The organism is Paenibacillus nanchangensis, from assembly GCF_046543445.1.
Taxonomy (GTDB): domain Bacteria; phylum Bacillota; class Bacilli; order Paenibacillales; family Paenibacillaceae; genus Paenibacillus_AQ; species Paenibacillus_AQ nanchangensis.
The window spans coordinates 57,672-115,342 of sequence record NZ_JBHOFD010000015.1; the positions used below are offsets into that span (position 1 = coordinate 57,672).

48 protein-coding genes (2 of these 48 cut by a window edge) are annotated in these 57,671 nt (G+C 56.4%); 22 read left to right on the plus strand and 26 right to left on the minus strand.

Annotated features, from left to right (window positions below):
• Together ACE6ED_RS13845 and ACE6ED_RS13850 are read left to right on the plus strand one after the other, a co-directional pair.
• Nucleotides 1–331 carry the final stretch of a DUF2252 domain-containing protein gene (locus tag ACE6ED_RS13845; RefSeq protein WP_410827761.1) on the plus strand. Its footprint begins 1,070 nt before the window's first position, so only the last 331 of its 1,401 coding nucleotides appear in the window; its start codon lies beyond the left edge, outside the window; its stop codon occupies nucleotides 329–331.
• Nucleotides 332–957: 626 nt separating this feature from the next.
• Nucleotides 958–1,842: a helix-turn-helix transcriptional regulator gene (locus tag ACE6ED_RS13850; RefSeq protein ID WP_410827762.1), complete on the plus strand. Its 885-nt coding sequence runs from the start codon at nucleotides 958–960 to the stop codon at nucleotides 1,840–1,842.
• Between the two features lie 18 nt (nucleotides 1,843–1,860).
• On the opposite strand, the gene ACE6ED_RS13855 is transcribed toward ACE6ED_RS13850, so the two are convergent.
• Complete coding sequence (locus tag ACE6ED_RS13855; RefSeq protein WP_410827849.1) at nucleotides 1,861–2,688, minus strand: EcsC family protein; 828 nt, start codon at nucleotides 2,686–2,688, stop codon at nucleotides 1,861–1,863.
• 329 nt (nucleotides 2,689–3,017) lie between these two features.
• Here ACE6ED_RS13855 and ACE6ED_RS13860 point away from each other — a divergent pair, with 329 nt between their 5' ends.
• Nucleotides 3,018–3,938 carry an SDR family NAD(P)-dependent oxidoreductase gene (locus tag ACE6ED_RS13860; RefSeq protein WP_410827763.1) on the plus strand — a complete coding sequence of 307 codons (921 nt, stop codon included), beginning with the start codon at nucleotides 3,018–3,020 and terminating at the stop codon, nucleotides 3,936–3,938.
• 167 nt (nucleotides 3,939–4,105) lie between these two features.
• Here the strand turns inward: ACE6ED_RS13860 and ACE6ED_RS13865 are convergent, their stop codons facing one another.
• Nucleotides 4,106–4,576, minus strand: a complete 471-nt coding sequence (locus ACE6ED_RS13865; protein WP_410827764.1) for a GNAT family N-acetyltransferase — start codon at nucleotides 4,574–4,576, stop codon at nucleotides 4,106–4,108.
• Between the two features lie 342 nt (nucleotides 4,577–4,918).
• Here ACE6ED_RS13865 and ACE6ED_RS13870 point away from each other — a divergent pair, with 342 nt between their 5' ends.
• Together ACE6ED_RS13870 and nudK are read left to right on the plus strand one after the other, a co-directional pair.
• Nucleotides 4,919–6,148, plus strand: coding sequence for a MerR family transcriptional regulator (locus tag ACE6ED_RS13870; protein ID WP_410827765.1), 1,230 nt, complete (start codon nucleotides 4,919–4,921; stop codon nucleotides 6,146–6,148).
• 18 nt (nucleotides 6,149–6,166) lie between these two features.
• Nucleotides 6,167–7,117 (plus strand): GDP-mannose pyrophosphatase NudK, encoded by a 951-nt coding sequence (gene nudK, locus ACE6ED_RS13875; RefSeq protein ID WP_410827766.1) that lies wholly within the window; start codon nucleotides 6,167–6,169, stop codon nucleotides 7,115–7,117.
• A 312-nt stretch (nucleotides 7,118–7,429) separates the two neighbouring features.
• On the opposite strand, the gene ACE6ED_RS13880 is transcribed toward nudK, so the two are convergent.
• The 3 genes from ACE6ED_RS13880 to ACE6ED_RS13890 all read right to left on the minus strand — a co-directional run bounded on the left by ACE6ED_RS13880 (nucleotide 7,430) and on the right by ACE6ED_RS13890 (nucleotide 9,579).
• Complete coding sequence (locus ACE6ED_RS13880; protein WP_410827767.1) at nucleotides 7,430–7,696, minus strand: hypothetical protein; 267 nt, start codon at nucleotides 7,694–7,696, stop codon at nucleotides 7,430–7,432.
• A gap of 328 nt (nucleotides 7,697–8,024) precedes the next feature.
• The gene (locus ACE6ED_RS13885) at nucleotides 8,025–8,891 is read right to left on the minus strand and encodes an SDR family oxidoreductase (RefSeq protein ID WP_410827768.1); all 867 of its coding nucleotides are present in this window, start codon (nucleotides 8,889–8,891) and stop codon (nucleotides 8,025–8,027) included.
• 94 nt (nucleotides 8,892–8,985) lie between these two features.
• On the minus strand, nucleotides 8,986–9,579 hold the full coding sequence (locus ACE6ED_RS13890) for an NAD(P)H-dependent oxidoreductase (protein ID WP_410827769.1): 594 nt from the start codon (nucleotides 9,577–9,579) through the stop codon (nucleotides 8,986–8,988).
• 150 nt (nucleotides 9,580–9,729) lie between these two features.
• On the opposite strand from ACE6ED_RS13890, the gene ACE6ED_RS13895 reads away from it, so the two are divergent.
• From ACE6ED_RS13895 to ACE6ED_RS13910, 4 genes are all read left to right on the plus strand, one after another.
• On the plus strand, nucleotides 9,730–10,155 hold the full coding sequence (locus ACE6ED_RS13895) for a MarR family winged helix-turn-helix transcriptional regulator (protein WP_410827770.1): 426 nt from the start codon (nucleotides 9,730–9,732) through the stop codon (nucleotides 10,153–10,155).
• Nucleotides 10,156–10,249: 94 nt separating this feature from the next.
• Entirely contained in the window at nucleotides 10,250–10,483 is a 234-nt protein-coding gene (locus ACE6ED_RS13900; RefSeq protein WP_410827771.1) for a hypothetical protein, read from the plus strand.
• Entirely contained in the window at nucleotides 10,480–12,477 is a 1,998-nt protein-coding gene (locus tag ACE6ED_RS13905) for a GTP-binding protein (protein ID WP_410827772.1), read from the plus strand. The genes ACE6ED_RS13900 and ACE6ED_RS13905 overlap by 4 nt, the downstream gene beginning before the upstream one ends.
• A gap of 142 nt (nucleotides 12,478–12,619) precedes the next feature.
• Nucleotides 12,620–13,243 carry an acetate uptake transporter gene (locus ACE6ED_RS13910; RefSeq protein WP_410827773.1) on the plus strand — a complete coding sequence of 208 codons (624 nt, stop codon included), beginning with the start codon at nucleotides 12,620–12,622 and terminating at the stop codon, nucleotides 13,241–13,243.
• A gap of 228 nt (nucleotides 13,244–13,471) precedes the next feature.
• Here the strand turns inward: ACE6ED_RS13910 and ACE6ED_RS13915 are convergent, their stop codons facing one another.
• The 6 genes from ACE6ED_RS13915 to uxuA all read right to left on the minus strand — a co-directional run bounded on the left by ACE6ED_RS13915 (nucleotide 13,472) and on the right by uxuA (nucleotide 24,676).
• Nucleotides 13,472–19,549: an S-layer homology domain-containing protein gene (locus tag ACE6ED_RS13915; RefSeq protein WP_410827774.1), complete on the minus strand. Its 6,078-nt coding sequence runs from the start codon at nucleotides 19,547–19,549 to the stop codon at nucleotides 13,472–13,474.
• 118 nt (nucleotides 19,550–19,667) lie between these two features.
• The gene (locus tag ACE6ED_RS13920; protein WP_410827775.1) at nucleotides 19,668–20,204 is read right to left on the minus strand and encodes a DinB family protein; all 537 of its coding nucleotides are present in this window, start codon (nucleotides 20,202–20,204) and stop codon (nucleotides 19,668–19,670) included.
• A gap of 85 nt (nucleotides 20,205–20,289) precedes the next feature.
• Nucleotides 20,290–21,228 (minus strand): helix-turn-helix transcriptional regulator, encoded by a 939-nt coding sequence (locus ACE6ED_RS13925; RefSeq protein WP_410827776.1) that lies wholly within the window; start codon nucleotides 21,226–21,228, stop codon nucleotides 20,290–20,292.
• Nucleotides 21,221–21,877 (minus strand): GNAT family N-acetyltransferase, encoded by a 657-nt coding sequence (locus tag ACE6ED_RS13930; RefSeq protein ID WP_410827850.1) that lies wholly within the window; start codon nucleotides 21,875–21,877, stop codon nucleotides 21,221–21,223. Before ACE6ED_RS13930 ends, ACE6ED_RS13925 begins: the two co-directional genes overlap by 8 nt.
• Before the next feature lie 114 nt (nucleotides 21,878–21,991).
• Nucleotides 21,992–23,599: a mannitol dehydrogenase family protein gene (locus ACE6ED_RS13935; protein WP_410827777.1), complete on the minus strand. Its 1,608-nt coding sequence runs from the start codon at nucleotides 23,597–23,599 to the stop codon at nucleotides 21,992–21,994.
• Nucleotides 23,600–24,676 (minus strand): mannonate dehydratase, encoded by a 1,077-nt coding sequence (gene uxuA / locus ACE6ED_RS13940; RefSeq protein ID WP_410827778.1) that lies wholly within the window; start codon nucleotides 24,674–24,676, stop codon nucleotides 23,600–23,602.
• A 177-nt stretch (nucleotides 24,677–24,853) separates the two neighbouring features.
• Between uxuA and ACE6ED_RS13945 the strand changes: the two genes are divergently transcribed.
• From ACE6ED_RS13945 to nudC, 3 genes are all read left to right on the plus strand, one after another.
• A complete protein-coding gene (locus tag ACE6ED_RS13945) occupies nucleotides 24,854–25,507 on the plus strand; it encodes a GntR family transcriptional regulator (protein WP_410827779.1) in 654 nt (217 codons plus the stop codon).
• Nucleotides 25,508–25,775: 268 nt separating this feature from the next.
• Entirely contained in the window at nucleotides 25,776–27,056 is a 1,281-nt protein-coding gene (locus ACE6ED_RS13950; RefSeq protein WP_410827780.1) for a histidine--tRNA ligase, read from the plus strand.
• Between the two features lie 311 nt (nucleotides 27,057–27,367).
• Nucleotides 27,368–28,222, plus strand: a complete 855-nt coding sequence (gene nudC / locus ACE6ED_RS13955) for an NAD(+) diphosphatase (RefSeq protein ID WP_410827781.1) — start codon at nucleotides 27,368–27,370, stop codon at nucleotides 28,220–28,222.
• A 553-nt stretch (nucleotides 28,223–28,775) separates the two neighbouring features.
• Here nudC and ACE6ED_RS13960 read toward each other — a convergent pair.
• A complete protein-coding gene (locus ACE6ED_RS13960) occupies nucleotides 28,776–29,804 on the minus strand; it encodes an SDR family oxidoreductase (protein WP_410827782.1) in 1,029 nt (342 codons plus the stop codon).
• 696 nt (nucleotides 29,805–30,500) lie between these two features.
• Between ACE6ED_RS13960 and ACE6ED_RS13965 the strand changes: the two genes are divergently transcribed.
• On the plus strand, nucleotides 30,501–32,693 hold the full coding sequence (locus ACE6ED_RS13965; RefSeq protein ID WP_410827783.1) for a bifunctional alpha,alpha-trehalose-phosphate synthase (UDP-forming)/trehalose-phosphatase: 2,193 nt from the start codon (nucleotides 30,501–30,503) through the stop codon (nucleotides 32,691–32,693).
• Nucleotides 32,694–32,866: 173 nt separating this feature from the next.
• On the opposite strand, the gene ACE6ED_RS13970 is transcribed toward ACE6ED_RS13965, so the two are convergent.
• From ACE6ED_RS13970 to ACE6ED_RS13980, 3 genes are all read right to left on the minus strand, one after another.
• Nucleotides 32,867–33,940, minus strand: coding sequence for an LLM class flavin-dependent oxidoreductase (locus ACE6ED_RS13970; RefSeq protein WP_410827784.1), 1,074 nt, complete (start codon nucleotides 33,938–33,940; stop codon nucleotides 32,867–32,869).
• Nucleotides 33,941–34,608: 668 nt separating this feature from the next.
• The gene (locus ACE6ED_RS13975; protein WP_410827785.1) at nucleotides 34,609–35,439 is read right to left on the minus strand and encodes a hypothetical protein; all 831 of its coding nucleotides are present in this window, start codon (nucleotides 35,437–35,439) and stop codon (nucleotides 34,609–34,611) included.
• Between the two features lie 256 nt (nucleotides 35,440–35,695).
• Nucleotides 35,696–36,232, minus strand: coding sequence for a hypothetical protein (locus tag ACE6ED_RS13980; protein WP_410827786.1), 537 nt, complete (start codon nucleotides 36,230–36,232; stop codon nucleotides 35,696–35,698).
• A gap of 108 nt (nucleotides 36,233–36,340) precedes the next feature.
• On the opposite strand from ACE6ED_RS13980, the gene ACE6ED_RS13985 reads away from it, so the two are divergent.
• Both ACE6ED_RS13985 and ACE6ED_RS13990 read left to right on the plus strand, forming a co-directional pair.
• Nucleotides 36,341–37,255: a phosphatidate cytidylyltransferase gene (locus tag ACE6ED_RS13985; protein WP_410827851.1), complete on the plus strand. Its 915-nt coding sequence runs from the start codon at nucleotides 36,341–36,343 to the stop codon at nucleotides 37,253–37,255.
• Nucleotides 37,256–37,434: 179 nt separating this feature from the next.
• The gene (locus tag ACE6ED_RS13990) at nucleotides 37,435–39,273 is read left to right on the plus strand and encodes an ATP-binding protein (RefSeq protein ID WP_410827787.1); all 1,839 of its coding nucleotides are present in this window, start codon (nucleotides 37,435–37,437) and stop codon (nucleotides 39,271–39,273) included.
• A 470-nt stretch (nucleotides 39,274–39,743) separates the two neighbouring features.
• Here ACE6ED_RS13990 and ACE6ED_RS13995 read toward each other — a convergent pair whose 3' ends face one another.
• The 6 genes from ACE6ED_RS13995 to ACE6ED_RS14020 form a co-directional block, all read right to left on the minus strand.
• A complete protein-coding gene (locus tag ACE6ED_RS13995; protein WP_410827788.1) occupies nucleotides 39,744–39,959 on the minus strand; it encodes a DUF2997 domain-containing protein in 216 nt (71 codons plus the stop codon).
• 191 nt (nucleotides 39,960–40,150) lie between these two features.
• Nucleotides 40,151–41,836, minus strand: coding sequence for an AAA family ATPase (locus ACE6ED_RS14000; RefSeq protein WP_410827789.1), 1,686 nt, complete (start codon nucleotides 41,834–41,836; stop codon nucleotides 40,151–40,153).
• 28 nt (nucleotides 41,837–41,864) lie between these two features.
• On the minus strand, nucleotides 41,865–42,794 hold the full coding sequence (locus ACE6ED_RS14005; protein ID WP_410827790.1) for a helix-hairpin-helix domain-containing protein: 930 nt from the start codon (nucleotides 42,792–42,794) through the stop codon (nucleotides 41,865–41,867).
• A 15-nt stretch (nucleotides 42,795–42,809) separates the two neighbouring features.
• Nucleotides 42,810–43,271, minus strand: a complete 462-nt coding sequence (locus ACE6ED_RS14010) for a hypothetical protein (RefSeq protein WP_410827791.1) — start codon at nucleotides 43,269–43,271, stop codon at nucleotides 42,810–42,812.
• Nucleotides 43,272–43,274: 3 nt separating this feature from the next.
• Entirely contained in the window at nucleotides 43,275–43,901 is a 627-nt protein-coding gene (locus tag ACE6ED_RS14015; RefSeq protein ID WP_410827792.1) for a 4Fe-4S single cluster domain-containing protein, read from the minus strand.
• Between the two features lie 120 nt (nucleotides 43,902–44,021).
• On the minus strand, nucleotides 44,022–44,225 hold the full coding sequence (locus tag ACE6ED_RS14020; RefSeq protein ID WP_410827793.1) for a hypothetical protein: 204 nt from the start codon (nucleotides 44,223–44,225) through the stop codon (nucleotides 44,022–44,024).
• Between the two features lie 161 nt (nucleotides 44,226–44,386).
• Here ACE6ED_RS14020 and ACE6ED_RS14025 point away from each other — a divergent pair, with 161 nt between their 5' ends.
• Both ACE6ED_RS14025 and ACE6ED_RS14030 read left to right on the plus strand, forming a co-directional pair.
• Nucleotides 44,387–45,670, plus strand: a complete 1,284-nt coding sequence (locus ACE6ED_RS14025) for an MFS transporter (protein WP_410827794.1) — start codon at nucleotides 44,387–44,389, stop codon at nucleotides 45,668–45,670.
• 69 nt (nucleotides 45,671–45,739) lie between these two features.
• Nucleotides 45,740–46,540: a VLRF1 family aeRF1-type release factor gene (locus tag ACE6ED_RS14030; protein WP_410827795.1), complete on the plus strand. Its 801-nt coding sequence runs from the start codon at nucleotides 45,740–45,742 to the stop codon at nucleotides 46,538–46,540.
• Between the two features lie 106 nt (nucleotides 46,541–46,646).
• Here ACE6ED_RS14030 and ACE6ED_RS14035 read toward each other — a convergent pair whose 3' ends face one another.
• From ACE6ED_RS14035 to ACE6ED_RS14050, 4 genes are all read right to left on the minus strand, one after another.
• Complete coding sequence (locus ACE6ED_RS14035) at nucleotides 46,647–48,023, minus strand: SMI1/KNR4 family protein (RefSeq protein WP_410827796.1); 1,377 nt, start codon at nucleotides 48,021–48,023, stop codon at nucleotides 46,647–46,649.
• 178 nt (nucleotides 48,024–48,201) lie between these two features.
• Nucleotides 48,202–50,334, minus strand: coding sequence for a methyl-accepting chemotaxis protein (locus tag ACE6ED_RS14040; protein ID WP_410827797.1), 2,133 nt, complete (start codon nucleotides 50,332–50,334; stop codon nucleotides 48,202–48,204).
• Between the two features lie 169 nt (nucleotides 50,335–50,503).
• On the minus strand, nucleotides 50,504–51,892 hold the full coding sequence (locus ACE6ED_RS14045; protein WP_410827798.1) for an MATE family efflux transporter: 1,389 nt from the start codon (nucleotides 51,890–51,892) through the stop codon (nucleotides 50,504–50,506).
• Nucleotides 51,893–52,630, minus strand: a complete 738-nt coding sequence (locus ACE6ED_RS14050) for a TetR/AcrR family transcriptional regulator (protein ID WP_410827799.1) — start codon at nucleotides 52,628–52,630, stop codon at nucleotides 51,893–51,895.
• A 146-nt stretch (nucleotides 52,631–52,776) separates the two neighbouring features.
• On the opposite strand from ACE6ED_RS14050, the gene ACE6ED_RS14055 reads away from it, so the two are divergent.
• The 5 genes from ACE6ED_RS14055 (at nucleotide 52,777) to ACE6ED_RS14075 (ending at nucleotide 57,049) form a co-directional block, all read left to right on the plus strand.
• Nucleotides 52,777–53,490, plus strand: coding sequence for a response regulator (locus ACE6ED_RS14055; RefSeq protein ID WP_410827800.1), 714 nt, complete (start codon nucleotides 52,777–52,779; stop codon nucleotides 53,488–53,490).
• Complete coding sequence (locus ACE6ED_RS14060; protein WP_410827801.1) at nucleotides 53,487–54,581, plus strand: sensor histidine kinase; 1,095 nt, start codon at nucleotides 53,487–53,489, stop codon at nucleotides 54,579–54,581. The genes ACE6ED_RS14055 and ACE6ED_RS14060 overlap by 4 nt, the downstream gene beginning before the upstream one ends.
• Before the next feature lie 105 nt (nucleotides 54,582–54,686).
• The gene (locus ACE6ED_RS14065; protein WP_410827802.1) at nucleotides 54,687–55,595 is read left to right on the plus strand and encodes an ABC transporter ATP-binding protein; all 909 of its coding nucleotides are present in this window, start codon (nucleotides 54,687–54,689) and stop codon (nucleotides 55,593–55,595) included.
• Nucleotides 55,592–56,299 (plus strand): ABC transporter permease, encoded by a 708-nt coding sequence (locus tag ACE6ED_RS14070; protein WP_410827803.1) that lies wholly within the window; start codon nucleotides 55,592–55,594, stop codon nucleotides 56,297–56,299. Before ACE6ED_RS14065 ends, ACE6ED_RS14070 begins: the two co-directional genes overlap by 4 nt.
• A gap of 15 nt (nucleotides 56,300–56,314) precedes the next feature.
• Nucleotides 56,315–57,049 (plus strand): ABC transporter permease, encoded by a 735-nt coding sequence (locus ACE6ED_RS14075; protein ID WP_410827804.1) that lies wholly within the window; start codon nucleotides 56,315–56,317, stop codon nucleotides 57,047–57,049.
• Nucleotides 57,050–57,052: 3 nt separating this feature from the next.
• Here ACE6ED_RS14075 and ACE6ED_RS14080 read toward each other — a convergent pair whose 3' ends face one another.
• On the minus strand, nucleotides 57,053–57,671 hold the final stretch of the coding sequence (locus tag ACE6ED_RS14080) for an SMI1/KNR4 family protein (protein ID WP_410827805.1). It continues 782 nt past the right edge of the window; only the last 619 of its 1,401 coding nucleotides appear in the window; its start codon lies off the right edge, out of view; the stop codon is at nucleotides 57,053–57,055.

Sequence of the window (57,671 nt, forward strand, 5' to 3'; positions counted from 1 at the left end):
GCTCGAGCAGATTGCCACAGCAGACGAAATGGAGAGCGTCCTGTCTCAAATGGCCCAGCTGACCGCCAAAATGCATGCCCGCGCGGACGCCGACGTCGACAGCGGCATTTTGCCTTACCATAGCGAGCGGGAAATCGCCAAAGCCATTGGCTCCGATCGGGACGCCTTTGCCCGGCATCTGGCTTCTTTTGCCGTGGCTTACGCCAATCAGGTGGAAACGGATTACACCTATTTCACCGAGTGGGTCCGCAGCCGCGGTGAACAGCCCAGCCAATCAAGTCAGCCTGAACAGCCTGAACCGTCTGAACCGTCCGGGCAGGCTGTCCTATAGCCGCATTTCACATCGCAAGATCAAAGGGGCTGTCCCATAAATCGTAGTGTGACGGGGAACAGCCCTTGCTTCGTAATACACTTGGCTCACTTCATGGGGTGTCTACGCTTACGTATCTAACCAGGCGTACGTGTGATTCAGAGCTCACTAGTGATAATAATTGACACACTTTGGGTCAGTAGCGGTCTAACGGGCGAGCTCAATCGCAGGGATTTTGTACGATTTTTCATACAAACCAGCCTCGTGATGCAGCGATCGGAGTGGTTGTCTTTTATGCGCTTGAGACCACTCTGCTAGATCATCACCCTTTGAGTGTTACAATCCGATGGTTCCGCCCAAAGAAAATAGCCGGACCGTACGAGGAACTTCCCACTCCCCATCTACGGTGCGGCTTTCTTTATTAGCAATTCGTGTAACTTGGAAGCTTTCTTTCTTACGTAAATCACTTCTGGGACAGCCGTTTGACGGTTAATGGGCAACCCGCCCTACTTAGACCTATGGTGTGGCCCTTTTTGTGGTTATGGTGACCTTGTTCCCATCCGGGCGCACACCCAGTCCAAGGTCCGCAAGAACGGTCAAAAAACAGCATCACCCGTCTGATATAGTCAATATCAAAGGAGGGACACATGAACAACAAAACCTTAATCCAACAAAGCATCGAGTTCATGGAGGACCATCTGGAAGAACCGCTCCGGCTGGAAGGGATCGCCGCTCATGTGGGGTTGTCCCCCTACCATTTCCACCGGGTATTCCGCAGGGAGGTAGGGATGAGTATCGGCGACTACATCCGCACCCGCAGACTATGTTCCGCGTCCCGGGAGCTGCTGCACGGGGATGCGGGGATTCTGGAAATTTCCTTGAACTACGGCTTTGAGAGCCAGGAAGCGTTCACCCGGGCGTTCAAGCGGATGTACGGCGTCCCTCCGGGGCGCTACCGCAAGCTGTTCGCCTCCCAGACCATCCAGAAAGGAGCATCAACAATGACCGATTACAAAACACCGGTAAAAGGCTGGATTCTAAGCGGAAGCCATCCGCACAATTATGAAATCGGCGTCGACCGCGCCACGGTGCACCAAGGAAACGCTTCGGGTTATCTGAAGTCTATGACCGTCCAGGAGCCCGCCGAATTCGCCACACTGATGCAGCAGTTCAAGGCTGGCAAATATTTGGGCAAACGGATGCGGATGTCCGCTTTTGTCAAAACCAGCCGGGTTAAGGACTACTGCGGCTTGTGGATGCGGGTGGATAATCAAGCCCAGGATGTGCTGCAGTTCGATAACATGAACAACCGTCCGATTCAGGGGGACACGCAGTGGAACCTGTATTCGATTGTGCTGGATATTCCCGATACAAGCGCAATGATCTCCTTCGGCGTGCTGCTGATGGGCACGGGACAGGTCTGGGTCGACGGATTCTCGTTCGAAGAAGTGGACACCAGCGTGCCCACTACGAATCTTGAGCTCGACTATGAGCTGCTGGATGAGCCGTCCAATCTGTCATTTGAGGAATAGGCAGCGCCAGGGGCGCGTTTATAACGTGCCCCCTCCCATTTCGGCCAGACGGGCCATAATCCGGCGTTTTTTGTACAGCATATGCGCCGCTTCGGCCACATCCTCCAGCGCCTTCCGGTTGGTGTAAGCGCCAAAAAACATTCCGGCGATCGGCACCGCCTGGAGCATTTTTTTCCAGCCCCAGTTGTCGCGGTAGACCGTCATCACTTCACGCCAGCCCTGGATTTTGGAAACAGCGGTTTCCGTTCCCGGCGCTCGTCCCTCCGCTGCAGCGTCCAGCTGATCCAGCTCCTGCAATATCGCCTGTTTTCCCACAATATCGGAGGAGGCGAACTGCATTACTTTTACCGTGAAAATCCGTTCTTCTTTGGTCGTAGGATCATAGCCGTAGCAGAGCGCAATCTCCTGAATGACCTTGAGCGAAAGCCCCAGGATAGCCGGAATGTCCGCTGCCAGCGTAAAAATACCGCCGAATCCGGTGGTCGCCCCCTGCGCCGTAGCCATATTCCGCCGCGTCTCGGTCAGCCGCTGCGCCGCTTCGTCCATAATTTTGACCGGATAAGGACCGCTTCCGGTTCCGCCGGCGGCCTGGTTTCGTTCTGCGAGCAGCTCCCCCACCATTTTTCCGGCCACAAGATAATTGCCTCCATTCTGGATATACCCGCCGATCTCGTCCAGCAGCTGGCCGACTTTGTCGTGAATGAATTTGGGCGTTGCCTTATCCAGAAGCTTGAAGGGCAGCCGGGCCATGCGGTCCCAGATCATCAGCTTTTTCTGGTCCTTCTCCCATTCCTCGACCTCGGCCAGCGCCGAGCGAAGTTCCTCCTGCGTCTCAAGTTGCGTCATACCGTTCATAATGTGTCCTCCTCCACGCGATCATAGGGTTCGCTTTCTTAAATCGACTATACTCAAGAATTGAAGGTAAAACTAAGCCGACACTGCGGCAAATTGGGACTTTTTAATCCAGTCTATACGTTTTGCGTTGTTATACGCGGGAGAAGGCCGAGAGTTCCGTCCACCCCTGCGCGTCCACGTAATTTTTATTACCCGCATCCTTTGGCGCTGCCTATAACCGTTCTATTTTATCCACAAAAGAAGACTCTTTCTCTATTCCGGGTATGTTAATAAGGTGACCAGTGCCGGTCAAACCATTTACCGAAACGGAGGAGACACAGATGAGCCAGGAAGAAGCAGTGCGGGGAAAAACGGTTGTCGTTACAGGCGCATCCAGCGGATTCGGAAAGGGTGTGGCGTTGAAGCTTGCCGCGCAGGGAGCCAATGTCGTGCTCGCCGCCCGCCGGACCGAGCTCCTTGAAGAGCTTGTGCGGGAATGCGGCGGCAGCGCATTTGCCGTCCCTACGGATGTCGGGAAACCGGAGGAAATCGAGCGGCTGGCGGGCGAAGCTGTTGCGCGGTTCGGGCGGATTGACGTATGGATCAATAACGCGGGTGTAGGATTAATTGGACCGTTTACGGATCTTCCGGCCGAAGATTTGAACCGGGTGACGCAAACCAACCTGCTGGGGACGATGTACGGCAGCCAGATTGCGCTGCGCCATTTTAAACAGTGGAAAGCGGGAACACTTATCAATGTCGGATCAATCGCCGGAAAAGTCGGGTTTCCGTACTACACGGCCTACAGTGCAACCAAATTTGCCGTGACTGGCCTGACCAAAGGGCTGCACCGGGAAATGGAGCTCGAAGGCCTGGGCGATATTCACGTCTGCCTCGTGCATCCTTGGGCGACCGATACCCCTTGGTTCGACCATACAGGCAACTATACCGGACGGACCGCCCGCATGAAGCCGATGGAAGATCCCGATCATGTGGTGGATGCCATCGTGGACCTGATCGCAAATCCGAAAGAAGAAGTTGAGGTAGGGGCCTACAGCAAAGGCACTACGCTGTCCAGCCACCTGTTCCCGGACATGACGGAGAACATCAACGCCAAGCTGGTTGCCAAAAACATCAATGATGCGCCGTCCACGCCAATGACCTCAGGTAGTCTGCATGAGCCGATGCAGCACGGAACCGGAGTCTGCGGCGGCATTAAAGAACGGATTGAACGTGAAGATAAAATTATGAACCGGCCGTAACGCAAATGGGAGCTACGGGTGAGTTTGCGTCATCTTCCAACAAATTGAAGCAGATCGGCAATTCTACGGATAAACAACGGAAAACACTAGTGCGCTCCATAAGTCCTCTATGTTTACAGTACGCAGTAAGCCGGCGCCGCAGGATAGCGGCCGCCGGCTTACTGTTGCTACAGCCGCTTCGTCATATGACGGTGCGGCAGGCCGATTTCCGTGAATGGCTCGCCAGTTACGGTATAACCCAGCTTTTCGTAAAAAGGGACCGCGCTCTGACGGGCATGCAGCGTAATCTCCCGGCAGCCCCGGGACGCCGCTGCGGCCTCCGCATATTCTACGAGCGCACGTCCGATGTTCCGTCCCCGGGCAGCCTCGTCCACAGCCACCTGCTTCATTTGCAAGGTGTGGAGGCCGGAGCGGCGCAGCAGCAGGACGCCCGCCATCCGGCCTTCAAGCCGGGCGGTAAAATGCAGATCCTCCCGCTCCCCTTGCAAATTATCGTTCCGGATATCCATTCCAAGGGGACGCCGGAGTACACGGTCCCTCAGCAGAAGCGCTTCTTCATACTGCGGCGAACCCCAGGCGATGATTTCAAGCTCGAGTTTAGACTCCTCCAAATGATCCGGGCGGCCGATGGGCTCCATTCGTTTCTCCCCCTTTTTTGTGTCCAAGCTCTAAAATTGAATTTAGTGTACTCTATTTTCACGCTCCAGCAAACGCCTCTTCCAAAAAACGCTTGCAGGTGACGCGACGTCACCCGGTATACTGAAGGCAAGCTGGGCGTGTGCGCTGGGCAGGATTCGGCGCAATGCACAGGCGGTTATGGCTGTGCTGCATCGTGCCTGGATGAAAGCCAGGGCTGTTATAAATGCGCAGTATCATGCCTGGATGAAACATCGGGCCATTATAGCTGCGCAGCAGCATGCCGGAGTAAACCATGGCAGCCGCGCCTATAATCTGGCAGCAATGAAAGGCGGGGAATACATTTGAACAAAACGGAATGGACGACCGGACAGTTGTTCGGCCTTACCGGGGTCACGGTCAGGGCGCTCCGCTACTACGACCGGATCGGTCTGCTGAAGCCTTCCCGGGTGCATAACGGGGTCCGGCTGTACGGAAAAGAAGACCTGATCCGGCTCCAGAAAATTTCGACCCTCAAGTTCATCGGACTTGGCCTGGACGATATACAGGAAGCGCTGGAGCGTGAAACGGAGGGGTTAGACTTACGGAGTTCCCTTTTTCTGCAGCGCCAGCTCATCCGGCAAAAAATCCGCCACATGCAGCGGGTCGAGCAGGCGGTCGACCGGTCGATCGGCGCACTGGACCGCCGGGCGGACGAGCCGGACTGGATGGAGCTGGCGGATATCATCCAGACGGCGCGCCGGGACAGCGATTGGAGCGACCAATACTTGAATGCCGCCCGGCTTCAGGCCCGGACGCGTCTCTACGACAGCTTCAGTGTGAACCCGGTGGGCTGGCACCGCTGGTTGTTCGATCATGTGCTGGAGGAGGGCGGCAAGCTTCAGACCGGAGCTGCACCTGACGGCCGGCCGCTTAAGGTGCTGGATATCGGCTGCGGCGACGCTTCGCTCTGGAACCGGAACCGGGAGCGTATTCCTGCTGACTGGGATATCACGCTTGCGGACGCTTCCTCCGGCATGCTGGACGAAGCCCGGGCGGCGCTGGAGGATGCTGCCGGGCGCTTCCGCTTTCAGCACGCCGATATACAGGCATTGCCGTTTCCCCCGGGCAGATTCGATCTCGTTTTTGCCAACCATATGCTTTATCATGTGGAGGACCTGAACCGTGCCGGGTCGGAGCTCCGGCGGGTGCTCAGCCCGTCCGGCAGTCTGTTTGCCTCCACGATGACGCCGGAGCATCTGCGGGAGATGGAGCTGCTGGCCCGCGAATTTGACTCCTCCCTCCAGGTGCTGGACCGCGCCGTGGAACGGTTCAGTCTTCATAACGGAGCCGAGCGGTTCGCCGCCTTCTTCGAGGCAGTCCGGCTCATCCGGTACGAAGACGCGCTGGAGGTCAACGAAGCCGGTCCGCTGATCGGCTATATGACGGCCACCGCGGCGGATGCGGGGCGTCTGCTCCGCGGGGAACGGCTGGAAGCGTTTGCCGCTTTCCTGGAATCCAAAATCAACGAAGCAGGCAAGCTGCGTTTATCCAAAGACATGGGGTTCTTTTTGTTCCGGCCCCTGCTGCCCTAATTTAAGGAGGATGTAAACATGAACCCGAATGTTACGATCAAATCGGTTCAGCTGTTGTCCGACAACTGGTACAAGCTGAATAAGTATACGCTGGAATACCGGCGGTCTGACGGCACAATGGAAGAACAGCAGCGGGAAGCTTACGACCGCGGCAATGGTGCGGCCATTCTGCTGTACAACCGCAGAAGACGGTCTGTCATTCTTACCCGCCAATTCCGCCTGCCGACCTATATTAACGGCAACAGCAGCGGCATGATGATTGAAGCCTGCGCCGGTCTGCTCGACGAGGACAGCCCGGAGGACTGCATCCGCCGCGAAGCGGAAGAGGAAACCGGATACCGGGTATCTGATGTGGCCAAAGTCGGGGAAGCCTATATGTCGCCAGGGTCGGTCACCGAGCTGCTGCACTTTTTTGCCGCGGAATATGCCGATGACATGAAGACAGGCACCGGCGGAGGGCTGGAGGATGAACAGGAAAATATCGAGGTGCTGGAGCTTCCGTTCGACCGGGCGCTTGCCATGATCGAATCGGGCGAAATCCGGGACGCCAAAACGATCATGCTCCTGCAGCATGCGAAGCTGCATGGCCTTGTGCCGCCGCCTCCGGCTCCGCTGCATATCTTTGTCGTGGGCCCTTACCGTTCGGGCACCGGAGACGATCCCGGCCGGATCGCCGCCAACCTCCGCGCCATGAACGAGGCTGCCCTGCAGCTGTACCGGATGGGGCATCTGCCGGTTGTGGGCGAGTGGTATTCCCTGCCGCTCTTGGAGACGGCCGGATCGACCGGACCGGACGACCCTCTGTTCGAGGAGCTGTTCCACCCGACCGGCATGCGGCTGATCGGGCACTGCGACGCCGTCCTGCGCATCGGCGGCCCTTCGGCGGGAGCGGACAAAATGGTCCGGCTGGCAGAGGAAGCCTCCAAACCGGTTTATTACCGGGTTGAGGATGTGCCTGGACTGGCCTAAGCCGGCACACTTTAGGGCGCTCGCTTTAGCGGTAACCCTAAGAACACTGCTGGATAAGGCGGCCAGCCAAGGAACAAAATAAAACGATGACCTATGTGTAAAAAACCGGGGGCAAGGATACTTTTCCTGCCAACCCGGTTTCATTTTTGCCAAAAGCAGGCTGCCCCACAAGAATTGTCACTTGTGAGGCAGCCTCTTACCGTTAATAACTTTGTTTACCGAAAGCCTCTATGCTTCTGACTCTGCTTCTGCCTTTATGATACTGCCTCATGCTGCTGCCCATGCTGCTGTCTCTTTCAACTGCCTGCTTACCTATTGGTTCTGCCGATGCAGGGAGGACAGCCGTTCCCGCTCCTCCTCCAGCATCTCCTGCGCGAGTGCCGCGCCGGGTTCGCCCGAAGACTGCTGCGCCTGGCGGACCGCCTGTTCCGTATGGGTCAGCGTATTGTCCGCCTGTTGAATCATCTGGTCTGTCGGATGGCTCATGGCCTGCGTTACCGCCCGGTGCAGCCGGGCTGCTGAGTCCTGGGCCTGGGCCGCCGGTTTATCGGACTGCAGACTGGTATGATCATACTCCATGTTCGAAAGGTCCCCTTTTCCTAGAAATTCGGTGGCTCCTCTATAAGTTGAGCCGGGGAGTACACCCTTATGCATGGAGGTAGAAAACATGCTTGAGTTCAGCAGGTTCTGGCAGGGCGTTTGCCCTACGGTCTGATCTCCCTTCTCCAAATCAGTGAATTCAGTAACAACTTACCCGCTTTATTGCTCCCCACACTCCCGCTCCTCTATACGGACAAGGGGGCACCAGGCTTTCTCTGCTGCACAGCAGCCAATGTATCTGGGACACATCCCTTTTCAAAAAAACGCAAACAGGCTGCCCCTTAAAGGACAGCCCATAGGTTATGCATTAAGCCTGCGGTTGACCGGCCAGCTCCCGCAGACCCGTTTCGAGCGGAGTCTGCGGCCGGCCCAGCAGCTTCTCCAAATCGCCGCTCTCGATATCGAGCGCGCCTTCACGGATAGCGGCTTGAATTCCGACCACGATCGGCAGCGCAGCTTCAGGAACACCCGCTCCGGCCATAATTTCGCCGTAGGTTTTGTCGTCGACCTGCTGCACCGGAACCTCACGCCCCAGCACACCTGCCAGAGCCGCGGCCAGTTCCTCCTGGGAAACCGGCTTGCCCGACAGCTCGTAAACCGCATGCTCATGGCCTTCGCCTGCCAGCACGGCCGCGGCGGCTTCGGCATAATCGCGGCGGAGCGCCCAGCCGACTTTACCGGCTCCTGCCGAAGTCAGCCATGGAGCGCCGCTTAGTACCGCTTGAATCGTTGCGCCTTCGTTCTCCAGATACCAGTTGTTCCGCAAAAAGGCGTACGGAATGCCCGAAGCCTTGATCGCTTCTTCCGTCGCACGGTGCACCGGCGCCAGGAACAGCGAGCTGGTGTCCGCATGTCCTACACTGGTGTAAGCGATAAATCCGACGCCGGCGCGTACAGCCGCGTCAACGGCATTCCGGTGCTGGCGGATCCGCGTCTCGTTGTCTCCATCCGCGGAGACAATCAGCAGGCGGTCTACGCCGGCAAATGCTGTATCCAGCGTCTCAGGAAGATCGAAATCGCCATGACGGACCTCCACACCACGGCTGCGCAGGCCTTCGGCTTTTTGGGGATCGCGGACACTGACGGCAAGATTTTCGGCAGGCACGGTCTTAAGCAGTGTTTCGGCTACAATGGAACCGAACTGTCCGTTGGCTCCGGTCAACATAATTTTCATATACAATTCCTCCCTAATCAAATGATCATCTTGTAACTATTGTAGTTACATGTCATCCGATTGTCAACCCGACGTCCCGCACTGCCGCCAACAACTAAGCTCCTTTTCCGCCCGCAAAATACCGACGCACCTTCTCCAGCTTACGAGTATGCCCTCCTTTGGGGCTTTCCATTGATCCAAATTCAAAAAACTTCACCTTACGGATGCCCACAAACCGGAACAGCGCCCGCTTCATCAGCACCTTATGGGCATTATTGAGCGTCAGCCGGATATACCCTGCCGGACCCTTCATGGTCGAAATGCAGACAACGCTTTTTCCCTTCAGCAGCCCTTCGGGATAGAGGCGGTTTGGCAGATCCCGGTAAGCAAAATTTGAGCTGAAAAGACGGTCGATGTACCCGAGCAGCATCGCGGGCGGACGTCCCCAAAAAATCGGATAAATCATCACAATCCGCTCCGCCCACAGCAGCTGAGCCCGGTATTTCTCCGTTTCAGGATCACGGTGCATATCCCGTCTCCGCTTTTCCTTGTTATAAACGAGCACCGGATTGAACTCCTCCTGGTACAAATCGAGCACTTGAACTTCTTCCCCCGCTCCGCCCGCCCTTATACCTTTCTGCACAGCTTCCAAAAAAGCGCCGTTCAGACTTTCCCGGTTCGGGTGCGCGTACACAATCAGCGTCTTCATCTTTTAACCCAGCCTCTCCATTTGTTATCTATTGATAATTTTCATTTGATAACTATAATAGCGGTGGAGTAAATAGTTGTCAAATGATAATTAGATTGCATTCCCAATCGTTATTTGTCATAATCAGCTACATAGCGTGAGGTGATAGACATGACAAATCAAGAGTTCCCGCGTCAGCTTGTTGAATTCGCGATCGCCTTTAACAAGATGTCGCACCAGCTGCTTACCGCGGTCCGGCCGGAAGGGATGACCGCGCTGCATTTTGAGCTGCTGCATTTTTTATTGACTGAGCAGGCGGCTACGCTGACCCAAATCGCCCAGTGTGTGGGCATGTCGCTGCCGAACACCAGCCGGGAAATCCGGAAGCTGCAGGAAAAGGGCCTCGTGGGCAAAGCCGCCGGCCTGCAGGATAAACGGATCCAATATGTCAGCCTGTCCCCGGCAGGTTTAGAACTGATGCAGGCCGCCTCTCTTAAGCTCGAACAGCTGGTTAAGGAACGGTACGACGGGTTAAGCGAGGCAGAAGCTGCGGCTGTGTCCGAAGCGGTCGCCGTGCTGAGCGGCAAACTGCTGTAAAGTGCAAAATGCTGTAAATTGCAAACATAACATAGATCTCTATACTCTGAGGGCAGGCTGCCCAAACTAATCTATTGTGGAACAGGTGATGGATATGACAACCGCAGAGCTGGAGTATACGGACCATAAAGGCGGGCTCCGGCCAATCATTCCGCTCCGTGTGAAGGAAACCGGCGCGCTGTACCGTCCGCTGCAAGCGCCGGGTGCTGTGACCGGCGAAATACAGTCCAAGCCGAATTCGGGCCGCCGCTTTACCGCGCCCGATCCTGACGGACTGCCGCTGAGCATTTGGGGCGGATGGCCTTCCAAAGGAGACGGCCCCATATGACAGCGCAGACGCACAGCCGCCGGAATGTCGGGATTTTTGCACACGTCGATGCCGGCAAAACAACCACAACTGAACATCTGCTCTATGAAAGCGGTCGCATCCGCTCCCTGGGAAACGTTGACCGGGGAACCTCGCAGACCGACTGGCTTGAGGTGGAACGGGAGCGCGGTATTTCCGTGAGGTCCGCAACAACAATGTACATCTGGAATGGAATTGCCGTTAATCTGGTCGATACTCCGGGCCATGTGGATTTTTTGTCCGAGGTGGAACGTTCGCTTCGGGTAATGGACGGGGCCGTGCTGATTGTTTCCGCGGTGGAGGGCGTGCAGGCCCAGACGGAGGTGATCTGGCATGCGCTGCGCCGGCTTGGCATCCCTACTCTAATCTACGTGAACAAAATGGACCGGATCGGCGCGGACGCCGGACGGACGCTGGCGGATATCCGCAAACAGCTGTCACGGCAGGCGGTTCCGGTTCAGCTCCCGGACGGTGTTGAAGACGGGTTCCGGGGCGTGTTCGACTTGTGGTCCGCCTGCCCTGACCGGGCAGGAAAAGATGCGGGAATCGACATGGTCGAGACGCTGGCCGAAACCGACGAGCAGCTGCTTGACCGTTATTTAGAGCAGGGACCGCCGGCCTTTCCCGATACGCTGCGCAGCTGGAAGCCGGCGTTCCAGGCTGCAGCACACCGCTGCACTCTTTTTCCAGTCGTGTACGGTGCTTCAGGCAAAGGAATCGGTATCCGCGAGCTGCTGGATGCGATCTCCGATTATTTGCCGGCTCCCGCCGGGGACCGGGATGGGGAGGTGTCAGGCGTCGTTTTTAAAATCGAACGCGACAAGACGATGGGACGTATGGCGTTTGTCCGTCTGTACCGGGGAACGCTGCGCAACCGGGAGACCGTTCACAACAAATCGCAAGGGCTGGAAGAAAAGGTCACGCAAATCCGCAAAATCGACGGGCGCAAAGCCGAAGACGCCGGGCTGCTTGAAGCGGGCGATATCGCCGCGGTCTGCGGCCTGCAGCAGGCCCGGATCGGCGATATTCTCGGCAGCGGCGAAGGCGTTCCCGAGGAAGCCCGGCTTGCCGTTCCGCTGCTGACGGTGCAGGTGCACTGGGCAAACGAACAGGAATACCCCGCTGTAGTTCAGGCGCTGCAGGAGCTCGCCGACGAAGATCCGCTGCTGGATCTGCATTGGCTTCAGGAAGAGCGCGAGCTTCATCTGAAGGTGATGGGGCCGATTCAATTGGAGATTTTGTCGCAGCTGCTGGAGAGCCGTTTTGGACTGAAGGTGACCTTTGGCCAGCCTTCGGTGATCTATAAGGAGACGCTCAAGGGAGCGGGCGAAGGTTTTGTCGCCTACACGATGCCGAAGCCGTGCTGGGCGATTCTGCGGTTCCGTATGGAACCGCTCCCGCGCGGATCCGGACTGCAGTACAGCGCGGAGGTCCGGGCCGAAGATCTGCTGCCGCAGTATCAAAACGAGGTGGCGCGCCGGGTGCCGGAAGCGCTGCAGCAGGGGCTGTCGGGCTGGGAAGTGGTTGATCTGCGCGTTACCCTCATCCAGGGGGAACATCACGTCTGGCATACGCACCCGCTCGATTTCGTTGTGGCGACACCAATGGGAATTATGGACGGGCTGAACCGGATTGGCACAAAACTGCTGGAGCCGATGCTCCGGTTCCGGCTGACTGTTCCGGAGGAATTCGGAGGCAAAGTCATGAGCGACCTGGTCCTGATGCGCGCCGTGTTCGACCCGCCCGCCCAGCACGGCGGCCGGCTTATATTGGAGGGGCGGGTGCCGGTCGCCACTTCGCTGGATTATGCGGTTAAGCTGGGTTCGCTGACCAAGGGACGCGCGGCGCTGACAACGTTTTTTGACGGTTACGAAGAATGCCCGGCGGATGTCTTCGCACAGCGGCCGCGGCGGGGCGTGAATCCGCTCGATACATCCAAGTATATCCTAAGCGTCCGGAATGCCTTATCCTCATAGTCCTCATTAGTTATGACACTTTGCGGAATATGCGGCAGAGGGGCTAGGAGAAGCCTCCGAATTACTATATACTGTTGCAGTGCCCATCCGGCATCGGCGGAAACGGGACAACCCATTATACTTTGGAGGCTTCATACGCGACATGCAAACCGCATCCCCCTCTCACGTAAAAATTGTAACGGCCGATCCCAGCGGAATCGGCCTGTTCGGACTGGCCGTCGTGACGCTGGTTGCTTCATCCCAGAAGCTGGGTCTGACCGAAGGCTTGAGCTTCATCGTACCCTGGGCGGTATTTCTCGGCGCTTTCGCCCAGCTGTACGCCAGCATTCAGGACGCCAAACATAATAATACGTTCGGCATGACCGCCTTTGGCGCCTACGCTTTTTTCTGGTTCGCCATGGCAGCGGGCTGGATGATTAAACTTGGCACCTTTGGCCCGGAGCTGGCCGCAAGCGTAGACGGCAAACAGCTTGGGTTCGCGTTTTTTGCTTACCTGGTCTTCACGCTGTTTATGACGATCGGCGCGGCGGAAACACATAAAGTACTGTTTTTTATTTTTATTTTGATCGACTTTTTGTTTCTCGGCCTTACGTTTGACGCCTTCGGCATTATGCCGGAGCTGTTCCATAAGCTCGCGGCCGTATCCGAGCTGCTGATCGGCCTGCTTTCGCTTTACGGCGCGGGAGCCTCTGTGCTGAACGTCCACTTTGGCCGGACGTTCCTGCCGGTCGGCCGCCCGTTCGGCATCTTCAAGCCCCGCGCTTGATCCGCTTTTATTCTCCACACCCGCACGCCGATCCGTGCGGGTGTTTGGCGTTTTTCCGGTATCGTGCGCCCGGTTTCTGGTGGCGGCAGCCTAGCGTCTGCATCTGGCGGGCAGTCTGCTGTCTGACGGCCGCAATCTAGCGTCTGTCATCCGGCGTTTCCGAACAAGTAAAAAAGCAGCTTCCCCTGACTTTCACAGTGGGAAGCTGCTTTCAGTTCACCGCCCGGCTTACAGCCTGCCGAGGAAGTTATAGACCGCTTGCGCCGCTTGGGCGCGGTTCGTGTTGGCTTTGGGATCGAGACGTCCGCCGCCCGTGCCCTGGATCAGCCCTGCCTTCAGCATGGCTTCCATGGCAGGCACAGCGTAGCCGGACACCTCGGATGCATCCTTGAAGTTCTGAATGCCGGCGGACCCGCTGCCGCCGGAAGGCGAAGGCAGCTTCGAGCCGGACAGCTCCGCCACTTGATACAGCATCACCATCATATCCTGACGGGTGATCCCGGCTTCCGGACGGAACCGGTTATCGCCTTCGCCCTTCACCAGCCCCAGCCGTTTGGCTTCCGCCAGATATGGCGTGTAGTACTTGTTCGCGGCATCCGCAAAGTTGATTGCCGCTTGCGCGCCGGATGGCTTGAGTCCAAAGGCATTCATCGCCATAATCAGGAAGTCCGCTCGGCTGACGCCAGCCTGCGGCCGGAAGCTGCCGGCTCCCGCGCCTTGAACGATCTCGCGGGCCGACAGATAGTTAACCGCCGCATAATGCCAATCGTTCGCCTGCACATCCGCAAATGGCACCTTTTTGTATGCCACCGCAAACGTGCTGAAGTGATTTGTGCGGAAGACCATGGAGCCGGTCTGCGCATCGTAACGTCCGTTCGCTACGGCTGCGGCGGATCCATCCTCTCCAATCGACCAGATTACCAGATTATCCGTCTGTTCTCCCGAAGCCGGAACGTAAGGCAGCGAGATTACAGCTTCCGTACTGCCGCCAGTCCACTGCGCCGGAGCGCCTCCGATCCGGAGGGACAAATTCACGGCCGGTCTTTCGCCTACGCCTGCGTGGACGTTGGCGCTGAGGCCTTCCCGTACGGACCGTCCGATCACAAGCTCTGCATACTCGCCGGCATTCGGCATCTGCGCGAGCATATCGGACGGGAGCGTTACGGCCACTGCCGGAGAAATGAAGCGGTAGCGGTCGCTGCCGCCGCTGCGTTTCAGGAATTCGGACGGCAGCCGGAGCACAACGTCCCCTCCATGCTGCTTCCCTTGTGCGTCCAGCTCAAGGGTAATCGTGCGGACTCCATCCACAACCTGCGCTTGGGCCAGGGCCTCATTCAGTGCGCTAGCTTCCGGCGAAGCCACTGCTTGGCCCGCTTCGAGCTTGGTGGCAACCGTTACGGCGCCTGCAGCTGGCGTTTGGCCGGACGGCTGCGTTCCTTGCGAACCGCCCGCAGCAGCCCCGGGGCTGCCAGCAGAACTGCCGCCCGGATTGGATCCCGGAACGCTGCCGCCACTGCCCGGGTTCGTGCCCGGATTCCCACCAGGACTGCCTCCGCCGTCATCAGGGTTCGCACCCGGATTCCCGCCAGGATTACTTCCGCCATCACCAGGGTTCGTGCCCGGGTTGCCGCCAGGATTGCCTCCGCCATCACCAGGGTTCGTGCCCGGGTTGCCGCCAGGATTGCCTCCGCCATCACCAGGGTTCGTGCCCGGGTTGCCGCCAGGATTGCCTCCGCCATCACCAGGAACCGCGGCGGTTCCGGTCGTGAAGCGGTAAATCGGACTCAGCCGCTCCGCGCCGTACTCATCGGTTAGCTCCATGTACCAGTAGTAGGTATGGTTAGGCTTGAGATTTTTCCACAAGGCTGAAGCTTCCGATCCAGAGGCAATATCATTCTGCTGGCCGATCACGCGCTCCTTGTATACATTCAGCGCAAAATAATCGGTAGCCACCCGTTTTTTCGTATCCCGGAAGGCAAACGGCTCGGTAAAGTCCTCAATCGCATCGTCAAAAAAGTTGTAATCGTCGAGATACGGCGAATACGTATCCACGTCAAGCGTTCCCGCTCGCGGGTCGAATTTCAGCAGGCGCAGATAACCGCTGCCGCCGCTCGGTCCGCCCTGATAGTCCGCCAGCATTTCAATCACCTGCCGCGAGGAACCGTCCGGGTTCTGCACCGTCTTCACTACGCGGTTGGCCGCATGGTAATGGCCGCTCAGCACGAGCTGGACATTCGGATTCGGCGCGATGACTTGATCAAACACATTTTGCGCCATGTTGGACAACGTGCCGTTTGTCTCCAGATAAGCGTGCATCCCTACGATTGCTACCCGGTCCGCATGCTTTTTCAGCACTTCATTGGCCCATGCGATTGTTTCAGGCGTATCTTCCAGACCAAACCCGATATACAGGACAATAAAATCATGCCCGCCAAACGAAAACAAATCATAATGGTTTCGGTTATTGTCCATCTGCCCGCCGTACCATGGATTGTTTTCGTACCGGCCGGCGCCGACATAACGTCCGTAGTTTGTATAATCAACGCCGTCGATAATCACATCATGATTACCCGCAAGCACGCCGTAAGGCACGCCGGCTTCGTCCAGCTTGTCCAGGTTCCGGTCGGCCACCTTCCACTGGGCTTCATCGTCCGCTTTGTTGACGATATCGCCGGTATGAATGGCGTAGCTGAACGTTCCCTTACGGTACTGGTCCACAATCCAGTCGCCCATTTTATCAAAAATCTCCGGATACGACTCGGCATAATACTGCGTATCGGTAAACCAGAGAATCGTAAACGGATCGTTGACGCCCTTCACTTCATCCTGCACCATCGCCTGAATTTTGCCATCCCGCACATAACGGGACGGTTCCACTTCCGCGGCAAGCTCGATGTCGCTTTCCTTCGCGTCTCCGGTCGCCGACTTCAGCGCCGTCCACTTGCCCGCTGCGTGGTCCCATGCGTACAGCGTAACAATCCGGCCGGGCAGCGTACGCCCTTTCCAGTACAGCTCGGCGGTGTCCCCCGGCTGCAGCGCTTCGTCCAGCTCGATTTCAAACCGGTGGTACGGGAAGCCGGCGTCCGTGTCCGATACCAGATAGTCCCCGTCCGCCTTGGCGACTTTCGCCTGTTCTTCAGCGGACAGCCCCGCTTCGCCCTCCGGAGTCAATACGAGCGGAGGCTCACGGTCGGCCACGTTCCGGTAGCCCTCTACTCCTTCGCTGCGCGCAAAATCATATTTGCCCGCCTCAAGGAACCGGACGTCCAGCCGGTCGCCGCTCGGATCGGAGACATGGGCCCGCAGCGCCGCGTCAGCCGGCACGTTTTCCGCAAAGTCCGCTGGCGACACTTCACCCGGCGCAAGCGGCTGCTCTTCGCCGATCAAAAACGTGCGTTCCGCCGAGGCGGTGTTCCCCGCTCCGTCGTGTACAGTCACCTGCAGGCGGTGCTCGCCGGGTGCAAGAGCTGTCGAGGAGGTCGAGTACGGCAGCTCCACCGCCGCGCCATCGAGCAACGCTTCCACCTTCCGGATGCCGGTCAGGTTATCGGAGGCGGCCACATCGAGCGCGAAAGCTCCTTTGAGGGCTTGTCCTTCCTCTACCGGTCTGTTTTCGCCGGATACAATGGCTTCAATGACAGGATCGGTATTGTCGACCATGACATCAAAAGCTTCAAGCTCATCCGTTCCAAGCGTCATGGACAGCGGATAAACGCCGTCTTCCATGCCCGCGGTATCCAGCTCCACATAACGGGCAGTATACTTTTCGTCCGGTATGGAGAAAAGGAAATCGCTGACCATCGGTTTGTTCGGGTTGCTGCCGTAGTCGGCATCCCCCAGTCCATAATAAGTATCTTCGCGGTAATCTACCGTGGTCTGGCTCAGGTTGCCCAGGTAGCTGTGCACCTTGTCAGGCTTCACAACCGATCCGTCCGGCAGCACCAGATGCACATTCATCACTTCAAAATCATCATGATTGTTAATCCCGAACACCTTGTCATGCTCGCTGACCTGATAAGGCGCATTTTCGTTGCCGGTATGGACCGATACAACAGAGCCGGTGACGAACAGATCCGGGGTCATTGGAAACATGGACCACGCGCCATCCGAGTATTTCGGTACAATCCGGGTAAAAAAGGAAGTCTGCCCCGCCGGATCAAGCGCGCTCGCCGAGGCCTGGTAAATCTGGTCCACGCCGCGTGTCTGCATGCCGAGCTGTACGGTGCCCGGCAGCGCTTTGCGTGCCGGAAGCGGCTGCCCGTCCAGCCGGACCTCGATGGCATCCTGCGCACTGCCGCCGTAAGCGTAGAAGGCCGCCTTGTCTTTAAACATGCTGCCCGCTTCAATCGACAAACCCGGCTCCGGCAGCTCCGCGCCTGTTCCGGTTTCACCTACGGTCAGCAGTCCGCCCCGCGAGTTGTAAGGGACCCGGGTCCGGTTACCGCTTTCGTCGTCGGCTTCAACAATATAACGGTAAGCCCCCGTCCCTGAAAAAGCCACCGATCCGCCGTACACGTATTTACCGGCTTCCTGTCCGGTCAGTTCCAGCGGCACACTGCCGGTGTAGACCGTCGCCTCGTTGGTTGCCGGACCAAAAAATACTTCCGCTCTGGCCAGCGGCTCATTGCTGATTACCTGCACAGCGTACGGTTCGTTTTTGCCCAAATTGTAGCGTGTCTGCTCGTGCTCAAGAACAGGAGCGGTCATATCCACGCCTTCCACGGACGGAACCTGGCCCGGATCGATGCTGCCCGGGTTGGCGTACATCCGGTTGTCCAGACGTTTCATCGTATGTCCGGTTTCCGGGTAGGTGTAACGCACTACGGCGTTGCGCACATCATTGACCAGCCTGTCAGGGCTGTCCGGCGTGCTTGAGTCATACCAGGCCTCTACCAGATAACGGTCCGGCTCATCCGGACCGGATAAGGCAAATCCGCGCTGCAGCGAGTTCGGCAGATTGAAATCTGACGGCTTCGAATTATCGTAAAAAATCACATCGCTGTCTTTCAGCGTAGAGTTAAAGTGCAAATTGAAGTCCGCCGTCGTCGTGTATCCCTGGCCGTTGGTTATGGCTTCCTTGGCGAACCAGATCACCGCCGCGCTGTACGGTTCGATGGCCGTATGCTGTGGAATAGTCCACTGCTTCGGCGCCGTGGTTCCCGGATACAGATACCATAAACGGTAATCCTTCAAATCCAGTGTCTCATTTGAGTTGTTGTAGATTTCTATATACTCGTATTGGTTACCGCTGCCCCAGCGGTAGTCGCCGGCCGGATTCGGGAGAATCTCCGTAATGAGGATACGCGGAACCTCTGTATTTGCTGCGCCTGTCAGCGGAACGGCATATTCCTCGGACCGCGTTGTTTCAACGCCGTCATAAGCCTCAAAATAATAATAAAGCTTGTCCCCCTGCAGCTGGGCGGAAGGAACAACGGCCTCATAAACGTCTCCCTGCACAGACTGCGCCGGAACTTCCGTAAACGGGCCGTTCACTGCCGATTTGTGGAACAGCTTGACCTGCAGCGGATCGCCGTCTTCATCATAAACGCTTGCCGATACCGTCAGATCCTTCAAGCGGTCGGCCGAAGCCGCCGGCTTATGGACGATGGACGGAGGCTGATTGGCAGTGGAAACGAGCTGTCCGGGCTCGGTTAAGCCTGCCGAAGGCAGCGCTTCCCGGGCATAAGCAGCCATGACCGGTCCGCTGGAGGGGAGCTGGAGATGCAGGCTTTTCCCGTCACCGACGTCGTCCGCGGTATAATACACCTCGCTGAGAATCGCGGAGTTGTCATTTTTGCGGGTTATGTATAGGCCTCGGTCCGTGTTGTTAAGCCCGTCCTGGCCGCGCAGCTTAAACACCGGCACACCGTCCGGTACGGAATGATAACGTCTGAAATCCGCTTCGGTCAGGTTCCGCGCGGCGCCGGTAATAGAGGAGCTTGTCCGTTCCATCCACAATACGGCCGGGCTGTTCGCCGGGATAACCACATCCGCAGGATTGCCGTAGACCGCATCCACTACGGATAAGTCTTTTGTGCCGGTGTTGTAGTTGTACCGGATTTTATACTCCTCATTGAAGGCTAGTTCCCGGTCTGAGGCATTGTAAATTTCCACAAATTCAAACAGATCCGCCCCGCCCGCTCCCTCAATCTCATTCTGATTGGACCGGTCGTCTGGATACACCTCTGTGATGAATATCCCCGTACCGGCCGCCGCCGCTGCCGTCCCCGCCATTGCAGGCTGGATGAACTGGGCGCACAACATGCTGCAGGACAAAAGAACGGCCAACCACTGCTGTTTCTTCATGTTTTCCTCCCCATGCTTTTTTTCACTTTAAAGAGCATAGCGGAGGGAGGTAAAAGGAGTGTCAAAAAAAGTCGATTTAAATGTAAATTTATGCAGAACTTCGTCTAATAATGCATAGTTACGCCAGATTGGCGCGCAAACGCTCTTCCTGCCGCAGATGATGGCGGTAATGCATTTCGACCAGCCGGTACCATTCCGCCGCATTCAGTTCCCCGAATCCGGGATGCGCTATAACACGGGAGCTTTCCGATTCCAGCAGCCGGTTTGACATGTCTTCCATTGCACGGCTTACCCGGGACAGCCCCTCCGCCAGCTCTTCCTTGGACTCCGGCTGGGCTGGAGTATACTGCGGCGAATCCGGTACACGAATCCTGACCGGCGGAAATTCGCCCTGCTCAAACGCCGTTACTCCCCGTGGCGTTTTCCCGGCGGATAGCTCCCCGCCGCCTGAACCCGTAAGACAGCTGTCCGCATTACGCAAATGCATATGCAGCGCCGACTGAATCAAATGCACATACATTTGGCCGAGTGACCATTCACCGTCCTCCCGCTGCTTCAACTGATCCGGCGTCACGGTCTCCAGCCCGCGGATATAATCCGCACACAGCGCCTGAAAGCTTTCTAATGTTGACTTAATTTCCTGTTTGTTTTCCATCCCAATCGTCACTCCCTGTGCAAGTTATGCTTCTGTTTTGCTCTACCTGTCCCCATCATACAAAAACGCTGCTGACAGCGTTATGTCAGCAGCGTTCCAGCATTTTTTGTGCTTCCTGGCGGACTCTCTCCCGCAGGAATTCCGGCTCCAGCACACGGGCCTCCGCTCCCCAGCCGAGCAGCCAGCGCAAAATTTCTTCTACCCGCCGTACACGCAGCTGCAGCTCCAGTTCTTCCCCTGCGGGTTCGGCCGAGTCGATATAAAAATAACCTTCTTCCTGTACTTGCCGGGCTGCGGCAGGACTAAGCCGGATTCTGACCTGCAGTTCCCGGTCATCGGGCGGCGTGTAGTCCGCAAACACAAAATCCGCAGGAACGGCAAACGTCTCCTCCAGCAGCTCTACCTCCTGCATGCGGGACAGCCGGAAATGCCGCACCGCCTTCCGCAGTTCACAGTAAGCAATCAGTACCCAGACGCCTTGAAGCAGCGCAAGCCCGTACGGATGAACGGTCCGGTCCGCCGGCTCCGAATCACGGCCGGCAGAATGCCCGCCATACTGGAACCGCAGCTTGCGTTTATGCAGCACCGCCCGGCGCACTGCCTCCAGCCTAACCTTCCCCTGCTCGTCGCTGGCGCCTCCCGGGACAAGCCGGATTGATGCGCGGGTCCGGTCGGCATCTGCCCTGACCCGCTCCGGCAGTACGGCCTCCAGCTTGGCGCGGGCAGCCGCGGCGCTGTCGCTGTAAAGCGCGTCAAAATGCCGGCCGATAAAATCGGCACCCACCAGCAGGGCAACCGCCTCCTCGGCGGTGAAGCTGACCGGCGGCAGAAAATACCCGTCCGGCAGCGAATAACCTTGGCCGGGAGCGCTGACAATCGGGACACCGCCTTCGCTCAGCGCCTGAATGTCCCGGTAGATCGTGCGGACGCTGGTCTCAAACTTCGCGGCCAGATCCTCGGCCCGAAGCCTGCGGCAGCGCTGAAGCTCCAGCATGATCGCGAGCATGCGGTCCGTTTTATTCATGGCCGCCCCGTCCGTTCAGTCCTCCTCTTCCGCCTACTCCCGCTGGACCGCCTGGATCGCTTGACCTGGTTGGCCTGCCTCGGCCCCCGGCCCCAGCCTGCTCTCCGGAATCCGTAAGGAGCTCAGCCGCCTCACCCGCCGGCCATTTTTCGTACACCCGGGTATATAACGTGCTCACACATTGCCTGAACTCCGCCTGCGTCAGGGGACCCGGATAACTCATCAGAAGGAGAGGGAGATTAGGCTGGCCCTCCCGAAGCGGCGGCTGCTTATACGGGTAGCGGTTCAGGAAAAACCCCAGCCGCTCATAAAAACCGATACGCCGCCCTGCAAATTCCGTCGTGTCTGGCGGTTCCACCTCAAGAATAACCGGCACCCGGCCCGCCGCGTGCTGGTATTCCCGCATCATCTCTCCGCCGAGACCAAGTCCCCGCGCCCGCGGATGAACCGCAATATGCTCCACAAACCGCAGGTTGTCGAACTCCCAAACCGCCATAACGGCCAGAAGCTCCCCGTCCTCTCCCTGCTTCGTCAGCAGCCTGTACTCCGGACGTTCCAGCAGCTTCCGCTGGCCTGCCAATGTGCGGATTTCCGATTCGGGAAACGACCGTTCCAGCAGCTCGTACACTTCTTCAAACGTTGCCTGCATCACCTTTTACATCCTCCCGCTTCCATACATTCTGCCTTTATTATACGAGACTTTGCCCGGTTAAGAAAAAACGAAAAAGGCCCCGGATTGCTCCGGGGCCTCCTGGCCTTGCGATTAACCTACATACTTCTCCAGCGTAGCGCGGACGGCGCCAGGGCCGGCCAGCATCTCATGGAACATGCCTTCGATCTTCGCGCCAAGGCCGATGGCATAAAGATCAACGCCAAAGATCGCTTCGTCGCGCAAAATCGCCTGGATATTCGACGCGGTATCCCCCAGCTTCACGCCCGCCAGATGCGCCTGGAGCGCCTCCAGCAGCGGGTCCGGGCTGAGCGTAAAGGCCTCGCCGTCGTCTCCGATACCGAGCAGATAACGGCACCATGTGGCGATAGCCAGCGGGATCGCCGTCAGATCGGCCGGATTCAGATCCTCCCGGCGCATATACGACTTGATTGTCTCTCCGAACCGGATACCGACCTTCTGCGACGTATCGGTTGCAATCCGCTGCGGTGTGTCAGGGATAAACGGATTTGCAAACCGTTCGTTCAGCACCTCGTCGAGGAACTGCTTTGGATCAATGATCCCCGGGTTAACGACAACCGGCAGCCCTTCCTCATACCCGATGATCTCCACAAATCTGCGCAGTGTGGCGTCTTTCATTTCGTCGGCAATCAGTGTATAGCCGAGCAGGCAGCCCGAAACCGCAAGCGCGGTATGCAGCGGATTGAGGCAGGTCGTCACCTTCATCGTTTCCACCTTATTAACCGTATCCCGGTCGGTGAAAATAATCCCCGCTTCCTCCAGCGCCGGCCGGCCGTTCGTAAATTTGTCCTCGATAACCAGGTATTCGCTGATCTCCGCGTTAACAAACGGCGCGGTGTAGGTGTTCTTTGACGTCACAATGACATCCATCTCGCCGATGCCCTGCTCAAGCAGCGCTTCTTTGACGGAGTCGGACGGACGCGGCGTGATTTTGTCGATCATCGACAGCGGGAAGGTGATTTTGCTTTCATCCTCCAGGTAGGCGGTAAACCCTTCTTCCACAAAGCCTTTTTTCGCCCATTCTTTGGCCATTGTCACGACGCCGTTCTTCAGCTTATCGCCGTTATGCGAGCAGTTATCCATGCTCACGAATGTCATCGGATATTGGCCTTTCCGGTACCGCCGGTATGCCAGGGAAGCGACAATGCTCATGGCGTGGATCGGCTGCTCCGGCCCGTTTTCGATATCCTTTTCCACGATGCCGAGATACTGCCCGTTTGGTCCGGTAAGCGAATAGCCCTTCTCCGTAATCGTGAAGCTTGCCATTTGCAGGCTCGGACTTTCAAAAACCTCTGTCAGCCGCGCATAATCCTCGGGCCGGCCTTTATCGGCCGTGATGCCTTCGACGATGCTGCTTACAATCCGCTTGTCAAAATCGCCTCGGGCGTTCATCAGAACAAGCAGCGTTAAATTATCATACGGCTTGTATACTTTATCGATCATTTCAAAATCAAACGTCTCGGCCGCAATGATTCCCGTATCGGCCAGACCGGCGTCCAGCAGCTTCTGATGGGCATTCGCCACAAAGCCGCGGAAAATGTTCCCCGCCCCGAAGTGAATCCACTCGGGCTTTTCTTTTGTATTCTTCGCCACCCGGTCATAATCGAACCGGGGCAGTTCAACGCCTGCTTCCTTCCATGCCGACGGGTTCTGAAGGCTGTTTCTGTCCAGACGCAACACTTATTTTCCCCCTTTGACGTTCTCCAGGCTGTCCCATACACCCAGCAGGTACATGATGCCAAGCGCACGGTCGTACAGGCCGTAACCCGGTCTGCAGTGCTTCTCTTCACCCCACAGATGTCTGCCGTGGTCAGGGCGCACATAACCCTGGAAGCCGCACTCATGGTAAGCCTTGACCACTTCCGCCACATCAACGCTGCCGTCGCGGCCGCGGTGCGAAACTTCGATGAAGTCGCCGTTTTCGAACACTTTAACATTACGGATATGCGCAAAATGAATCCGGTCGTGGAATTCGCGGATCATACCCGGCAGGTCGTTCTCCGGATTGGTGCCCAGCGAGCCGGTGCAGAAGGTCAAGCCGTTGTACGGGCTGTCCACCAGGTCCAGGAATCTGCGGATATGATCGCGGCTGCGGATGATCCGCGGAAGTCCGAAGATCGGCCATGCCGGATCGTCCGGGTGAATCGCCATTTTGATATCGACTTCTTCGCACACCGGGATGATGCGCTCCAGGAAATATTTTAAATTGTCGAACAGGATATCTTCCGTAACCGGTTTGTATGCCTCAAACAGCTCATCGAGCTTCGCCAGCCGCTCCGGCTCCCAGCCCGGCATCGTGAAGCCTTTAGCGCCCTTGAGGATCTTGTCGACCATCTCTCTCGGGTCGTCAACGATGGCTGCTTTTTCATAGAACAAAGCGTTCGATCCGTCAGGAAGCTCCTTGTACAGCTCCGTTCGGGTCCAGTCGAAAACCGGCATGAAGTTGTAGCAGATGACTTTAACGCCAACCTTGGCCAGCTTGCGGATCGTATCGATGTAAATATCAATATATTTGTCGCGGGTAGGCAGTCCGATCTTGATGTCATCGTGAACGTTGACGCTTTCGACAACGGCAGTGCTGAAGCCCTTGGAAGTAATCTGGTCCGCGACCTCCTGAATCCGTTCCATTTCCCACACTTCGCCCGCTACCTTCTCATGCAGCGACCATACGATCCCCATTACGCCCGGAATTTGCCGGATATGGTCAAGGGTAATATTGTCGTTCCCTTCGCCATACCATCTCCACGTCATATTCATGCCGGAATCCTCCCTGTAATTCGATTGTATCTTGTATACAAGATTTGTTTTGATCATAGAATATAGCGTTTTCTTTGTCAATGGGTTCGCTTTGTATATTTAATCCCCCTTTATATTCGAGCATGGTTTCATGTATACTAGTTTGTGAAAATAGTGACGAAGAGAGTTGGAATAGCGATGGCCTCAAAACAGGAAATCATGGACCAGTTGAAAAAGGAAATCCTCTCCCTGCAGCTAAAGCCCGGCACCATGATCAGCGAGACGGCGCTGTCCGAACAATTTCAGCTCTCCCGGACGCCAATCCGGGACATTCTGAAGCAGCTGTCTCTGGAGGACTACATCAACATTTATCCCAAAAAGGGGAATGTCGTCTCCTTTATCGACCTGGAATCGGTCGAGCAAATCATCTATTTGCGGAGTGCGCTGGAGAAGGAAATTATGAAGGGGCTCGCAGGCCGGCTCCCCCTGAAAGGCGTACATGAGTTAAAAGAAATTTTGGCCCGGCAGGAACAGGCGATTGAACAGGAGGATGCGTCCGAGGTCTTCCTCCAGCTGGACGACGCGTTCCACCAGACGCTGTTCCGGCTTGCCGGACGGGCTTTTCTGTGGGAACTGATTCAGCAGTTCAATGTGCATTACGTCCGGTACCGCAAGCTGCATATGCTGAAGAAGGACAAGCTGGTGGAGATTCTGAAGGAGCACCGCCAGATCGTGGACCACATCGTCCAGGAACAGCCGGACCGGATCGACGAGCTGGTGCATCACCATCTGCGGGCGGATATCGATTCGCTGTACTTCCAGGAGCATTTTGCCGAATACATCAAAAAGTAAGTCTTGTCATCCGCGAAGCCGCTCGATATAATGGTCCCTAAGATTCGATAAAGGGGAACCCGAAGATGAACGCTTCCACACTACAACTGAATCTGAATCTGTATTATCACTTCATTCAGCGTTAGCACACACCTGAAATTTTCTCAGGGTGGGCTAACGCTGTTCGCGTTGGCCCCCCTGCGGCATACCAAACGCGCAGGACCAAGGGGTCCGGCGCGTTTTTTGTTTTCTCCAAAATTTGAGCTGCCGCGGAAAGGAAAGATCAGGGATGCAAAATGTAAAAGGAACGGCCGACTTCTTCGGTCCCGAACAGTCGCTCCGGCTGAAAGTGCGCAAGGTGCTGGAGGAGGTCTTCGAGCTGTACGATTTTACCCCGATGGAAACGCCGGTGCTGAATGAGTTGGAGCTGCTGGCTTCCAAGTATACGGGGGGCGAAGAAATTCTGAAGGAAATGTACCGGCTGACCGATCAGGGGGAGCGGGAACTGGGCCTGCGCTATGACCTGACGCTGCCCTTTGCCAAGGTAATGGCGCTGAATCCGGGTCTTTCCGTTCCCTTCAAGCGGTACGAGATCGGCAAGGTGTTCCGGGACGGACCGGTAAAGCGCGGCAGAATGCGTGAATTTCTGCAGTGCGACGCGGATGTGGCGGGGATAGATGGGCCGGAGGCGGAAGCGGAGTTGATGCAGCTGGCGGCCGAAGTGTTCCGGCGGCTGGAGGTCCCAGTGGCGATCCGCTGGAACAACCGGCGGTTTCTGGGCGAGGTGCTGGAGTCGGTTGGCGTTAAGGCAGAGGATACGCTGACGGTAATGCTTACACTGGACAAAAAAGACAAGCTTGGAACCCCCGCGGTTATGCGCGAATTGGCCGAAAAAGGGCTGGAGCCGGCTGTCCTCCGCCCGCTCACTTCGCTGCTCGAAATGGAGCAGCCGACGTTTGAGGCAGCCGCTGCGGCCTGCGGCATCCTGGAAAGCCCCGGCGCGGGCGAGGTGCTGGCCCTACAGCGGTGGATCGGGGCCCTTGGCATGGAGGAAACATGCCGCTTTGACCCGTTTTTGTCACGCGGCCTATCCTTTTATACTGGTACGGTTTACGAGATATTTGATGCTTCAGGGGCTTACACTTCCAGTCTGGGCGCCGGCGGACGATATGACGACATGATCGGCAAGCTCGTCGGCCGGGAAGATTTAGCACGCAGTGCCGCAGGCCTTTCCTTCGGTATGGAGTCGATGATGGAACTGCTGCGGTCGCGGGAGTTAGCGCCGCCGCAGGCGGTCGTGGACATCATTTCCGTCGGCGGCATGCGTCCCGAAGCGCTGGCCGCGGCCAAAGCGTTCCGCGAGAATGGCATCCGGACACGCCTGTCTCCCGGCGGACGCAAGCTGGCCAAGGCCTTGGCCGCTTCTTCGGCGCTGGGCATCCCGTACATTGTGCTGGTCGGCGAAGAAGAAGCGGCCCTCGGGCGTGTTAGGCTGAAGGATATGGAGGCGCGCACCGAATCCGTCCTTGATTTGGACGAGGCGGTACACGTGCTGTCCAAGCTGGTGTAGGGCAGCGGCGAGCGGCGCGGATAGCGGGCCTGTAGGGCAGCGGCGACCGGCGCGGATAGCGGGCCTGTAGGGCAGCGGCGACCGAAGCGGACAACGGGCCTGTAGGGCAGCGGCGCTTGATAGCGGGACTGACCTAGGCTGGCGGCGGTCTGCTAGGACGTGTGTGCTCTAATACCACTTGCGGATATCCAAGCGGATATTCAAGCAGATACCGGACGAATACCACGTCCCCCTCCCGGGCTTGCCCGCCGTCCTGCCGGGGTGCATAATGACAGGGATAAGCGATTGAAGCGAAGAAAGGTCTTGATACCATGCAAAAACCAAGAGAAAGCATCTACAAACGTTATCTGCCCGCCCTGCTTGCCAAAGAGGGGGCGGAGCAGGCCGCGTATTGGTTCATTTTTCGTGATGGACAGCTGCTCGTCCGGGAAACACCCGAACCGGTCCGGCTAGGAAAGGGCTGCGGGCCACAGGACTACGGGCTGGAGGTGCGGCACACGCTTTATCTGGGTACCTTTGAAGAGGTCCCCTGCTTTGCTGCCGAAGCAACCGAGGAGGCGTCTGCACCCGCCGGTATGGCCTTCGAGCCGCTGCGTTCCCTGTATGAACGGATGGAAGAGGATGTCTTCCATCTGGCCGGCAGAGCGGCGCAGCTGCTTGCTTGGGAAGCAACTCACCAGTTCTGCGGCCGGTGCGGCAGCGCGCTCGTCCATGCCGAAGGGGAACGCGCCAAGCTATGCCCGTCCTGCGGACTGACCCATTACCCCCGGCTGGCTCCGGCCGTGATTACGGCCATCCTTAAAGGAGACCGGATTCTGCTGGCTCACGCCCGCCATTTCCGGAACAATATGTATGGCTTGATTTCGGGGTTCGTCGAACCCGGCGAGACGCTGGAGGACTGCGTCCGCCGGGAGACGATGGAGGAAGTCGGTCTGCGGCTCCGGAACATCCGTTATTTTGGCAGCCAGCAGTGGCCGTTTCCCCATTCCTTGATGATTGGCTTTATTGCGGAGTATGACGGCGGTGAAATTGCGGTGGACGGCGAAGAGATTGTTCATGCCGACTGGTTCGGTTCGGATCAGCTGCCAGTCATTCCGCCCGGCGTCAGCATCGCCCGCAAAATGATCGACTGGTACGTTGAGACCCATTCTTCTCTTAAGGAGTAGGCAGGGGCACGCCTGCCTATTGAAAATGGCCGCAGTGAAGCTGCGGCCAGGCGGTTAGGATGCTTATTTTCGGTGCTCAACAGCAGGTCCGTAGAGACTGAACAAAAGACGTACAGGTAAAGCAGGGTGTCACTGCGGCAAATTTGGGACTTCGGGTTGCTGTTATATTCGGAGTTCAACGGTGCTCAGCAGTATAGACCGAACAAATGACATACAGGTGGGGCGAGGGTGTCACTGCGGCGAATTTGGGACTTCCGGTTGCTGTTATTTTCGGAGTTCTTGATTGGTATATAAGTTAGCGGGAGAACTCCGAAAATAAGGCTTGCGCTACCGCTCCGCAGCTCCAAATTAAATTGCCTCCATGCCATCCCCGCCATCCTGTATTTTTGCGTTCAGTCTGTTAGAACCTAGAACTCCAAAAATGCAGGCATACGCGTCGCTCCCTCCATCTCCCAAATTGCCTCCGTGCCTGCTCCTCTTTCCTGTCATTTCATTATCCAGTCTATATAGAGTCCGCTCAGGGCGCTTCATCCGTGTCTTCGTCACGGGGCCTTTATCCCTTAAATTTCCGCTTCACTTCCGCCGCGGCACCCCGGACCGCCTGAATCACCTCATCACACCAGCGGTCGAATTCAGAGTCTTCCTTCTGCAGCTCCGGATGAGCCAAAATGTGCCGGACGGTGTCGCTTATTCCCTGGTCAAACCGGATTTCCGCGCAGAACCCGGGCACCAGCCGTTTAAGCTTGGCGTTATCGAAAACAACCGTATTTGCCTTGTCGCCAAGCAGGCTGCCCCGGAAATCCCCCGGTCCGCATTCGGCCAGAAAATCCGACGGCACATGCACGGCCTCCAGCTTCACGCCAAGCGCTCCCGCCACCGCTTCATAGATCTGATTCCAGGTCAGCGACTCATCCGACGTGATATGCACACTCTCGCCGATCGCATGGAGATTGCCCATCAGCCCAATAAACCCCTTCGCAAAATCACGGTTATGCGTCAGCGTCCAAAGCGACGTGCCGTCTCCGTGTACAATCACCGGCTTCCCTTCCAGCATGCGCCGGGCAACCTGCCAGCTGCCTTTTGAGCCATGCACCCCAAGCGGAATCGAACGCTCATCGTAAGTATGGCTTGGCCGGACAATCGTCACCGGAAACCCGTGATCCCGGTACTGCCCCATCAAATATTCCTCACAAGCGATTTTGTTTCGGGAGTAAGCCCAATACGGGTTCGACAGCGGCGTTCCCTCCGTAATCCGGTAATCGGACAGCGGCGTCTGGTAAGCCGATGCAGAGCTGATAAAAATGAACTGCTTCGTTTTGCCCTGAAACAGCCGGTAATCCCGCTGCACATGTTCCGGCTCAAAAGCGATGAAGTCGGCAACTACGTCAAAAGACAAACCAACAAGCCGTTCGGCTACCCGCTTCTCGTCGTTGATGTCTTCCTCAATCAAGTGTACGCCCTCCGGCAGCCCTTCCTGCCGACGTCCCCGGTTCAGCAGATACAGCTCCCAGCCCTGTTCGGCCAGCTGCCGGGTAATCGCCATACTGATGGTTCCCGTCCCGCCAATAAATAGCGCTTTCATAATTCCGCCTCCTCATTGTCACTCTGACCTTTGTCCTCTTGACCAAAAAGCATGCCATGCCCGCCGCACGGCTTCCCAGCCGTCTGAATGACGGTTGCTAAACCTTCCACGCTGGAACTGCCCCCATCGGCGCAAGCGGCTTTCGAGCTGCCTGAATAGCTGATTGCCTGGTTTTGCCCCAGCCAATGCCGGTCTCCCCATTACCATAGCATGCCCCATCCCCGTTCCGCAAAGCCTATCCGCATTCCCGGCATTCCTGGTGTGGCCTTCCGAAGCTCCAACGTTCTGGCCTTCCGGCGTTCCGACATTCCGGCGTTCTGGCGTTCCGGCATTAGCGGCCGTCTGGCATTTCAACAATTACAGCATTTACGCATTCATAAGCCTCTGTGGCCTGCGGTCAGGCCATCTGGAAATCCGCTCCTGCCCTGCACGATGTGTCGCACCGCCCACGGACGGGTAATATCAGCCTATAAGCCACGTTCCTCTACATACGGCTGAAATCGCCTGTCCATGTGAAGCCAGGCACACCTCATTGCCCGGGCCGCGAACATTAGGGACGCATCAAGTCATCCTGTGGAACCGAAGGGATCAGGTTTCCGGCCGCCTAGCGCGCCGGGCGGCTTTGCGCCGTTTGCCGTCTTTTTACGTTCAAGGACGTATGGCCACACGCACAATTGTTCAGGAAAGGAGATTTCAATGAGCAAACTAATTTTTGTATCCAACCGTCTTCCGGTCACCGTCAAGAAGAACGAAACCGAATTCGAATACCATAAAAGCATCGGGGGACTCGCCACCGGGCTAAAAAGCTACCACGAGCAGGGGGACAGCATCTGGGCCGGATGGCCCGGCATCTCGCAGGATCAGCTCCAGGATGGCGACGAACGGGAGCTGGAGCAGGAGCTTCGGGAGAACTACAACTGCCTGCCGATTTTTTTGTCCGATGAGGAGATCGACCAATATTACCACGGCTTCTGCAACGATACGATCTGGCCGCTGTTCCACTACTTCAACACCACCGCCAACTACCGCGTGGAGACATGGGAAGCTTACAAGCAGGTCAACCAGAAGTTCTTCGATGCCATCGATCCCGTAATCGAACCCAACGACACGATCTGGATTCATGATTACCAGCTGATGCTGCTGCCCCAGATGATCCGGGAAAAATATCCCGACGCACGCATCGGATTTTTCCTGCATATTCCGTTTCCATCGTTCGAGATCTACCGCCTGCTGATCTGGCGCGAAGAAATCCTTCGCGGGCTGCTGGGCGCCAATCTTATCGGCTTCCATACGTACGACTATGTACGCCACTTCCTGAGCACGGTCCGGAGAATTCTGGGCAAGGAAAACAGCATGAACAAAATTCAATACGAATCCCACAGCGTCCGCGTTGACGCGTTCCCGATGGGCATCGATTACGACTATTTTTCCAAATCCCATGACCGGGACAACTTGTCCGACGAGCTGAACGGGTTCATCGAAAGTACAAAGCAAGTGCAAAACATTCTGTCGATCGACCGGCTGGATTACACCAAAGGCATTCCGGAACGCATCCGCGCCTTCAAGCAGTTCCTGGCGAATTATCCGGAATACCGGGAAAAAGTCCGTTTGAATCTGATCGTCGCCCCTTCCCGCGTGGAAGTGGAGACTTACGACTCGCTGAAGCGGGAGATCGAGAAGCTGGTCAGTGAAGTTAACGGGCGGTTTGGTACCGTAAACTGGATGCCGGTCTGGTTCTTTTTCCGCACCTTCTCGCAGGACGATCTGATCGCGTTCTACCGGCACAGCGATGTGCTGCTGGTAACACCGCTCCGGGACGGCATGAATCTGGTGGCCAAAGAATACGTGGCTTCCCGTACCGATTACAAGGGCATGCTGGTGCTGAGCGAAACGGCCGGCGCTGCAAGCGAGCTGGGCGAAGCGGTTATCGTCAACGCCAACGACTACGGCAAAATCGCCCAAGGCCTCAAAACCGCCCTCGATATGCCGGATCACGAGAAAATCGAACGCAACAAAATGATCCACCGCCGGCTGTCGCGCTACAACGTCAAATTCTGGGCGGACGAGTTCCTGAACGCGCTGCAGGATACCGCAGTCGAGCCGGTTCAGACCAAACCGCTGCTTGATCTGGCCGATTCATCGGCAATTATCAAGGCTTACCACGGCTCGGAGCGCCGCGTGCTGTTCCTGGATTACGACGGCACCCTGGTCGGCTTTAAGCCGACACCGGACCAGGCCAAGCCGGACGAGGAGCTCAGACGAATTCTTGCCGAACTGGCAAAGGACCCTAATAATACGGTAGTCGTTATCACCGGACGCGACCGGGGAGTCATTGAGAAATGGCTTGGCGATCTCAACATTGTCCTGATTGCCTCTCATGGTTTATGGCTGCGGCGGACTGACGGGGAATGGATCAAGACGGTCAACGTGGATAACGACTGGAAGGATTCCATCCGCCACATTTTGGAGATGTATACGGACCGGATGCCGGGATCGCTGATTGAGGAAAAAGAATACTCCCTCGCCTGGCACTACCGCCAATGCGAGCCGGACGTGATTACACTCAAACGCGATGAACTCCGGGAGGCACTGATCTCCATTACCCAGTCGATGACGATTGGCGTGCTGGAGGGCAACAAGGTGCTGGAGGTCAAGGACAGCCGGATTAACAAAGGCCATGGCGCGCACCAGCTGCTGAACGGGGAGACGTATGATTTTATTCTCGGCGTAGGGGACGACCATACGGATGAAGATCTGTTCACCGCGCTGCCCAAAGAAGCCTACTCCATCAAAATCGGCCCCGGCGCGACGGCCGCCAACTATCAGATGAAATCATTTAAGGAAATGCGCAAGCTGCTGAAGAAGCTGGCCGGCATAAAGGAAAACTAAAACGCGGATAAATGCATCCGCCGCAAAAACAAACGCTCCCCGTGCGGGCGGCGACCGCTTGAAGCGGACGGCCGCCCGTTTTCGGGGAGCGTTGTTGTTTACATACTTCTCTGCTTAAAACCCCAAATCCGGAAGGGGCGTACGGCTGTTAGGTGTCCCTTCACTAGCAGAAGTTACACGCCGGCAGCTTCATCCGGCTCGCCCGCGGCTTCCCAGCGGGCGATTTCCTCCCGCACTTTAGGAGCGACTTCCGTTCCGAGCAGCTCGATGGCCTTCATTACGACGGCATGCGGCATGGTGCCGAGCGGAACATGCAGCATAAAACGTGTAATGCCAACGCGCTTGCGCAAGGCGATAATTTTGTCCGCGACTGTCTGCGGATCGCCCACATACAGCGCGCCTTCCGGACTGCGGGCCGCATCAAAGCTCGCCCGGCTGTAGTGCCCCCAGCCCCGCTCACGTCCCAATATGTTCATCACGGCCTGGGTAGAAGGGAAAAACCGGTCTGCCGCTTCTTCCTTGTTTTCCCCGATAAAGCCGTGGGAATGCGAGGCGACCGGCAGCTTCGAGGCATCGTGGCCCGCCCGGGCGGCTGCCCGCTTGTACAGCTGGACAAGCGGCGCGAACTGAAACGGGCTCCCGCCGATAATCGCCAGCGTCAGCGGCAGTCCGAGCAGCCCGGCCCGGATTACCGACTCCGTGTTGCCGCCGCTGCCGATCCACACCGGCAGCGGATTTTGTACCGGGCGCGGATACACACCCAGGTTGTCAATGGCGGGACGATGCCCGCCTTCCCAGGTGACGTGCTCCGATTCGCGGATTTTGAGAAGGAGCTGAAGCTTTTCGTCAAACAGGTCGTCATAATCGTTTAAATCGTAGCCGAACAGCGGGAACGACTCGATGAAGGAACCCCGTCCCGCCATAATCTCCGCCCGCCCGTTCGAGATCCCGTCCAGCGTGGCAAAATCCTGAAAGACGCGGACCGGATCGTCGGAAGACAGCACCGTTACCGCGCTGGTAAGCCGGATTCGCTGTGTCTGGGACGCTGCAGCCGCGAGGATCACCGCCGGCGACGAAGCGGCGTAGTCTTTTCTATGATGCTCTCCGACGCCGTAGACATCCAGCCCCACCCGGTCGGCAAGCACAATTTCCTCCACCACCTCACGGATGCGCTGGGCGTGGCTGATCAACTCGCCGGTATGCACATCGGGATTGGTCTCCACGAACGTACTGATTCCTATTTCCATTACACTGCTCCTCCATTTCACTGTCTGTTCCTTCCGGCGGCAGGCGTTGTTTACTTCACGGAAGCGATAGTTCAATTTTGAACGTTTAGGCCGGAGTTTTCAAGCTGACACTTTTCCCTTTCCCAGCCCGGCGTAAAAAAACAAGCTCTACAGCCATAAGCCGGGAGCTTGTTTTGTTAGCTTTTCGTTGAAGCGCTAGGATGTGTACGAAAACGGTAAATTAAGGAAACAAGGGTTAGTCAAACGATTTCGTGATGGGGTACGAAAATGCTATCCACCCTGGATCTACACCTGTTTATTGTCAGATCGATCTCCATTACAGATAACACTTTGGAACGAATCCTCTCCTGCGGCACACCCGCAGCGGATTACCACAGCACGCGATACGGAAATCTTTACGGACCCAGCGGCCGTTATTTCTGAAATTCTTGGGTTTTGGTATGCCTGACAGACCCTAGGGCCGTTATTCGTACCAAAAACATACAAACTACGGGTTCTCCGCGTGAATAAGGGCAGCTGAGTCCGTCACTTTGCCAAAACACGGAATAATCAGCAAATAGGGCCTTCTGAGTCCGTACACTTGTGCCCCTACTTTCTCTGGCGGCTACAAAAGGCGGGCATCCGGGATGAAGTCCTGAAACACGTTACTATTGAGCCCGGAGCAATCATCATGGTGTCCATTGGTCATGTACAATCCCGACCAGCGCGCGGTCCTCGCCGATTTTTTCAAAAACCAGACGGAGGCTGCGCCAATCCATACCCTGCGCGTCAGGGTCAACACTATCGATATAATATTCGACGAAATCATAGGTCTCCGGAGGATATACCTCCTGTAAATTGTTCAGCGTCGTGCCCTGCCCAAGCGTTTGATTTAAGCCGATTTCCGCCTTGGTCTCAAAATCCGCATCGTATACAAAACGGTCGTGATACTCGGCATACGTCATTTTAATCTCATCGCCTTTACCGGCAAATTCACCCCAAACCCGTTTTTGCTTATCCTTCAGCAGGCCTTCAATCTCTTCCCGTTTAAAAACCTGGTCTTTCTTCGTGTCCACATAACCGTAAGGCGAAAAGCGGACCCCTTTGTCGGCATGCGTCCAAGCCGCAAGCTGGTCCATGTCCTTATTCTTTAGCGCGCGGACTACGGTGGAAGCCGCTTCAAGCGCCGTTGGCGGCACTCCTTCCTCCGGTGCGGTCTCCGTGCCACTTCCGGGGGCCGCTGCTGTTGGTTTTGCCGCCTGAGGTGCGGACGAAGACGGCTCCGCAGCAGGTGCGGCAGATGCTGGCGCAGTAACGGCTGGTGCGCTGGCAGCCGGGGACGCCTCCGGCGAAGCAGTTTGCGCCGCAGGCGCCGTAGCAGCAGGGGCGGTAGCCGCCCCGCCCAAATCCGCTCCTCCGGCGGTCTGTTGTTCCGGCTTCGCTTCGTTGCCGCCGCAGGCGGCAAGCAGGAGCATTGCCGCGATGGACAATGTCCACCCTATATGTTTTTCAGCTTTCATATCGTTCCTCCTTGGCTGCTAATTTGTCGTCGTTCTTCTTCATAGACGCGCAGGTGCTGCCAAGGGTTGCAAACATTTGGAAAATGGGTGCGGGAGATGCTGTAAACCGAGGTCAATGCCGGGGCAGAGCGAAACAACAGCGGCCGGAAGCCCAAAGCCGCCGCAGGTCCGGCGCAGCTATGCCTGTTGTCACCAGTCCTGTACGCCTGGCCTTCAGCCTACGCCTCACCGCATCGCAGCACGCCCAGCACCCAGCCTAAGGCCGATACTCGCTCAGCTTGCCCTCGTAAACCAGCTTCAGCCGGCCGCACTGCCGGAAATCGTCCGGCGTAACCAGCGCGGGCAGCTTGTTCCAGAGCCGGATGCCGGAGCGCTGCAAGATTTCCGCGACGAACTGCGAACAAAAATAAGAATTGCTGAACTCCACCGGCTCCTTCAAAGCGATCCCGATGACGCCCAGAAGGTTATATAGGTATTTCTTGTCTTTTTGGATAAACACGCGCAGCACCCGTTTCATCTTCTCGATCTGCCGCTCGGTGGCCTGCAGTTCGTAGATGACACAAGTGGTATTGGGATACTTGCTGAACGTGCCGGTTTGGATATCTTCCTTAACAAATCCGCCGTTCAGCGGATTGTTGGGATTTTTCCGTCCAAAACTGTACATCTCGGATAATTCCTTGTTAAAGGAAATGGAGGCATGGTTGTAGGGCGCCCTCGTATAGGTCTGAATCATTTTCGTAAAAAGCGTACCGGTATTCGTAAGCATGATATAAATTGTGCTTTCTGCTGCCATGATCGAAAATTACCCCTTATCAACGATGGACTGTTCCATCATAATAACATAGAAGCCTCCTCCCGGGGCTCTATTCCTGATAGAAGTTGGTGACCCTTTCGCATGAGCATGAACAGTTCGCTGTGGACACTGCTGCTTGTTTTTCTTCTGCTGGCCGCCACGCAATTAGGCTATTATCTCCTCCGCAAGGTTCAGCCGGACCGGGACTACCAGGCCATCGGCGTCCGGATCAAGACCTGGTGGGGCATGCTGCTGATTTTTTGTCTGGCGACGCTGTTCAGTCCAGCTGTTTCGCTGCTGTCTTTAATGGTGCTTACCTTTTTTGCGCTAAAAGAATATTTTTCGATGATCCGCACCCGCAAAGCGGACCGCCGCCTGTTTCTGTGGGCTTATCTCTCGATTCCGGTGCAATTTTACTGGATTTACATCGGCTGGTACGGAATGTTTATAGTGTTTATTCCCGTCTATGTGTTTTTGTTTCTGCCGCTGCCCAGGCTGATCAACAAAGGAACGGTTGGCTTTCTCCGCAGCGTAAGCTCCACGCAGTGGGGGCTCATGCTGATGGTGTTTGGTTTGAGCCATCTCGCCTACTTTCAGGTCGCTTCGCCGGAATACGGCGCCGGGCTGGTGCTTTATCTCGTCGTGCTTACCCAATTAAACGATGTGGTTCACCATCTGGCCTCCCTGTATGTCGGCAGACGCCGGATCGTTCCTACCGCCAATCCCTATCTGACCTGGGAAGGATTTGCCTGCGCATTTACCGTGACAACCGTCGTCTCCTCGGCGGTATGTCCGTATCTGACGCCGCTTGACCCCGCATTTGGTATCGCCGCCGGAGCGCTGATCAGTTTGAGCGGATTTTTCGGCAGCCTGACGGTGTCCGTGCTGAAGCGGGATTTGCTGATTGGTGATGACGATAAAGCCGTATCCCTCAAGGCAAGTTACTTGAGCCGGGTGGACAGCTTGACTTATACATCGCCGGTTTTTCTGCACGTAATCCGTTATTTTTTTGACTTTATGTAGCGCTGCGTAGTGGATTAATCATCCAAAAGTAACAGGGGACCGCAGACGATTCACAACGCCCAAAAAAGGTGAAGCATCTAATAACAAAGAATTATTTCATGCATTTACGCCAAATAATCCGGATTGCTGCCGCAGGAAAGGATTTGGCGGAATCTAACGGTCCCAAGGAGCTTGTGAGAATGAGAGAACAACCGATCCCAATTACGCCGCTAACCTCCGTTGCCAGTGGGGGACATATTGTCTATTTCTATGAGAATGCTGATCGTTATTTCGATAACGCGGCAGCATATGTGACCACCGGCGTTCATCACGGACATCAGATTTTGTTCATCGACAGCGAAATCTGGTACCGCAGACTGCTGCTGAAGCTGGAGACGCTGCTGACCGCGGAACAGCTGGAATCGGTGCATTATATAGACAGCTATGAATTTTACCGTTTATACGGGGATTTTCATTATCACAGCATAGCACAGCATTTTAAGGCGATTCTGCAGCCTTATCTGGAGCGGGGGGACTCCATGCGGACCTGGGCGCATGTAGAGTGGGCGGAACAAGACGATATTCCTGCCAAAATAGAAGGCTTCGAGCGTACCGCGGATTGCTGCGTAATCGACAACGGCATCTTATCGGTCTGTGCCTACGGGGCCAGAAACATCTCCGCTTCCCTGCAGCTCTCGCTGCTGCGGAATCATGAGTACATGATGACGGATGAGGAGCTGGTGGTCTCCAGTCTTTACCGCAGCGCTCAGGGACGGGAGGTCCCGTTTCCCTCTCTATCCGTACAGCAGCAGCTGCTTGCCGAGCAAAAAGAGCTGCTAATCGCCAAGGAAGCCGCGGAGGCAACGAACCAGGCAAAAAACGAATTTATCGCCATGATGAATCACGAGATCCGGACGCCAATGAACGGTGTACTAGGCATGACGGAGCTGCTGTTGGACACGCCGCTGAACGATGAGCAGGCCGAATATGTCCAAATCATCGAACAAAGCGGCAAGGGCCTGCTTAAAATTGTTAACGATATTCTTGACTTCTCCAAAATCGAATCCGGCCGGGTAGAACCGCTGAAGGAACCTTTCCGAATTCGGGATTGCATCGCCGAAACGCTGGATGTGCTGCTGGTCCCTATCCTGAACAAAAACCTGGATATCCACGTTCACGTGGATGCCGCAGTCCCTGAATCGCTGGTTGGTGACAGCAGCCGGATCAGACAAGTGCTGCTGAACCTGGTCGGCAATGCGGTTAAATTCACCGAGGCGGGCTCCATTACCGTGACAGTAAACGCCGGGGAAAAACGGCAGGGCCGCATCGGTCTGCATTTTTCGGTACAAGACACAGGGATCGGCATTCCGGAAGAGGCCCGGATTCAGCTGTTCCAGCCGTTCTATCAGGTGGATAACGGGTTAACCCGCCGCAGGGAAGGCACCGGCCTAGGCCTCGCCATCGTCAAGAAACTGGTGGAGCTGATGGGCGGGGAAATTTCCGTCCGGTCCAATGAGGGGCCCGGCACCTCTTTTTTGTTCAGCATTGAACTGGAAACGGCGGATACAATATCCGGATCTGATACACTACCCGGCTCTGGCAGCATGGAGGCGGCCGAAATCACGTCTCTCGGCGCTCTGAACATCCTGATAGCGGAAGACAACGAGATCAATCAGCTGATTTTGAAGCGGCGGCTGGAAAAGCTGGGGAATAAGGTCACCGTCGTAAGCAACGGCCAAGCTGCGGTGGAATCCTCGCTTCTGCATCCCTACGACCTGATCTTTATGGACATTCGTATGCCGGTGCTGGACGGGCTGCAGGCTTCGCTGGAGATCAAACGCGCTTTATCCCCTGACCAGGCGCCGTTCATTGTCGCTTTGACGGCAAATTCCCTGCAGGATGAACCCGAAGCGTGCAGAAGAAGCGGAATCGACGAGTATATGACGAAGCCTGTACAAAATGAAGCGCTGCTTTCAATCCTGGACAAAGCGGCTGCCCGCGCAAAAGCGCTCGGCCGTACAGGGCAGATTGCGGAATAGGCAGAACAGCGCAGAAGCGGGTTGCCCCATAAGTGCGTTTATTGCGTTTATTGGGAAGCAGACAGTTACTGTGCGAAACACAATAAACCGGGTTGGCAAGGAACCCCTTGCTCACCCGGTTTTTCACATCTTTCAGGTTGCCTTTTTTATCAGTTAATGGCGGGCTGGCCACTCGTTTCCGGTGGTGCGCCCAACCGTTTCCGGTGGTGCGTCGGCCGTTTCCTGTGGTTCATCAAACCGTTTCCGGTAGTGCGCCAGACCGCCCGCTGCCAACAGATCTGGTCTAAATCGCTCCCCCGAACCGCTTACCGGCTCTGTTTTGTACGATTTTTCGTACAAAACAGCCCCATGAAACAGCCGTCGCAGGAACGTGTTTTACGCTTAGGTCAGCCAAAACCCGTATTAAAAGGGCGGTCCTGCGTCATTTTATGACTACAGGGGCTCCCTCGGAATTCCCCGGTTTCAGCAATCTACCCCCGTTTAATTATGTTCTGCTGTTCCCGCAGTTCCACGGTTTCAACCGCCGTCTCATAGAACTCCTCAGTGTACTCCGCCTGGACGGCTTCCGCATTCAGCAGCGACTCCAGCACCGGAATCATGTCGGTGCACCGTTCTCCTTTGATGCCCAAGGTCTCCGCTTCGATCCGGCCGTCCGGGTAGATGCGGATCTGGATTTTTTCCTCCATGCTCCATCCTCCTTGTTCGCCCTTATTTGCGCTTGCTCACTTATTCGCCCTCGCTTTGTCCATGTTCGCCCTCGGTTGCCCTTATTCGCGTTTGGAAGCCGCGGGGCATCCGATACCCGATTAAATTAACCGCCAGTTCCCCGCCCCGCAATCCGTCTGAGCGTTCCATCTGAACGTCCGTGTATGCCACGCTAAAAATCAATCGCTCTGCCTCCGCGGTTCGCCCATACCTCGTCGCCTTGGCCGGAGCTGACCGGGGTTACGCTGCCGATTCCCGGCACGGATGCCTCCTGGCGGTATTCCTTCCGGTCTTCCTGCGGCGTTGCCGCTACCGCCCGGACATTGGCCCATTCCCGGATGGCGCGGATTTGCTCCGCCTGGGTGACGGAGAGCGGAACGGTATTGGCTATGGCCCGTTCGAAGTCCTCCAGCTGGATGGAACGGTCCGACGCGTACGCTTCAAACAGCGCGTCAATGACCAGCTGCTCGATTTCCGCGCCGACGAATCCCTCGCATCTTCCGGCCAGATTGTCCAGCACCTCTTCTGTAAGCTCGAAATCGCCGATGACTTCAGGTTCGGTCAGACGCCGTGCGATATGTACCCGCAAAATTTCCCGGCGTTCTCTCAGCGTCGGCAGGTCGACAAAAAAGATTTCATCAAAACGCCCTTTGCGGATCAGCTCCGGCGGCAGCCCGGAGATATTGTTGGCGGTCGCAATTACAAATACCGGCTTGGTCTTCTCCTGAAGCCAGGTCAGGAATTGGCCGAAAATCCGGAGCGAAATGCCGCTGTCACCGTGAATCGCCGCGCTGCTGAATCCTTTTTCAATCTCATCAATCCACAAGACGGAAGGTGAAATTGCCTCCGCCGTCTGGATCGCTTTGCGCATGTTCTCTTCGCTGCTGCCTACGACGCCGCTGAAAATTTTGCCCATATCCAGCCGCAGCAAAGGCAGCTGCCAGGTGGAGCTGATCGATTTGGCGATCAGGCTTTTGCCGCAGCCGGGAACGCCAGTAATCAGCACACCTTTGGGTGCGGGCAGTCCATATTTACGGGCCGATTCCAGCCAGGCCTTGTTGCGTTTGGTCAGCCAGCGCTTTAAGTTCTCCAGTCCCCCGACATCCGCCATCCGCAAATCGCTGCGGATAAATTCCAGAATGCCGGCTTTTTTGATGATCTGTTCTTTCTCTTCGAGAATGACCTCAAGGTCCTGAATGTCCAGTCTGCCGTTCTGCACCATCGCCCGGGCAAACGCATTTTCGGCTTCGGAAAGCGTAAGCCCAAGCGCCGCCTTGGCCAGCCGTTCCTTCTCCTCTTTGGTCAAGTCGATCTGAATCCGGCCAGCCTGCCGGTTGATGTCGATCATCTCATCCAGCACCGTTACGATTTCTTCGAAGGTCGGCAGATCAAAGTCCACGATCGTAATATCCTTCTGCAGATCATCCGGTAAAATTAAGTGCGGCGATGTAAAAATAACGTTGATTGGATTGCGGCTCTGCTTGATATTCGTCAGCATGTCACGAAGCTTCCGGACGACGGTGTGATCCGGCTGCCGGGTTTGTCCGCCGAAATAGACATGAAAATCCTGAATGACCACAATGCACGGTTTATCGTATTTCTCAATCCATTCCAGCGCCTTGATTGGCGTCTTGCTGTCGCCGACAGCCTGCCCTGTGCCGTCCATGATGCCGGTCGTCATTCTCCACGTCAGCACTTCACGTGTCGTCTTGATCAGCTCCGCATCCTGGGCGACGGACCGGATGACGGCCAGCGCCCGGTCTTCCTCCCAAGTCTGGATGTAGAGATAGGGAAAGCGCGCCTTAAGCAAATTGGCAAGTACGGTATGAATCCGGTTGCGGTTATCGGCTGCGGTCATATGGCTATCCTGTCCTTTCCCTTACTTATTAGTAATCGATAACTCTGCCGCTCCGGGGCGTCCCCGGCTTTGGCTCAGGCTGCGGCTCAGGCTGCGAGAAGCTCACCTGCGTCCGCAGTACGCCCGCGGCCTGCTCATTCAACCCCATCTGTATGGCGAATTCCTCAAACGAACGGAACGCTCCTGCCTCCTGCCGCTTGATTGCAATCCGTTTCGCCAAAATAATCCCGATGCCGGGAACGGCAGCCATCTCAGCTTCTGAAGCCGTGTTCAGGTCGATGGGATGGCTGATCGGCTGCTGCTGAAACGATGCAGACTGTGATGGCTGCTGAAACGGTGCACTCTGCGGCGGTTGCTGAAACGGCGCAGCCTGCGGTGCAGCTGAAGTCTGCTGCGATGGTGCCGCAGGCGGCGCCATTGGCGGCTGCGGTGATGGTGCCGCCTGCGCCCCCGGCGGCGGAGGCCACACGGCGGCCGGAGCTGGTCCGCCCGCTAAAGGGCCGGCAAACGGCGCCTCGTCCGCTCCAAGTCCGGGCGAGAACATTGGGTCCTGCCGGCGCTGCGGCGGCTGCATCCCGGGAGCGGCGCCTCCATGGAACCTGGCTTCCGCTTCTTGCCGCAGCCGGGACAGGCGTTCTTTTTCACCGTGTGTAATTACATCCAGCTGGATGAGGTACAAGGGACGGACCTTGCTTGCGTGAACGATCGCCATAATCCACACCCCGAGCGCTCCTCCTGCAAGCACACCGGGAGACAGACTGTCGGTCAGGGCGACGAGTCCCCAGGTCGTTATCAGGTAAAAAAACCCCCAGGCCGTCCACCGTCTGTTTTTCACCTTACTTCCTATATAGAAAAAAGCGATAAAACTCGCCAGGGAAAGGGGAACCCAAGTGAGCACCACCCACCAGCTGTTGGCCAGCTCCCAGGTTCTGCCGCGATTCGTGTACGTTCTGAACACCCGACTTGACCTCCTCTACCGGTTTAACACATAAGTAATTTGTATGGACTGATCCTCCAGCACTTCTTCTTTCTCCATCACCATGCCCTGCTCCCGGGCTTGTTCAATCAGGTTCCGGTAGACCTTTTGCTGAAGATGTTTAGTGTACGAGGTCTCTACGTTATCCACCCATTCCGTATAAGCCGTTACATCGGCTCCCTGCGGCAGTACCAATGAATAAGAGCCATTCTCCTGCTGCAAAAAAGTAACTTCATTCGCCATGCTCCACTCCAGCGACTCCAGAGAGTCGGTGTGCTCCACCTGCCGGAACGAGCAGCTCCATTCTTCCAGCGCTTCCCGCAGCAGCACCTCGTCTTTCATCCGCGTCTCCAGAATGACATGACGGGCCTGCAGCTTCTCCCGGTGTACGGAGACCGCCTCGGCCACCTGCTTGGTGACAGCGATTGCCAAAGGAATCAATACGATTTCAATGCTCAACTCCTAGCCCTCCTCTCGTGTATAACCCAGCCGTTCCAGCATTTCCAGGTCCAATGCCCCTGCCATTCCGTTTGCCGTAATCGTACCGTCCGGATGCAGCCGAATCTCCAGTTTGTTCGGGATCGTCTGCAGGGACGGCTCCAGATGGCGGTAGACTGCCGTCAAAAACCGGTACTGCTGATTGGAGGAGCCGGTCCATGGCCTGCTGAGGTCATGCCGCTCCTTCACATAGGGGCCGTCGATCAGCAGGTCGGTTGCCGCAAGCAGCCGCTTCCAGCCGGGATGGCTAGAGGCGCGGAGCGTATCGTAATCGTAGCCCGAAAACGTGACAACGGACAGGCCCTGCCCCCTCACCTTTTCCGCCGCCTCTGCCAGTGCCCCGGCCTGACTGAAGGGTTCGCCGCCCAAAAAAGTTACGCCCTCCAGCTCCGGAGTATGTCTCCGGGTATGTTCAATATGTTGTATAAGTTCTTCCACTTCGATCAAGCGGCCGCCTTCCATATCCCAGGTATGGGGATTGAAGCAGCCCTCGCAGCGGATCGGGCAGCCCTGCACCCACAGCGCATAACGCAGACCGGGTCCTTCTACCTCGGTTCTCGGCACAAGCCGGGCGATGCGGAGCATCGTCATCAGTCCACCTGCTTTCTGAGTAGATCGCTTGATTATCATTAAAGCGGGTACGGTAGCCCCATTATACCAAAAGAAAGCGCCGCTTTAGAGATGCTTCGGAATTAATTCCCGCACCCTGCTTTATGCAAAAAACGCCGGGGTGCAGCGCCTTGCTTCCCGGACCACAGGCTTTGGTTTCGGTCCGCCCCAGCGCCCGCCCGTTTCCCGGGTTGGCCCGTCCCGCCCGGACCGGCTGGCATCAGTCGCCGCTTCCGGCAAATCCGGGTCTCCAGCATCGGGCACCGCTTCCGGCAAATCAGCTCTCCAGCGGCGGATTCCCGGCATAAGCTGCCGCCCGGAAAGCGCGGACTCCGGCATAAGCCGCTACCGTGAGGCGCTTGCACCCGGCGTCCGCGATCCATTGTAAAATGCTGCGGAATCGCTTATTGTTGTGCTCATGGCCGCTCATCGGCCGATAACGTGAGAGTAAAGGGTGAACCCGTCCCATGAAAGCTTCGCTGTCCAAACCGTTTTATTACTTATGGTCGACCCAGACTGTAGCCAACGCCGCCGACGTCCTGTACACCATGGCGCTTACCGTGCTGGTGCTGGACCGTACGGATTCCCTGATCTCGGCTGTGCTGGTTCCGCTGCTGCGCAGCGGCGCCCAGATGATCAGCGGATTCCTGGCGCCTTTGATGCTGACGCGCTTTCGGCTCCCGTCGCTGCTGCTGATCTCGCAGGCCGGCCAGTTTTTGCTGTTCGTATTGCTGTCAGCCTATCTGTCTGTGACGCAGCAGGAAGCCTCCTTTTATATTGTGTTCGCGCTGGTCTTCATCATGTCCTTCCTGGACGGCTGGACCGTTCCCGTCCGCAACGCCTTGGTGCCCCGGCTTGTCGCCAGCGAGCAGGGCCTGCTCCGCGCCAACGGTCTGGTCTCTGTCAGCGACCAGGTCGTGCAGTTCGCCGGCTGGGGGCTGAGCGGTATGCTTGTCGCCTTCCTGGGCGCGGGCAACACGCTGCTGCTTGCTGCGCTGATGTACGGCGGCGCCGCGCTGTTTACGCTGGGCGTCAAAGAACCGCGCAGCGCCCATGCAGCAGCATCCCCGCCATCCGGCGAGCCGGATGCCGCTGATGCCCCTGACGCCGCTCCCCGCTGGAAACGGCTGACCGAAGGCTGGAGCCTGGTCTGGAGCCGGCCCCAGCTGCGCGTGCTGACGTTTATCGACGGCATCGATATGCTTGGAGGCTCCGTTTGGGTAGGAGCGTTTACACTTGCTTTTGTCCAGACGGCGCTCGGCCAGGGAGAAGAATGGTGGGGATTCATCAACGCAGTCTATTTTGCGGGAACTGTCGGCGGAGGCATTCTGGTGCTGGCCCTCGTCCGGGTTATCGGCAGCCGTTATCTGCCCGCGATGCTGACCGGCATGGCCGGATACGGTCTGCTGACGGCGGTGTACGCGCTGACCACGGAGCCTTATCTGGCGCTGGTGCTTGTGCTGCTGATGGGTCCATTTGCCGAGCTGTCCATCGTCACCCGCCGCACGCTGATTCAGCGGAGTGTGGACAAGGAACTGCTGCCGAAAGTGCTGGCCGCGCAGAATGCGCTGCTCAACTTGATTTTTTGTGTATCGCTGGTTGGAATGGCCTGGCTTGCCGAGGTAATGGGCATCGTAAATCTGTACCTGTTCGCCGCCGGACTGACACTGGTTGCGCTGCTTGTCGGCCTCCTGTACCGCAAGGCGTTTGCGGCGGAAAACCTCGAATTCTCCGAAGAAATTTACAAATAAAGGATTCACCGCCGCTGTGTGTGGTAATAATAACAAATCCGTCTTTTGCAAGGAGTGATTTGATTATTTATGAAACGCATCGAAAAGTGGAACCAGCTGCTGGCGTACAAACCCGAACCGTCGGAACGTTTCCTGACCGTTTATTTGAACACCGCAAGCAATACCGGACCCAAACCCGAGTGGACGCTCCATTTGAAGAACGGTTTCAAACGATTGATCGAATACGCCAAAGCGGGAGAGGACGAACACAGTCTAAAGCTGCTGGAGCAGCTGCAGGCCAGGGTGGAAAAAGAAGCGGAGAACCACCGGACCGACATGAAACGCGGGCTGTTCGCCGTGGCCGGCTCATCCGGCAAATTGTTTATTTTTGAGAAAATCCAGGCCTCGCTGCCGAACTCTTTTTATTGGGAAAGTGAACCGATGCTGGATGAAATGAAGGAAATCATCACCCGGTACCCGGCTGCGGGCATTATACAGGTTGGCGCCGATTCGGTGACGGTGATGGATACCGTCCTTGGCGAGATCAACCAGCAGTATCAATTTGAATGGGACGTGCAGACCGAGAACTGGCGTGAATATATCGACAATGCCGGCAGCGACCGGACGTCCACGGGAAGCACCCGGCGGGAGCGGTTCGAGCTGCGCATGGATGTCAACCGGCAGCGCTGGATGCAGCGGCTGGTGCCAGTGATCGAACGGTTTTGCCGGCAGAAGCAGTGGGGCGAGATGATTTTTACCGGCGAAAAAGCGCTGGCGACGGAGCTGTGCAACCAGTTCACCTTCAAAAACAAACGGGTGATTTCCAAAAACCTGAAAGGTGCGCCGCCGCATGAAGTGCTGAGCGAGGTATACGCCGTCATGAATACGTAACAGCAATATGTGAAAAGCCTGCAGATGGGGAGTCCTCCTCAGCCTGCAGGCTTTTTTAGGGAATATAATAAAGCTCAAACGCAATGAAGTCCGCGCACGCTGTTGTCTACAAATCCGCTGCCGTATTCAACCGCTCGACCAAATCCGCGGCCGCAGCCTCCGTAAACCGGAGCCCGAGAGGCCCCTGCACAATCCGCCCTTCTTCCAGCCGCTGCTTCAGCCACCCGCTGACAAAACCCGGCCCATAACCGCTTTGTCCAAACTCGCTGCCCAGCACGATAATGTGTCTGTAGACGTCCAGATATTGATCGCTGCTCGTATCCGGAAAGGCGCGGGTATACAGCCAGAACTGCAAATCGTACATCAGGTAAGAGAGTTCGTCGGCATGAAAAGAAAAATGTCCCTTTTCCCGGACGATTTGCGTGCATACGCTGCGGATTTTTTCCTCCAGCCGGTCGACTTCGGCTCCCCCGGCAACGAGCTGGGACAAGAGAGGTGAAAATTCGCCTTCAGCTACTTTGCGCAGAGCATCCTGTTTTTCCTCCTCGGAGTTGTCGAATTCCTCCGCGTTCACCAGCCCGCGTATAAACGTCTCAAAGTCTTCGGCCAAAAACGTAATTTCAAAACCGCCCCCCTGGTTTACATGAATCACCTGAGGCTCTCCTTCCGGGCCGCACAGCCTGTAATCCAGCATCACCAAGTCATGCCCTCCCGAAGGGCAATCGCAAATGACGACGCCGATATCGGGGTACCCCCACTCCTCGATCATAAACCGGCTGCCAAGCTCGCCGCAGAGGGAGTAGGATTTACTCCGCCCGATTCCGGCAATACTGCATACCGCATAAATGTCCTCGTCTGCAGGAAACAGCGTACTGCGGGGTACGCCTCCGTTCTGGGTCCGCATTAAAGCGATATAGGAGGCAGGGAGCTTATAACCCAGCTCTTCTTCCACGGAGGCAAGCAGTTCCTCGGTAAGCGGCTCATCGATATGCTCTTTCCGCGCATACTCATCATTGTTCCAAAAGTCCGTCAAGTCCATGTCTGTAAACGGTTCAGCCGCAGGATTTTCCGCCTGCCTGCGCAGGACGCGTTCCCGTCCCTCCGCCGCTTTTCGCTCCTGGCGCCGCGCCCGTTCCGCTTGGCTAAGGCTCAGATTCAACCGCTTCTGCGTGTCCTCGTTGTCCGGCTCCAGTTCGTTCGAAATCCGGAATGCTTCCGCCGCTTCCTCGTACCGGTTTAAGTTAAAATTTGCGAAACCAACATTGTAATGCCACATCGGATCTGCCGCTCCTTCTTCAGCCACTCGTGTCAGCAGCTCCAGCGCTTCTTTGTCCCGGAACAGGTAATTATACGCTCTGGCGAGACGCACTGTCAGCCCGTAATTCCGCTCCGGCTCGGGGATTTCAAGAATGGCGTCCATAATCCGGCCGTGCTCATATTCCTTGTGCCATTGGTCCAGCTGTTCGATGAGTTTTGCGTCCATAGGAATCCTCCGGTTGATGGGATAGATGATGCCAAAGACTTTTGTTTTCCCTATTCTACCAAACGCGGCCGGATACGGAAAACAAAGCCTGCGTATTCCAGTGTTTTTTTTCGCCGCTGCATAACAAAAAAGCGGGCAGAGTCTTTACGCTCTGTCCGCCTCCTGTCCGCCTCTATATTTACGCCGCCGGGTCCGAATCTGCCAGTGTGAACCGTCCAAGCTCCTCCTGCAGCTTGACGGCGCTTCCGCTCAGCGACTCAGCCGAGAACTGCACTTCCTCAATCGAGGCCAGCTGCTGCTGGGTGGCCGCAGCCATGGACATGGCTTCCTCTGCCGCTTTGCGGGAAATCACCGCCGATTCGGCAAATGCCGCGGACACCTGCTCCGTTCCGGCCGCAAGCTGCTGTGCTGCCGCCGACACTTCTTCAATTTGCCCGGCAACCTGCTGGATTGCATCTTTCATCCGCCCGATCTCTTCATCCGCCTGGCCAATCATCGACAGCCCCTGCTTGGCGTCAGCGCTCGTCCGGTCCATCGCCTGACGGGTCTGATCCACCATGGAGCGGATATTGGCCACCACACCGGTAATCCGCTCCACCGACTGCTTGGACTGCTCCGCAAGCTTTGCCACCTCGGAGGCAACAACAGCGAATCCTCTCCCGTGTTCCCCTGCCCGAGCAGCTTCAATGTTGGCGTTCAGAGAGAGCAGTTGGGTCTGCGATGAAATATCGAGAATGATGGCGGTTAACTCGTCGATCCGCTGCGAGTGTTCCCCGAGCGTACGCACCGTTTCGCCGGACAGGGAAACCGAGCTTTGAATCCGGCGCATCTGCTCCACAGCCGCGCCTAGCTTGCCGGCGCCCGCTCCGGCGCTTGCATTCGCCGCAGAGGACACCGCAGCAACATCCGAGGAGGCCTCGGCAATTCGTCCGACGCCCTCCGCCATTTCCTGAAGCGCGACGCTGTTCTCCGCTGCCACCGACTGCTGCTGCTCGGCGCCTTCAGCAATCCCGCCCACCGCATCGGCAATCTGCCGCATTGCCTGCGAGGATTCGATGGATACCGCGCTCAGCTGCTGCGATGAGGCGGCCAGTTGCTCCGAGATGATCTGATTGCGCCGGAGCAGATCGTTTAGCGACTGCTGGATCATGTTGAATGAGGACCCAATCAGACTAAGTTCGTCTTTGGTGTCCAGCTCCACTTCACGGCTCAAGTCGCCGGACGCGATCCGCTCCGCTTCCCGCTGCAGCTGCCGGAGTGTATGAACAACGTTGATATAGAACCCCACAAATATACCCGCGACCAGCAGCAATGCCACACCGAGGACCAGCATCAGGGAAAGCCGTTCCGCTGCAAGCGCATCGGCACGCTCCTCCAAGAGGCGTTCCAGCTCACCGGACACCGCCTCAAACAATCCGTTTGCTTTGTCGATTGTGCGCGTCCCTTCCGCAAAAAGCTGTCCAGGCTGCATAGTCAATGAACCGGCGCTGATAAGCCCGCTGTCCAGTACGCCCAGGTAGGTTTCGATCGCCCCCGTTGCTTCCTGGCCCGGTGCATCTATCCCCTCTGCCAGCGTGGAATTATAGCCGGAAGCGGCTGTCAGCGATTTGCGGAGAGCGGTAAGATGATTTTCAATCTCGTTCTGGCTCAGCATCAGCTCCACTTTCTCGTCGGCGGCCAGTTTCTTCCGGGTCAAAATGCCGTTTCCCATACCTCTGGAATAAGCGGTCGACTCGATCACGGCCGGCAGCCGACCGGTCATGGCGTCGATGAGGTAGTTCGTATCGATGTGGGAATCCAGCGTAAGACCGGTTTCGTCCGCAGCAAGGGTGATAAATTCCGTCATCTTCTCGATCAGCGCGCTGTGCTTCTTAAAGCTGTCCGCCGGAGCAAGTGAACGCATTTCCTTCTGCAGTGTCTCCCATTCCTGCCGCAGCGCCTTCCACGCCTCCGCCGTACCGTTTAATGCTTCATGAGATTCACGAAAGCTCTCCACAGCCGATAAAGAGGAAGCGATTTGCTGTTCGATTTCCTTCAACTTGGCCTCGGACGACTGATCCCCGTTTAACAGGCCGTTTGCCAAACCCCGGTGCTGTTGAACCTGGAGCACAAGCGGCATCACATTCCGTATATATTCTACACCTACGCGTTCTTTTTGAGTCTCCGCCATCTCGCCGTTCATGTCGCGGAGCCATAGGGTTAACAGAAAGGCGAGGGGAATCAGAAACAGGATGCTGAGCAGCAGAAATTTCTGCCCGTATTTCATTCTTGATAGTAGACGCGTCAATGGCGACAATAAATAATGCTTCATCCGTACCCCTCCGTTATTGGTGTCCATAGCTAAGCTATATTACCTATATCGGCCGGGTGAAGCAGTGCATGAATACGCAGGTCTTTTGCATAGTAATCAAAACAGCCGGTAGTTCAAACGTTTGCCTTATTTCTGCTAATCTCTATCCATTTTTAGCACATCCCCCCACTTACTCCGCGGAAACCGGGCTTTGGGCAGCCGGCTGTTTCACCCCGCCAAGCCATTTGCCGGATGAGTAATACAGCAGGCTGGCTGCGGCCGATACCCCCATGCTGATTACAATCGACAGCCATATTCCTTGAATCTCCAGCCCGGTACGGGACAACCACGCGGCGAGGGGGATTCTCACAATACACAGAGATATAAAGGTAATCAGCATGGTAGATATCGTCCGGCCTGCGCCGTTGATTACCCCGTTGGACACATACAGCACAATAAAAAACAGATAGCCTGCTCCCACCATACGCAAATATCCAATTCCCGTTTGAATCACTTCCGGTTCACTCACAAAAATCCCCATGATTGCCGCGGGAAACGCCATACACAAAACTGACAGAATCAGCATGAGCGGGGCGTTAAGCACAAGTCCCCATTTAAAAATCTGCTTCACGCGCTCCTGTTTGCCTGCGCCCAGATTTTGGGCAGTCAGATTCGAGGCCGCCATCATCATGGCCACTCCGGGCATGGCGGCAAGCGAGTCGATCCGGCTGGCAACCCCGAAGGCGGCAATGGACGCCGAGCCGAACCGGTTGACGAACACAGTAATAAACGCGTAGCCCAAGGAGATGAGCATTTGCTGAGCGAAAGAGGGCAAGCCGATTTTGAGTATATCGGTGCCGATGCTTTTTTCCAGAATGAAGCGTCTTGGATGAAGCGGCTGCTTGGCGTATTTCCGCAGCATATAGAGCATGCCGAGCACCACGGCGACGGCGGAAGAGAAAATTGAGGCAGCCGCGGCACCGTTTAACCCAAGCTTGGGCAGCGGGCCGATACCGGCAATCAGCAGCGGATCAAGCAGCGCATTAATCACCGTGGATAAAATAATAAAAATCAGCGGGATCATAGTATCGCCGATCCCCCTAAGAATAGCCGCGATCAGATGAGACAGATACAGCCCCGCGAAACCGGCAATCGTTAAATTCAGATAACCCGTTGCCAGCGGCATTAACTCATCAGGCGTTCCAAGCATACGCAGCAGGGGCTTAGAGGCAAGCAGGCCGCCCGCTGTTACCAGAACGATTAAAATCACGGCTATGGACCACGAATTGTTTACGATTCGTTGAATTTTGGACGGTTCCCCCTCTCCATAGGCTTTGGAAATTAAAATGGAGGTGGCCAGCGTCGCACCCGAGCACAGCGCCACAAGCCCGAGGAAAATCGGGAAGCTGACTGCAACAGCCCCTACCGCGTCCTTGCCCAACAGCCTGCCTACCCAAATGGCGTTGATAATGCTGTAGCCTGTGGACAAAATGTTGCCGAGCAAAATCGGGAGCGCAAATCCGGCCAATTGCTTTGGCACGCTGCCAGCCGTTAAATCTTTTCCAAACGATGGTTTCACTTAGGCCCCTTCTTCCCCGTCTTCTGTCAGTTTCTCTTGCTTTTTCTCTCTCTCTTTCTCTGCCGGCGCGCCGGTATTTAATTCCTGCAGCACTTCCCCGATATAGGCCCGGACTTGCTCGTCCTCAAAAGGAATCCGCAGCGCCTGGAGATTATATACGGTTAGTCCGTATGCGGAGTCAGTAAGCGGACCGGCGGCATCACGTTCCAGCCAATCGGTGATCACATAGGTGAACGATCCCTCAAAGGCAAGTGCAGCCACACGCACATCAGGAATGTGAACCGGATTTTTTTCCTTAAACATTTCAAACCATTTTTCCATGTTCCGGAACGATTCCTTTAAGCTTTCCGACCGTCTTTTCTCGAAATCGGGGTTTAAACCCACAGCCTCAATCAGCATCAGTTTGGCCAGCTCGCGGTTGTGCTGGTACATCCACAGGTTCGCTGTAATCACACGAGTCATATTCTGTGCAAGTCCGTACCGCTGAAGCTCCAGCACCCGGTTTCCCGTTTCCCTGAACGTGTCGACCACGCTGACATACAGTTCCCCGAATAATTCCTCTTTCCCCTTGAAATAAAAATAAAAGCTTCCAACCGATACCCCCGCCGCTTCGACAATATCCTTCACTGCGGTATGATGATACCCTCTTGCGGCAAATACAGCCGCCGCCGTATCCAGGATGTGCTGCCGCTTGGCATCTTTGCGCTCCTGGGTTTCCTTCGAAGTCCGGTAAACCATTTTTTTCGCCTCCATAAGCAAAGAATGAACATTCATTCTACGCTTGATTATACTTCCCTTTTCCTTGTTGTCAATCCCCATTCCAAGTAAAGACGGCATGTAACGGAGCGGTTCTGTGATATGATAAATGGCGGGAGGGAAGCTTTATGAACGTGCCCATTTTGCTAGTGGACGATGAAACCGGAATTCTGGAGATGCTTGAGCTTGTTCTAAACAAAGAAGGATTTACAAACATCATTAAGGCGGGAAGCGGACGGCAGGCGCTTGAGGCGGTTCGGACCTTTGAGCCGAAGCTGATCATTCTGGATGTGATGCTGCCGGATACCAGCGGCTTTGAATTCTGTGCGGAGCTGCGAAAAACAACAGATGTCCCGATTCTCTTTCTGACCGCCAAAACTTCTTCTTACGACAAGCTTGTCGGATTTGCGACCGGCGGCGACGATTATATAACCAAGCCGTTTGACCCGCTGGAGGTCGTCGCCCGCGTAAAGGTTCAACTGCGGCACCAGCGCATGTATGCGCCCGGGCCGCATTCAGAACGGCTTGTCTTTGCGGATTTTCAAATTAACAAAACCAGCTGCGAAGTAACCTGCGGCGGCACGCGGACCGAATTCACGGCAATTGAGTACGAACTGCTGCTGTTCTTCGCTGAGCACCCGAACCGTATATTCACCACCGCCCAGTTGTATGAACAGGTGTGGGGGCAGCTGCAGATGGGGGACGACAAAACGGTGGTCATGCATATCTCCAAAATCCGCCGCAAAATCGAACCGGACAGCTCAAGTCCAAAGTACATCGTAAATGTGAGGGGTCTCGGCTACAAGTTCATACCGCACGCTCCGGGGCGTGAAATACGATGAGACTGCTGCTGAAAATGGGAGCCCGCCTGACTGTGGTGCTGCTCGTCTTGCTGGCAGCGCTCGTTCTTAGCTATGCCGCGGTGATTGTTGCGATTTTCTTGCTGAGGCAGTTGTCCCCGCTGCAGGAGCTGCCTGCGGAAACCCTGCGGATCGGGACTCTAAGCGGACTTGCCCTTTTTTATTTGGCCGTGTTCGTCTGGCTGGTCGGCGGACCCGCTGTTCAGTTGATAAACCGGATGCAGGCGCTGTCCCGGGGACAGTATCAGGAGACGCCGGGCGGATTTTGGAGCCGGAAAGGCACCCTTTCCTACCGGATGGCAAACTTCCTGTACACCGAATTAATCTCCCAGCTGGAACGTCTTGCAGAACAGCTTGGACAGAACGAGGCGGAACGCCAGCGCCTTGAGACTGAGCGGGAGGAATGGCTTGCGGGGATCTCTCACGATTTGAAAACCCCGCTCTCTTATGTTCAAGGTTATGCGGCAATGATTTCCGCTGAATATGAGTGGACCCCGGAGGAGCTCCGCCGGTTCGGCTCAACAATCGGGGAAAAAACGGCGCACATCCGGCAGCTGATCGACGATCTCAACCTGTCCTTCCAATCGGACAGCGGGGAGCTTCAGCCGGTTTTTGTCCCGGCCGGGATAACCGACTGGCTGCGGCAAATCGTGCTTGATGCGGCTAATTCCCCTCAGGCGCAGGAACACGAATTTGCGTATGAGCCCGGAACCACAGCCTGTCTGCTGGAGATCGACTCCAGACTGCTGGAGCGCGCCCTGCTCAATTTGCTGATGAACGCCGTGCTGCATACTCCGCCGGGTACGGCGGTTCAAGTCACACTCGAAGAGCTTTCGGACGCTGTACAAATTCAGATTGCGGATAACGGGCCGGGCATGGACCCTGCCTCTTTGGACCGGCTGTTTCAACGTTACTACCGGGGGACGGCTACCGATCAGCCAGCCGGAGGCTCGGGGCTCGGGATGGCTATCGCCCGCCGGCTGATTGAGCTGCACCGCGGTCAAATCCGCGCCGAAAGCAGGCCGGGGGACGGGACACGGATCATTATCCGGCTTCCCAAACAGCAAAAGTAATTCAAAGAATTCCTCTGCGATTTTACTTCGTTTTTACTTTCATTTACCGGATTATAAGATCTATCGCCTAAACTCCTGTATAGACAAATACAGGAGGTTATTGGCATGTCTGAATACAGTATCGAAACCCGCGGGTTGACCCGCCGCTTCGGCTCGTTCACCTCGGTCGATCATCTGGAGTTGCGTGTTCCGAAGGGACAGATCTACGGTTTCCTTGGGGCCAACGGCGCAGGCAAAACGACGACCATCCGGATGCTGCTCAGCCTGATGCGCCCTGATGAAGGGGAGATTCGCATTTTGGGGCTTCCGCTGGAGGATAACCGGGACCGCATCCTGCGCCGCGTCGGATCTCTCGTAGAGTCCCCGTCTTACTATGGTCACTTATCCGCATACAAAAATCTGAAAATTCTCGCCGATCTGCTCGATCTGCCCGACCAGAGGATCGGTGAAGCGCTGGAAACCGTACGGCTGACACCCTACGCCAAGCAGGCGGTCAAAGGCTTCTCGCTAGGAATGAAGCAGCGTCTCGCCCTTGCTCAGGCGCTTATCCGCAAGCCGGAGGTGCTTATTCTGGACGAACCTATTAACGGTCTGGACCCCGCGGGCATTCAGGAAATCCGGAATCTGCTGCTGGCGCTCTCCCGCGAGCAGGGAGTCACTGTATTCCTGTCTAGTCATATCTTAAGTGAGATCCAAGCCATATCCGATAGAGTGGGGATCATTCAAGGGGGGAAACTGATTTTCCAGGATGCGATCACCGAGCTGGAACGAAGAAGCCGGCCCCGGCTGGCCGTGGAAACCGATCAGCCGGAGGAAGCCTGCCGGCTGCTGCTTCGGCATGGAGCCAGTGTGGAGCGGAGAGACCGTCTTTTGCTGATCACCTTGAATGAGCAGCTGAACCAAGCGGATATCTTTCGCATTTTACAGCCGGTCGAGCTTCGCCATGTCAGCGAACAGGTCCGGTCACTGGAGGATATCTTCCTCGATTTAACCGGCAGGGGCGGGAGTTTATGATGCGGAAATTGTTTAGAGCGGAATATGACAAGCTGAGGAAATTGTGTCTGTGGATTCCGCTTATCAGCGCAAGTATTCTGGTATCGTTCACCTGTCTGGAGTGGTATCTCTATTTCCGCCAAGGTGAGGCGGGCGTTTACGCCGGATTTAATGTCATGTATCTGTTCCTGTCTTTTACCCTGCTATTAACCGTATCCCTGCTGGCCAGCCTCATCGCTGAAACGGAACATCGGGCTGAAGGGTGGAAGCTGCTGTTCTCCATGCCGGTCAGCCGTCCCGGGCTTTATCTGGCCAAGGCTCTGTGGGTCGGGATTTTGATGCTGGTTACCGCGCTGCTGATCATTATCGGCGTATGCGGCGTATGGGTGCTCTATACCTCCCAGCCGCTGCCTTTCCTGTTTCTGGTCAAACAAATTTTCGGGGGACTGCTCTCCTGCCTGCCGGTTTTGGGCATTCAACTATATCTGTCGGTTCGTTTCAGCAATCCAACCTTTCCGCTGGCTGTTGGTTTGGTTGGTGCCATCTCCAGCTTGTTTATCGGCCGATCCGGCAGCCTGTGGATCTATTTTGTGCCCTGGGCCTACCCTTCCCTATCGAGCCCGTTTACTCCAGGTTATGGCGGGTTGATTCTCTTTGCTTCCATTACCGGCCTGATCCTGCTGGGGGCTGGATCGGTCCTTTATTACAAACGTGATTTTTATTGATCAGGAGGGACTTATATGATTCGTCTAATCCGTTCCGAGCTCCACAAAATCAAATGGCCGGTCGTTCTTCTCCTTATGCTGATGGACATGGGGGCAAGTTTTGCGCTGGCCGCCGACAGCGTTAGAAGACAAGCCGATTTTTTTGCTCCAAACTGGTTTACCTTGTACTTCCAAGCCGTTTCTTTTCACGGTCTGTTTTTTCTGCCATTGTTCGCCGGCCTGTTTGCGGCATTCCTCTGTTTCAGCGAGCACAAACATAACGCCTGGAAAATCATGTTGACCCTGCCCTACTCCCGCCAGCGGGTGTATGCCGCCAAACTCGCCGCACTGCTGCTGCTGCTCGCTCTGCTGCAGCTGTTGTTCTGCGCCGCTTATCTGCTCACAGGCATGTTTATACAGGTGGAAGGCAGCCTGCCTTGGCGAACTGTATTGTACGGAGCCGCAGGCGGGTGGCTGTGCGTTTTTCCTCTTTCGGCGCTCCTGCTGTATCTTGCCACCCGGTTAAAATCCTTTGGCGCGGCCCTGCTGTTCAGCTTCTCCATGGTTGTGCCCAATATCGTGCTTACAGGCCTCACATCCGTACTTGGCGCCTGGTTCCCGGCTGCCCCGCCTTATTACGCCATGTTTCCTCAGGGCATTAACCTGTCTCCGCAGTTGGATTCCCTGCCTTTCGCGGGAATCGTGGTGCTCACCTTCGCCCTCTATCTGACGGCAGGCATCCGCTCTTTTGTCCGGCGGGATTGGGGGTAAAGCTTATACGCTGCGCCCCTCCGCCGCCTCATTTAAACGCGCAATCATTCCGGCCGCCGCTTCCTCCGTCATTTGCAGCCCGCGCAGTCCCTGGATAATCCGTCCTTCCCGCTTGCGCTTGTCCAACCAATCGGTGATCCAGGCGGGGGCATAGCCGCCCTGCCCAAAATCTTTGCCAAAGGCGATGATATCCTGGTATACCTCCAGGTACTTCTCACGGTTCGTATCAGGGTACAAGCGGGTGTACAGCCAGAACTGCAAATCGTACATCAGGTAAGACAGCTCGTCCGCATGAAAGGAAAAATGCCCCTTCTCCTCAACAATTTGCGTGCAGACGCTGCGAATTTTTTGTTCCAGCCGGTCAATTCCGGTATCTTGAGCGCACAGTTCGGACAGCAGCGGCGAGAACTGGCCCTCCGCCACCTTACGCAAATCTTCTTCTTTGTCCTCCGCCGAGGTGTCATATTGTTCATCGTTCACCAGACCGCGAATAAAGGTCTCAAAATCCTCGGCCAGGAACGTAATTTCATAGCCGCCTTCCTGATCGACGTGAACCACCTGCGGTTCTCCGTCTTTGCCGCACAGCCGGTAATCCAGCATCACCAGATCGTGGCCTGCCGAC

Excerpts from the sequence above, each read along its gene's own strand:
- ACE6ED_RS13850 (WP_410827762.1), top strand. The coding sequence starts at position 958 with ATGAACAACAAAACCTTAATCCAACAAAGCATCGAGTTCATGGAGGAC.
- ACE6ED_RS13855 (WP_410827849.1), bottom strand. The coding sequence starts at position 2,688 with ATGACGCAACTTGAGACGCAGGAGGAACTTCGCTCGGCGCTGGCCGAG.
- ACE6ED_RS13860 (WP_410827763.1), top strand. The coding sequence starts at position 3,018 with ATGAGCCAGGAAGAAGCAGTGCGGGGAAAAACGGTTGTCGTTACAGGC.
- ACE6ED_RS13865 (WP_410827764.1), bottom strand. The coding sequence starts at position 4,576 with ATGGAGCCCATCGGCCGCCCGGATCATTTGGAGGAGTCTAAACTCGAG.
- nudK (WP_410827766.1), top strand. The coding sequence starts at position 6,167 with ATGAACCCGAATGTTACGATCAAATCGGTTCAGCTGTTGTCCGACAAC.
- ACE6ED_RS13880 (WP_410827767.1), bottom strand. The coding sequence starts at position 7,696 with ATGGAGTATGATCATACCAGTCTGCAGTCCGATAAACCGGCGGCCCAG.
- ACE6ED_RS13885 (WP_410827768.1), bottom strand. The coding sequence starts at position 8,891 with ATGAAAATTATGTTGACCGGAGCCAACGGACAGTTCGGTTCCATTGTA.
- ACE6ED_RS13890 (WP_410827769.1), bottom strand. The coding sequence starts at position 9,579 with ATGAAGACGCTGATTGTGTACGCGCACCCGAACCGGGAAAGTCTGAAC.
- ACE6ED_RS13895 (WP_410827770.1), top strand. The coding sequence starts at position 9,730 with ATGACAAATCAAGAGTTCCCGCGTCAGCTTGTTGAATTCGCGATCGCC.
- ACE6ED_RS13900 (WP_410827771.1), top strand. The coding sequence starts at position 10,250 with ATGACAACCGCAGAGCTGGAGTATACGGACCATAAAGGCGGGCTCCGG.
- ACE6ED_RS13905 (WP_410827772.1), top strand. The coding sequence starts at position 10,480 with ATGACAGCGCAGACGCACAGCCGCCGGAATGTCGGGATTTTTGCACAC.
- ACE6ED_RS13910 (WP_410827773.1), top strand. The coding sequence starts at position 12,620 with ATGCAAACCGCATCCCCCTCTCACGTAAAAATTGTAACGGCCGATCCC.
- ACE6ED_RS13915 (WP_410827774.1), bottom strand. The coding sequence starts at position 19,549 with ATGAAGAAACAGCAGTGGTTGGCCGTTCTTTTGTCCTGCAGCATGTTG.
- ACE6ED_RS13920 (WP_410827775.1), bottom strand. The coding sequence starts at position 20,204 with ATGGAAAACAAACAGGAAATTAAGTCAACATTAGAAAGCTTTCAGGCG.
- ACE6ED_RS13925 (WP_410827776.1), bottom strand. The coding sequence starts at position 21,228 with ATGAATAAAACGGACCGCATGCTCGCGATCATGCTGGAGCTTCAGCGC.
- ACE6ED_RS13930 (WP_410827850.1), bottom strand. The coding sequence starts at position 21,877 with ATGCAGGCAACGTTTGAAGAAGTGTACGAGCTGCTGGAACGGTCGTTT.
- uxuA (WP_410827778.1), bottom strand. The coding sequence starts at position 24,676 with ATGAATATGACGTGGAGATGGTATGGCGAAGGGAACGACAATATTACC.
- ACE6ED_RS13945 (WP_410827779.1), top strand. The coding sequence starts at position 24,854 with ATGGCCTCAAAACAGGAAATCATGGACCAGTTGAAAAAGGAAATCCTC.
- ACE6ED_RS13950 (WP_410827780.1), top strand. The coding sequence starts at position 25,776 with ATGCAAAATGTAAAAGGAACGGCCGACTTCTTCGGTCCCGAACAGTCG.
- nudC (WP_410827781.1), top strand. The coding sequence starts at position 27,368 with ATGCAAAAACCAAGAGAAAGCATCTACAAACGTTATCTGCCCGCCCTG.
- ACE6ED_RS13960 (WP_410827782.1), bottom strand. The coding sequence starts at position 29,804 with ATGAAAGCGCTATTTATTGGCGGGACGGGAACCATCAGTATGGCGATT.
- ACE6ED_RS13965 (WP_410827783.1), top strand. The coding sequence starts at position 30,501 with ATGAGCAAACTAATTTTTGTATCCAACCGTCTTCCGGTCACCGTCAAG.
- ACE6ED_RS13970 (WP_410827784.1), bottom strand. The coding sequence starts at position 33,940 with ATGGAAATAGGAATCAGTACGTTCGTGGAGACCAATCCCGATGTGCAT.
- ACE6ED_RS13975 (WP_410827785.1), bottom strand. The coding sequence starts at position 35,439 with ATGAAAGCTGAAAAACATATAGGGTGGACATTGTCCATCGCGGCAATG.
- ACE6ED_RS13980 (WP_410827786.1), bottom strand. The coding sequence starts at position 36,232 with ATGGCAGCAGAAAGCACAATTTATATCATGCTTACGAATACCGGTACG.
- ACE6ED_RS13985 (WP_410827851.1), top strand. The coding sequence starts at position 36,341 with ATGAACAGTTCGCTGTGGACACTGCTGCTTGTTTTTCTTCTGCTGGCC.
- ACE6ED_RS13990 (WP_410827787.1), top strand. The coding sequence starts at position 37,435 with ATGAGAGAACAACCGATCCCAATTACGCCGCTAACCTCCGTTGCCAGT.
- ACE6ED_RS13995 (WP_410827788.1), bottom strand. The coding sequence starts at position 39,959 with ATGGAGGAAAAAATCCAGATCCGCATCTACCCGGACGGCCGGATCGAA.
- ACE6ED_RS14000 (WP_410827789.1), bottom strand. The coding sequence starts at position 41,836 with ATGACCGCAGCCGATAACCGCAACCGGATTCATACCGTACTTGCCAAT.
- ACE6ED_RS14015 (WP_410827792.1), bottom strand. The coding sequence starts at position 43,901 with ATGACGATGCTCCGCATCGCCCGGCTTGTGCCGAGAACCGAGGTAGAA.
- ACE6ED_RS14020 (WP_410827793.1), bottom strand. The coding sequence starts at position 44,225 with ATGCCGGGAATCCGCCGCTGGAGAGCTGATTTGCCGGAAGCGGTGCCC.
- ACE6ED_RS14025 (WP_410827794.1), top strand. The coding sequence starts at position 44,387 with ATGAAAGCTTCGCTGTCCAAACCGTTTTATTACTTATGGTCGACCCAG.
- ACE6ED_RS14030 (WP_410827795.1), top strand. The coding sequence starts at position 45,740 with ATGAAACGCATCGAAAAGTGGAACCAGCTGCTGGCGTACAAACCCGAA.
- ACE6ED_RS14035 (WP_410827796.1), bottom strand. The coding sequence starts at position 48,023 with ATGGACGCAAAACTCATCGAACAGCTGGACCAATGGCACAAGGAATAT.
- ACE6ED_RS14040 (WP_410827797.1), bottom strand. The coding sequence starts at position 50,334 with ATGAAGCATTATTTATTGTCGCCATTGACGCGTCTACTATCAAGAATG.
- ACE6ED_RS14050 (WP_410827799.1), bottom strand. The coding sequence starts at position 52,630 with ATGGTTTACCGGACTTCGAAGGAAACCCAGGAGCGCAAAGATGCCAAG.
- ACE6ED_RS14055 (WP_410827800.1), top strand. The coding sequence starts at position 52,777 with ATGAACGTGCCCATTTTGCTAGTGGACGATGAAACCGGAATTCTGGAG.
- ACE6ED_RS14060 (WP_410827801.1), top strand. The coding sequence starts at position 53,487 with ATGAGACTGCTGCTGAAAATGGGAGCCCGCCTGACTGTGGTGCTGCTC.
- ACE6ED_RS14065 (WP_410827802.1), top strand. The coding sequence starts at position 54,687 with ATGTCTGAATACAGTATCGAAACCCGCGGGTTGACCCGCCGCTTCGGC.
- ACE6ED_RS14070 (WP_410827803.1), top strand. The coding sequence starts at position 55,592 with ATGATGCGGAAATTGTTTAGAGCGGAATATGACAAGCTGAGGAAATTG.
- ACE6ED_RS14075 (WP_410827804.1), top strand. The coding sequence starts at position 56,315 with ATGATTCGTCTAATCCGTTCCGAGCTCCACAAAATCAAATGGCCGGTC.